Below are 57671 nucleotides of genomic sequence, written 5' to 3'. Positions count from 1 at the left end.
GAGCGATTTCCTTTTCGGAAAAAATCAAGCTGGCCAAAAATGCGGGGGCTTCTGCCATCCTATTATTCAATGATAATAAAGAGGAAGGGCATATCCCTTACTATTTAGGGGAATCTGTTCATTATCTTCCAACATTCTCACTAACGAACCAAGATGGGTTGAAAATCAAAGATGGTCTGACAGATCAATCAGAAATGGTGTTTTCAGAAGCAGGATCTATTTTACAAGAAGGGGGAACCCTGGCAGACTTCAGCTCCCGGGGACCTTCACGCAGTCAATATGAAATCAAACCGGAAGTAACGGCTCCAGGAGTCCAAGTGCTTTCTACCGTACCGGCTTATGCGAATGGTGCCGATTATCTGGATAACTATGATTCTGCCTATCAGAGACTGTCTGGTACATCCATGGCATCTCCTTATGTAGCGGGGGTGGCGGCGCTATTATTAGAGCAGAACCCTGAATACACTCCGGAAGAAATCAAAACACTCCTAATGAATACGGCAGACCCACTAAAGAAAGATTATAGTGTATTTGAAGCAGGGAGCGGGCAGGTCGATCCTATTGAAGCTTTGAGCGCAACATCGAGTGTGATGGTCGATAATCCTTCGGTCACGATCATGGATGGTGCTGAAAAAGAGATCAACTCTCCATCGGGTGCGCTTAACTTTGGTCTTTCCATTAAAGATGGAGCATCTTTTATTGAAAGCCGTTCGATCCAGGTGAAGAATACAGAGAAACACACGAAAATTTTTGACGTTGACATTGAATTCCAAACCGAATTTAGGGGTTCAAAAGACGCATCAGAAAATGGCGTAGTATTAAATATCGATAAAAGAGTGAAAGTGAAAGGAAATAGTACAAAAAACATAAATGCTTTTATCACAGCTCCAAAGACAGCAGAGCCCGGTACGTATGAGGGAATGGTCACATTTAGAAACAAAGCGGATAAAAATGAATCCTACAGGGTTCCTTTTGCTTTCGTTGTGATGGAGGAAGGAATCAATTATGCGAAAACCACTCCTAAAGCACTGACAGGGGATTATGATTTGTATTATCCCTTTGTACCATTGCCTGGATTATTCTTTAACTTAAAGTCTCCAATGAAGACAATCGATGTCCTTCTAGTGGACGGAAAGACAGATGCAGAATTAGGTTATCTGGGAAGTATGAATACCTCTAGTCTAATTGAAGATACCGAATATTATATCGGTTCTGTATTCAATGGAACGTATTTCCCGTTCACAGGAAATGAAGATCAGCCGATTTCTGCTACAAGAGTAAAAGTCCCTTATGGAGCCGGACATTACAAGGTGAAGATGATTGCAACCACGAAGGAAGGGAAGTCATTCGAAATGGCTGATCATACAATCATCGACCTAACAGGTGCTCAATTTGAAACGGATGTAAATGAAGGGGTGATTGAGTACGAACCAGGGATGGAGTCCTACACCGTTACAGGAAGTGTGGTGGATCGTACGTATGAGAAATACCAGGAAGAAGGCGTAGACATCGATCAGACCGGGAATTTCGTCATGGTAAAAAGCGGAGGTCCATACTTCACGGATGGTTTCTATACAGATGAAAACGGAGAGTTTGAATACAGTATTCCGCTTAACCCATCCATAAATAGCTTGGATGTAGCTCTTCAAGGCTACAATTCCTCCGGGCTAGGAGAAGATTACAAGTACTATACGTTTGTAAAAGAAGGAACGCCTTACATGGAAGGGACACTCGGGCAAAAACATGTGAGAATGGGTGAAACCACCAAGATCACGTTAACGGCGAACAACCTTTCAAATGCAAAGGAATTGACGTCTAGCTTTACGTTCAAACAAGGAATAGTGGACATTACAGACGTAAACATCCACCCGGAATTTACTGAAATGGGAGCATCCATTTCTTCCGATTATCTCGCAACAGGCTCTTCAACGAAGCTTACGATCCATGCTGAAATCCCGAATGGTGTTTCGGGTGATGTTCCGGTGGCAGAGGTAACAGTGAAAGTGAAGAGTGATTCCTATGAACGTTATTTAACATTTGAAAACACAAAAACGAATTTCATCAATAATGAAGGTGAAACGATTTCAATGGTCTCGACTATTACACCAATGTTTATAATCCCGACTTTCTCGAAAATATCTGGAAGTTTGGCCGCACCTGAATCCTTACAAAAAGAAGATGGTCGTCCTGGATGGAGGTTCGGATTGGACCCATCACAATTGGGGGCAAGTCTGACCGTCAAAGATCAAGAGGGCAATGAATATCCAGGATCAATCAACCGATATGCACAGACAGAAGTTCAAAAACTCCCGCTGACAATGGATCAAATGATCTTCTCTGTTGATATTCCGGGTCATTTCACCGTCCACACACCTTTTAATGTAGGGTATAAAGATGATGACGGTAACCCGGCAGCCCAATGGAACTCAGGGGTAAGCACAAAAGCGCCTACCCCTGGAGATGTGAATAAAGACGATGTCATTGATGTATTGGACGCACTTGAAGTCGAAAAACATTGGGGAACAAATGAGCGCTCAGCCGACATTAACTTCGATGGGACGGTTAATGAGAAGGATATGTCATTCACTCAAAAGCACTATCTGAAACAGAATCCAACCGTTGAATCTGTTCATGAGCCGAAAGAAAGTGTTGAAGGAAGATCTTTGGAAGATATACTGATATCGCTTGGAATCCAATAAAAGTTCAGGCTGGGGAGAATTATTCTTCCCAGCCTATTTTCTTATTAAGCTGAGAATGAGTAGCAACATATAAAAGGAGCTAAAAAGAATCCGAAAAACTTTATATAATGAAGAGTATGTGGCAAAATAAAACGTAACAAAGGCTATGGGAGTGGATCACTATGAAAATTGCAATTGCATCCGATCACGGCGGGGTAAATATCCGCGAAGAAATCAAATCATTATTAGAAGAGCTGGGCCTCGAATATGAGGACTTCGGTTGTGAGTGTGGAACGTCCGTTGACTATCCGGACTATGCCGTACCTGTTGCAGAAAAAGTGGCGAGCGGAGAGTTCGATCGCGGCATTCTGATTTGTGGTACAGGCATTGGCATGAGCATTTCAGCTAATAAAGTCAAGGGAATTCGCTGTGCTCTTGTACATGATGTATTCAGTGCAAAAGCGACACGTGAGCACAATGACAGCAATATGTTAGCCATGGGTGAACGCGTCATTGGTCCAGGACTTGCACGTGAAATCGCCAAAACATGGCTCGGTGCGGAATTCGAAGGTGGCCGTCATGCCAATCGTATTGGGAAAATCACGGCATACGAAGACAAACAATAGGAAGTGGATTCCATGGAAATCACTCAATTAAAGGAAGAGTTACAAACGATCCTGGGAGATTTCAGCGAACAGGTTCACATGAAAAAAGGACAAGTGTTTGTTGTCGGCTGTTCCACATCAGAAGTGATGGGGGAGCGGATCGGGACATCAGGAACGATTGAAGTAGCAGAAATGATTTATGCTGAACTAAAAGGATGGGCCGATTCCATTGGCGTTTCACTGGCTTTTCAATGCTGTGAGCATCTAAACCGGGCGCTCGTTTTGGAGAGAGACGCTGCAGAAAGAAAAGGTCTGGAGGAGGTTACGGTCATTCCTGTGCGAAAAGCAGGTGGAGCGATGGCGACCCAAGCATATCACTCCTTTGAAGATCCTGTCATGGTAGAGCATATACAAGGCGACGCCGGCATCGACATCGGAGATACCTTTATCGGCATGCACCTGAAACACGTAGCCGTCCCCATCCGGGTATCACAGAAAAACCTCGGCGAAGCCCACGTCACACTCGCCAAAACCAGACCCAAACTCATAGGCGGAATCAGAGCCGTATACGAATAATGCACATTGGAAGGTCCGTTTCTCTTAGTTGAGGGACGGACCTTTATTGTAGTGTTTCTGTCTATTTGAAACCTGTTTTGAATCCCGAACTATATAGAGGGTTAAGGAGATTATGATTATGATAAAAGGGTGGAAGTGGAGATTTTGAATCAAGGCAGTGATATCACTAACAATCATGAAAATTTTATAATCATTCGACAATTATAGTCACAATGCTACTCGTGGGGGCCAGTCAGGTAGTAGATCGATAATATTGTGAATAACATTACACGAGGTCCGTCCCTCTAAACACGAACATTACGTTTTGACTAGAGGTTTTTATTTCGCGTTTTGCTGAATCGTGTTAGAATGAGATTGAATGAATCAATGAGGCACCTAGAGCAGTTGGGCCTATGAATTAAAGGGGGATATGTATGAGTAAGATTGCCAAGCAAGATCCGGAAATTTATGCAGCGATTCAAGATGAATTAGAGCGTCAACGAACAAAAATTGAGTTAATTGCATCTGAAAACTTTGTCAGTGAAGCGGTTATGGAAGCACAAGGCTCCGTTCTGACAAATAAGTATGCAGAGGGGTACCCAGGTCGTCGCTATTATGGTGGCTGTGAGCATGTCGATGTAGCTGAGAATCTGGCTCGCGATCGTGCGAAGGAACTATTTGGAGCAGAACATGTAAACGTTCAGCCTCACTCAGGAGCACAAGCCAATATGGCAGTCTACTTCACAATCCTTGAACAAGGTGACACAGTTCTTGGAATGAACTTATCTCATGGTGGACATCTGACTCACGGAAGTGCCGTCAACTTCAGTGGAATTCAATATAATTTCGTAGAGTATGGTGTGGATGAAGAAAAGCACCTGATCAATTACGAAGATGTTAGACAAAAAGCGTTAGAGCACAAGCCAAAGCTGATCGTAGCTGGAGCAAGTGCATACCCAAGAGCGATCGATTTCGCAAAATTCCGTGAAATCGCTGACGAAGTGGGAGCATACTTAATGGTGGATATGGCTCACATCGCCGGTCTTGTAGCGGCTGGCCTTCACCAGAACCCGGTTCCTTATGCAGACTTCGTGACAACAACGACTCACAAAACATTGCGCGGACCTCGTGGCGGAATGATCCTATGCAGAGAAGAATTTGCAAAGAAAATAGACAAGTCTATCTTCCCTGGCATTCAAGGTGGACCACTTATGCACGTGATCTCAGCTAAAGCTGTTGCATTCGGTGAAGCTCTGAAGGATTCGTTTAAAGAATACGCACAGAACATCATCGACAATGCCAACCGTTTAGGTGAAGGACTTGTTAAAGAAGGAATCAACCTTGTATCCGGTGGATCAGACAACCATCTACTACTGATCGACCTGCGTTCACTTGGACTGACTGGTAAAATCGCAGAGAAAGTCCTGGATGAAATCGGCATCACCGTCAACAAAAACACGATCCCATTCGATCCGGAAAGCCCATTCGTTACAAGCGGTGTCCGTATCGGAACAGCTGCTGTTACGTCAAGAGGATTCGGGCTTGAGGACATGGACGAAATTGCTTCCATCATGGCACTGACTCTTAAGAACCATGAAGACGAGGCAAAATTGGAAGAAGCACGCAAACGCGTCATCGACCTGACAAGCAAATTCGAATTATATCCAGAAAGATAATTGATGATGACCTCTTCATTAGGGACTGACTTCCCTGGTGGAGAGGTTTTTTAATAGAAAAGTAGATGATTCATCGGTTTTAAGTTCTAAATACCGGGTGTGAGGAGCAACTTAAATGGGAATCCGGCCGTTATTTACGATAATCCAGCCGTTTTCCGTTAAAATCCGGCCGATTTTGATAATAATCCAGCGGCTTTTTTAAAAAATCCGGCCGTTTCTGGCATTAATCCAGCCGATTTACATAATTAACCAAAAAATCAATCGATTCCACTACCTTACACGTCTTTTCCCTCGCCACTCATATCATTTCTAACGATTCCATTACACTTCCCATCTCTTGTTGCTCTTAAATTGTCTTTTATGTACAATAGTCTGAGGTGTAAATGAAGTGGACAAACTATTTTTACATAAATCGAACTTAAAGGAGAGAGTCGAGTGGGCAAAGTATATGTATTTGATCATCCGTTAATCCAACACAAATTAACGTTTATTCGTGATAAACAAACAGGTACGAAGGAATTTCGTGAGCTTGTTGATGAAGTGGCGACACTAATGGCGTTTGAAATCACACGCGATTTACCGTTAGAGGATATTGATGTAGAAACACCGGTAAGCAACGCAAAGGCCAAAACACTTGCAGGTAAAAAATTAGGGATCGTTCCTATTCTGCGAGCAGGATTAGGAATGGTTGACGGAATTCTTAAACTGATCCCGGCTGCAAAAGTAGGACACGTTGGTTTATATCGTGACCCTGAGACTCTTAAACCGATTGAATATTACGTAAAGCTTCCAAGTGATGTGGAAGAGCGTGACTTCATCCTGGTCGATCCGATGCTTGCAACAGGTGGATCTGCTGTTGAAGCCATCAACTCATTAAAGAAACGCGGCGCGGTAAGCATCAAGTTCATGTGCCTTGTTGCCTGTCCTGAAGGGGTGGACGCAATCAAGGAAGCGCATCCTGACGTTGATATCTTCATCGCTGCTCTTGATGAGAAGCTGAATGAAAAAGGATACATCGTTCCTGGTTTAGGGGACGCGGGAGATCGTTTATACGGTACAAAATAATTTGAAGTAAATAAGAAAGCCGGATTATCAACACGTGATAATCCGGCTTTCTTATTTATATAACCGGCAAACCCCATTGTTATTTAATTGGAAGTATTTACATTAAATTCAAGGGTTACTCATAAAAAGAATTTTCTATATAATGGAGGGGCATGTGGAGATAGAACCTATGGATTTGTTAATAAAGTGAGCAATCGATGGGAAAAGTGGTAAGTTTGTTGGGCTTTTTCATTCCGGGGAATCCTTGGATATGCTTGATGGGCCTGACCAGTCGGCTCCGCTTTTCGGCATGTTCAGCTCCGGCGGGTAGTCTCTCGAGGTCACAACTGAAAAATCCCAAAAGGCAAAGAACGCCTTTAGGGATTTCCCAGTTGTGCTTGTCGGGCCTGACCAACCCGCCTCCGCTTTTCGAGATGTCCAGCTGCGGGGGCTTGGGGCTCGAGGTCATAAGTCAAGCCGACCAAAAAGGCAAAGAACGCCTTTCCGGTCGACTCGCCTTATGCTTGTCGCCCCAGGGCAAGCCCCCTCCGCTTTTCGACGTGTCCAGCTCCAGCGGGAAGAGGCTCGAGGTCATAAGCCAAACTTACCAAAAAGGCAAAAAGCGCCTTTCCGGTAAGTTCGCCTTGTGCTTGTCGCCTCTAACCAACCCGCCTCCGCTTTTCTGTAAATGTGTTGAAAATGTGAACAATTTGGGAACGCGTGGATAGGTTGTGAACTTTTTAACTTGAACGCATTGACATAGATAAAGCCCTATTGTATGCTTACAAAGGGTATAAAATGATAAGGTTTTCACAAGGGTTGAACCCGTATGAAAACGGTTTTTCATCATTTGTACAGTGTTAATGATTTTCCACTAAATCACATGTGTGGAGATGAAAAAAATGCGTCAAAATGATCGACGCCCGTATCAATCGATGGTCTTGTATTCTGCTATTCTTTCCCAGCTTGTTGGTTCTATTTTAATAGGGATCTTCGGCGGGAGATGGTTAGATGGAATATGGAACACCACACCACTTTTCTTAATTATTGGACTACTCCTTGGGCTCGCAACAGGAATCTACACCATGCTCCGTACAGTCCAACATTTCAATTCGGGAGATTAATGTAAATGCCAGAACTTCAGCAAGTGTTTAACAGGCATCGTAAGTACATATTTTTCCTCCTTTCCCTTTACGTCCTCGGTTGGGGTTTCACTTCCTATCAGTCTATTTTCCTTGGGCTTATTTTGGGGACAGGCATCAGTCTGTTTAGTCACTGGCTGATCATGAGGAGAACCGTGCGATTCGGTGATGCAGTAGAAGCTGGTCAAAAGGTTCGATCTTTAGGGACCTTCTCAAGGATGGCAGGTGCGGCCTTTGCAGTGATCATTGCAACGGAATACCCTGAGCACTTTCATCTCCTGAGCGTCATTATTGGATTAATGACAATTTATGTTGTCATTATGATAGATTATTTTATTCAGCAGCTTAAATCTCATAAATAGCGGGGAAGAGAGGTGAATTTCATTGCATCATGAAAATCCTACAGCCGAGTTTCTAGGGTTAACTTTTAACCTGGCGAACGTACTGATGATCACAGTGGCAAGTGCCGTTGTATTCCTCATCGCCGTTCTGTCAACTCGTAGACTGGCCATGAAACCGACCGGAGTGCAAAACTTTATGGAATGGGTCATGGACTTTGTCAAAAATATCGTGAAAAGTAATATGGATTGGAAAACAGGTGGTCGTTTCCATCTCCTTGGACTTACTTTACTCATGTACATTTTCGTATCAAACATGTTAGGGCTTCCGTTCTCGGTAGTCATTGACCACGAATTATGGTGGAAGTCACCAACAGCGGATCCAGTTATCACTATGACCCTGGCGGTTATGGTCGTTGTGTTAACACACTATTATGCAATCAAGATGAAGGGCTTCGGTGAATACGGTAAAGACTTCTTCAGACCTATGTCGTTCTTATTCCCGCTGAAGATTATTGAAGAGTTTGCCAACACACTAACGCTTGGTCTTCGTCTTTACGGTAACATTTACGCTGGGGAAATCCTGCTTACTTTACTGGTAGGAAGCCTGGCACACATGGGAGCAGCCGGATTACTGGGTGCCATTATCCCAACGATTGTATGGCAAGGTTTCTCAATCTTTGTCGGCGCAATCCAATCATTTATTTTTGTTATGTTAACGATGGTTTATATGGCTCACAAAGTCAGCCTTGACCATTAATATATACCCTGTTCAAAATTGAACAAAACTACTCAAAACATTTTTTCATACATTTAAAGGAGGAAATTCAGAATGGGTCTTTTAGCAGCAGCAATTGCAATCGGTTTAGCAGCACTAGGTGCAGGTATTGGTAACGGTCTTATTGTTTCACGTACGGTAGAAGGTATGGCTCGTCAACCGGAAGCTCGTGGTATGCTTCAAACTACAATGTTCATCGGGGTTGCGTTAGTAGAGGCGATTCCTATCATCGCAGTAGTTATCGCATTCATCGTAATGGGTCAATAATAGCAGTTTAAAGTTCAAGATGGCGAAGATCATTCGATAAGAACCTTCGCCATTCCTTTATGTTTGGTACTTAAGAACATTTGATTATGAATGGTACGGCATTTGCCGTTATTGTACAGCTTTCTTATGAAGGCATTGACTCTTGAAGGGAGTGAAACCGCGTGCTTACAAACGCATTTGTCCTTGGAGCTGGTGGCGGCTTTACAGGTGGAGATATCGTATTCCAGCTTGCTATGTTCCTTATCCTTCTTGCGTTATTGAAGAAGTTTGCTTGGGGTCCTTTGATGGGCATCATGCAAGAGCGTGAGAATCATATTGCAGGCGAAATAGAAGCGGCTGAACAAAGCCGTCTAGAAGCAAATAAGAGCTTGGAAGAACAGCGTCAACTTTTAAAAGAGGCTCGTCAAGAAGCGCAAGCGATGATCGAGAACTCTAAAAAGCAGGGCGATGAGCAACGTGAACAAATCATCATCGCGGCTCGTCAGGAATCTGAGCGCTTGAAAGAATCTGCGAAACGTGAAATCGAGACGCAGAAAGAACAAGCGATGGCAGCATTACGCGAGCAGGTTGCTTCACTATCTGTTCTGATTGCATCGAAAGTGATTGAAAAAGAACTTTCTGTTCAAGATCAACAGAAGCTGATCAACGATTATATTAAAGAGGCAGGAGAAGAGCGATGAGCTACTCTACAGTCGCAAAACGCTATGCGTTAGCTCTTTTCGATATTGCCAAAGAACAGAATCAATTAGAAGCGATTGAACAAGAGCTTCGTGCAGTGAAATCCGTTTTTATCCAAAATAAAGAATTAAGCATTCTTTTGGAAAATCCGAAGTTTTCGACGGATAAGAAGAAAGACATGTTGAAAGAAGCGTTCTCTTCTGTTTCTGTACCGGTATTGAATACACTGCTTCTTATGACTGATCGTCATCGTGAAGATCAGGTAGTGGGTGTTGTCGATGCATTCATCGAGCTTTCTAATGAAGCTAGAGGAATCGCAGAAGCAAAGGTGTATTCCGTACGTGCTTTAACAGAAGATGAGAAGACAGCAATCTCAGCTTCTTTTGCTAAGAGAATTGGTAAACAATCATTAAGAATTGAGAATGTGATAGACGAGAACATACTTGGCGGACTTAAGGTCCGTATCGGCAACCGTATTTATGACGGAACTCTTGCTGGCAAGTTGGATCGTCTTGAGCGTGAACTTGTTCGTTAACTTTCGTATAAATGAGGGGTGAAATTCATGAGCATCAAGGCGGAAGAAATCAGCGCGCTGATAAAAAAGCAAATTGAAAACTATCAGTCTGAGATGAAAGTAAGCGATGTAGGTACAGTTATCCAAATCGGTGACGGTATCGCTCGTGCTCATGGCCTCGACAATGTCATGGCTGGAGAGCTTGTTGAATTTTCTAACGGTGTCATGGGTATGGCGCAGAACTTAGAGGAAAACAACGTAGGTATTATCATTCTCGGACCATTTACAGACATTCGTGAAGGCGATGAGGTTCGTCGTACTGGACGTATCATGGAAGTTCCAGTAGGACAGGAATTAGTAGGTCGTGTTGTAAACTCACTTGGACAACCAGTTGATGGATTAGGTCCAATTGCGACAACGAAAACACGTCCAATTGAAGGCGGGGCACCTGGTGTAATGGATCGTAAATCCGTACACGAGCCACTTCAAACTGGTATCAAAGCGATCGACGCTCTAGTTCCAATCGGTCGTGGTCAACGTGAGTTAATCATCGGAGACCGTCAAACAGGTAAAACATCTGTTGCGATCGATTCAATCCTAAATCAAAAAGGTCAAGACATGATCTGTATCTATGTTGCGATCGGACAAAAAGAATCAACTGTACGTAATGCGGTTGAAACGCTTCGTAAGCACGGTGCCCTTGATTACACAATCGTTGTAACGGCATCAGCTGCTTCACCAGCTCCAATGCTATTCTTAGCACCATACGCTGGTATCACAATGGGTGAAGAATTCATGCATAGCGGCAAGCACGTTCTTGTTGTATATGATGATCTTTCTAAGCAAGCATCTGCTTACCGTGAGCTTTCATTATTATTACGTCGTCCTCCAGGCCGTGAAGCTTTCCCTGGTGACGTATTCTACTTACACTCTCGTTTACTTGAGCGTGCTGCGAAATTAAGTGATGCAAAAGGTGGAGGTTCCATCACAGCATTACCTTTCGTTGAAACACAGGCAGGAGATATCTCCGCTTACATTCCAACAAACGTTATCTCCATCACTGACGGACAGATTTTCTTACAATCTGACCTATTCTTCTCCGGTGTTCGTCCGGCGATCAATGCAGGTCTTTCCGTATCACGTGTTGGTGGATCCGCACAAATCAAAGCGATGAAAAAGGTTTCAGGTACACTGCGTCTTGACTTAGCGGCATACCGTGAGCTTGAAGCATTTGCTCAGTTCGGGTCAGATCTTGATAAAGCGACACAAGCGAAACTGAACCGTGGAGCCCGTACTGTTGAAGTACTGAAGCAGGATCTTAACAAACCACTTAATGTTGAAAAACAAGTTATGATCTTCTATTCATTAACAAAAGGTCATTTAGATGATATTCCAGTAACAGATATTCGTCGTTTCGAAGGTGAATTCCTAAGCTGGTTAGATCACAACCATACAGAACTGTTAGACCATATCCGCACAACAAAAGGTCTTCCTGAAGACGATGCAATGGTTGCAGCGATCAACGAATTCAAGAAGACATTTGTAAAGTCTGAGTAATTTTATAAGATGTCGGTGTTCATTCTGATGACACCGGCTGATTATTCCATTATTTAGTTGGTTCTAGTGAATATGACTAACATTTTAAAAGGGTGGTGAGAACCAGTGGCATCGTTACGCGACATAAAAACTCGTATTACATCTACGAAGAAAACCAGTCAAATTACGAAAGCAATGGAAATGGTCTCTGCCTCTAAATTGAACCGTGCTGAATCGAATGCGAAAGCCTTCGTCCCATACATGGAGAAAATTCAGGAAGTCGTTGCTTCCATTTCCCTTGGTAGCACAGATGTAACGCATCCGATGCTAGTCTCCCGCCCCGTAAAAAAAACCGGCTACTTGGTCATTACATCTGACCGCGGTTTGGCGGGGGCTTATAACTCGAGCGTCATTCGTGCTGTAAGTAATGCGATTAAAGAGCGTCACAGCTCACAAGATGAATACGCCATTATTGCGTTAGGTCGTATTGGAAGAGATTTCTTCCAAAAACGAGGCGATAATGTAGTGGAAGGTATTGTAGGGCTACCAGATCAACCAAACTTTGCAGACATTAAAGACATTGCCAACAAGGCAGTCAGTATGTTCTCTGATGGTGCTTATGATGAACTTTACATGTACTACAACCACTATGTCAGTGCCATTCAACAAGATGTTACCGAGAAGAAGGTTCTTCCTTTAACGGAGCTTGATTCTTCTTCATCGAACTTAACTTCTTATGAGTTTGAGCCTAATGCTGAAGAAATTTTGGAAGTGTTGCTTCCTCAATATGCTGAAAGCCTGATTTACGGAGCGTTACTTGATGGTAAAGCCAGTGAGCACGCGGCCCGTATGACAGCAATGAGAAGCGCAACAGACAATGCGAAAGAAATCATTAACAGCCTTACACTTTCTTATAACCGTGCGCGTCAAGCAGCGATTACCCAAGAAATCACGGAAATCGTAGGCGGGGCAGCAGCACTCGAATAGAAATGACATTCCGGTTGAGTGCCGGATTACAACATAGTTTTGTCGTCAAAAGCTAGTTAGGAGGGAAAGAGATGAACAAAGGACACGTTCTTCAAGTAATGGGTCCAGTTGTCGATGTCAAGTTCGCTAACGGCCAACTTCCTGATATCTACAACTCATTAAAGGTCCAAATTGCAGATAGAGCTGAACTTACATTAGAGGTTGCCCTTCACCTAGGTGATGATTCTGTACGTACAATCGCGATGGCTTCCACAGATGGTTTACAACGTGGAGCTGACGTGCTTGATACAGGAGCACCAATCTCTGTACCAGTAGGGGATATCACATTAGGTCGTGTATTCAACGTTCTAGGTGAATCAATCGATTTAGACGAGCCTCTTGCAGCAGGTATCCGTCGTGATCCAATTCATAGACAAGCACCTACATTTGATCAGCTTTCTACAGAAGTTGAGATTCTGGAAACAGGTATTAAAGTAGTAGACTTACTTGCACCTTACATCAAGGGTGGTAAGATCGGTCTATTCGGTGGTGCCGGTGTTGGTAAAACCGTATTAATCCAGGAGCTTATCAACAACATCGCTCAAGAGCACGGCGGTATCTCTGTATTTGCCGGTGTTGGAGAGCGTACTCGTGAAGGAAATGACCTTTACCACGAGATGAGCGACTCTGGCGTTATCAAGAAAACAGCGATGGTATTCGGACAAATGAACGAGCCGCCAGGTGCGCGTATGCGTGTAGCACTGACAGGTCTTACAATGGCTGAATACTTCCGTGATGAGCAAGGTCAAGACGTACTTCTGTTCATCGATAACATCTTCCGTTTCACGCAAGCAGGTTCAGAGGTTTCTGCCCTACTAGGCCGTATGCCATCTGCCGTTGGTTACCAGCCGACACTTGCTACTGAAATGGGTCAATTGCAAGAGCGTATCACGTCAACGAACGTAGGTTCTGTAACATCGATCCAAGCGATCTATGTACCTGCCGATGACTACACGGATCCGGCTCCTGCTACAACTTTCGCTCACTTGGATGCAACAACGAACCTTGAGCGTAAACTTTCTGAGATGGGTATCTATCCTGCGGTAGATCCATTAGCATCGACTTCACGTGCTCTTTCTCCAGAAATCGTAGGAGAAGAACACTACAGCATCGCTCGTAATGTTCAACAAACATTACAGCGTTATAAAGAACTTCAAGATATCATCGCGATCCTTGGTATGGATGAGCTTTCTGATGATGATAAGCTGACGGTACACCGCGCTCGTCGTGTACAATTCTTCTTATCTCAAAACTTCCACGTTGCAGAACAGTTCACTGGACAAAAAGGTTCTTACGTTGAAGTGAAAGACACTGTTAAAGGTTTCAAAGATATCCTTGACGGTAAATACGATCACATTCCTGAAGATGCGTTCCGTCTAGTAGGTCCGATTGAGGATGTATTAGCAGCAGCTAAAGAAATGGGCGTAGAGGTATAATTAGGGACCAGGAGGGAAGAAAATGAAGACATTAAAAGTCAATATTGTCACTCCCGATGGCCCAGTGTACGATTCAGAAGTGGAAATGGTGAGCACGAAAGCTCAAAGCGGTGAGCTTGGAATCTTACCTGGACACATTCCGATGGTTGCTCCACTACAAATCGGTGCGGTTCGCCTGAAAAAAGGTGGCAACACTGAGCTTGTAGCTGTCAGTGGCGGATTCTTAGAAGTACGTCCTGAACAAGTGACAATTCTAGCACAGTCTGCTGAAACAGCAGAAGCTATCGATGTACAACGCGCTAAAGAAGCAAAAGGCCGCGCGGAAGACCGCATGCAGGCACAACGTGATGATGTAGACTTCCGTCGTGCTGAACTCGCTCTAAAGCGTGCCATGAACAGAATTAACGTTTCCGAACGTAACTTCTAATAAAACAGCAAAACCACCCTTTCCTTGAGGAAGGGTGGTTTTTTGTAGGGACGGACCTTTGAGAGCTGCTGGAACTCAAGTCAGGAATTTCAACCAATTTTGCCGGACGGACCTATATATGTTACCTAGCTTTCAAGTACGTAAAAAGGAAAATTTTTATTAACATATTGGACATATTTTTATATAAATAACATATGTTGTGACAGCTTAGTGTGGTAAAATAGTCTATGTGCGTCGAAATGATTATTAGGAGTGAGAAAAGTGGTAGAAAGCTTTGGCCAGCAGGCCCTGATCAGCATGCTCGTGCATCTATTCGTATTCGGGATCACATTTTGGTCTTTGCAATCCATCCAGTTAGACAAGCTCCTAAAGAAGAATCGAGTCGCTCAAGGGAGACTACTGTATATCCTACTAACGATCGCGATCGGCTCAGCCGTCAGCCAATTTTTACTGGATTACTATCTGTGGTCTCAACAATTGCCTGTTTTCTTTGAATGATTAGAGCTTTGACAAAAAATAGGTCTTCCTGCATGTTTTCATTAGAACCTGTTTTGAGTAAGATTAATTTTGTGTTCGTGCCTCTTTGTGAAAAAGTTTCAAAGTGAAACCCTTTTCATTAACAGCATGAAAGACTCAATAATTGTAAAAAGATGACGACAATTTTCAAGTATGTTCTTCTCCTATTCGGACAGACTTTTAGGTAAGGGGAGGAATGGAAAATGGGTCGGTATTTTTACATTATTTTAATCTTTTTTGTTGGATTAGGTTTTCTTCCTGTTATTAATGGGAACAACACTATCGAAGCCAATCAATTATTAGACATTGAAAAGCTTGATCAAGCCATTGTTCATTCTCAAGGTCAGATAACTGAATGGTCTCTATATGCAAGAGAAAACAAAAAAAGCTTCACGAATAAAGGATTTGCCAAATATAGTACTACTATGCAAGAAAGATTTTCTGATTTTGAGTGGGTGACGAAAAAGTCAGCTGAAGAGGTAATGGTTGTGGGACAACGTCAGACGTCTCACGGGGAAGAAACCATTAAGTTCCAGCACACCCTCACAAACAAGCAATCTGTTTCGTATGTTATGTATGAGATGCGCGGTGCTCAGAAAGCGTTGGGAGAAAAGACGAGGCATTACATCAAGACTGAATTTATCCCAAATATGGAAATCATTTTTACTAATAAACCCATGATTTTCTCTTGTATAAAAGGCGAATTCAATGATAAGCTTGAGAAAGTTTTGTCGAATCAGGCTGTCGAATTAATGTCGAAATTAGACGCAAAAGAACTGGAATCACTTAGAGAAGAAGACTTTTATTCCATTTCAGCTTACTCGGAACAAATGTCACGGAAAATACCAACAAAAAATGATGATATGAATATACAACTAGGTCTACGGAAAAGCGGAATGGGCGCTAAGACAACCTTTGTGATTGGCACACCCATCCTAACGATTGAATATTAATATAGAGAAATTGGACGCGGAGGGGAATACTCTTGGAAAAAATTATCGTCCGCGGCGGTCAGCGTTTAAGCGGTACAGTGCAAGTTGAAGGAGCAAAGAATGCCGTTTTACCAGTCATCGCTGCTACATTATTAGCAAGTGAAGGAAAAAGTGTAATTAAAAATGTACCACCACTCTCCGATGTATATACGATTAATGAAGTATTACGTCATTTAAATACAGATGTAGAGTTTAACAATGGTGAAGTCATCGTGAATGCATCAAGAGAGTTGTTTGTAGAAGCACCGTTTGAATATGTTCGAAAAATGCGTGCATCCGTCCTTGTAATGGGATCACTACTCGGACGTACAGGTAAAGCACGTGTTGCGCTTCCTGGTGGATGTGCCATTGGATCAAGACCGATTGACCAACACTTAAAAGGCTTCGAAGCAATGGGAGCAAAAGTGAAGGTAGGAAATGGTTTTATCGAAGCTGAAGTAAACGGAAGATTGAAGGGTGCCAAGGTTTATCTGGACTTCCCAAGCGTGGGGGCAACAGAAAACATCATGATGGCTGCTGCTCTTGCAGAAGGAACAACAATCCTGGAAAACGTCGCAAAAGAGCCTGAAATCGTCGACTTGGCTAACTTCCTGAACAAAATGGGAGGAAACGTAGTAGGTGCAGGTACTGGAACGATCCGTATTGAAGGTGTAGACCGTTTATACGGTGTCGAACACAGCATCATTCCAGACCGTATCGAAGCAGGAACTTTCATGGTGGCTGCAGCCATCACTCAAGGTGATGTCCTTGTAAAAGGCGCTATTCCAGAACACTTATCTTCTTTAGTTGCGAAGATGGAAGAAATGGGCGTAACGATCATCGATGAAGAGGAAGGACTTCGTGTCATCGGGCCGGAGAAACTGAAATCTGTCGATATCAAAACAATGCCTCATCCTGGTTTCCCAACAGATATGCAATCTCAAATGATGGCATTACTATTAGCAGCTGACGGCACTAGCGTCATCACTGAGACAGTTTTCGAAAACCGTTTCATGCATGCTGAAGAATTCCGTCGTATGGGAGCAGACATTAAGATTGAAGGCCGTTCTGTGATCATGAACGGACCAACACCTCTTCAAGGGGCAGAAGTGGCTGCAACCGACTTACGTGCAGCAGCAGCACTTTCAATCGCTGGTCTGGTAGCAGATGGTTACACTCGAGTAACAGAACTGAAGCATTTAGATCGTGGATATGTAAACTTCCATCAGAAGCTTGCAGGCCTGGGTGCCGATATCGAGCGTGTGAAAGAAGTGGAAGAAACACCTGTTTCTAATCAAGACATGATTAAAGATGCGTAAGTAATAGGGAGGCGAGCTTTTCTTTTATAGAAGAGCTTGCTTTTTTTGTTTGGGCTGAGAGTCGGAGCTGAAACTCGAGTTGTGTTTTGGTAAAATAAGTAAATTAGCTGAATTATGGTTGATTTCGGCTGGATTCTTGTCAGGAACGGCTGGATTCTTCGTAAAAGTGGCCGGATTTTAATCGAAAACGGCTGGATTCTTGCTGAAAACGGCTGGATTATCATCAAAAACCGCTGGACTTGCGACGGGCAATTTTGAAATATCGTCAAAATAGGTAGAAAAATAGTATGCTGATGTTGAAAATGAGATGAAAAAGTCATTTATTTTCAATAATGCAGTATTTATTTTCAAAATTTCACTTTTATTTTCAATTCTGGCACATTTATTTTCAAATTTGAGATTTTATTTTTAAAAATGCATTCGCTCCACAACACACTTCATTACTTATTCCAAGTTCATCAATGCCGAACATCTTCCTTCATCAAAATCACTCTTAAAAGATTCATAATTGCTTGTCCACTACCATACATATGAAAGAGAGTGGAGAAGTGTGCTAAGACATTCTCCTATTTAATCTTTCATTGGAGGCCGCGAACATGAAGCATTTGAAACCAGTAATGATCATCTTCTCAATCTTTATCAGTATCATCTTTATTGTCCCTACTCTTCTCGTGCTCCCATTTTCATCAGAAAAGGAAACGGCAAACTTAGACGAAAAGCTGAAAAATCCGCCATCCGTTGAAGAGCTGGGGAACTCAGTCGAGGTAGCTGTCTACCGTTCCAACCAGGACCTGATCGAGAAACTTCCTTTGGAGCAGTATGTAGTAGGGGTAGTGGCTGGTGAAATGCCTGCAGATTTTGAAAAGGAAGCCTTAAAAGCACAAGCCCTTGCAGCACGAACGTATATTGTGAATCAGCTTCTACTTGAGGACTCCTCTGTTCCGAAGGGTGCCGATGTGACGGATACGGTCTCTCATCAGGTGTATAAGAACCAGAAGGAGCTTGCAGGTCTTTGGGGAGCTGACTATGATTGGAAGGTCAAAAAAATTTCCGAAGCGGTCCTTGAAACGATGGGACAGGTGCTGACCTATGATGGTAAGCCGATTACGGCAGCCTTCTTCTCAACGAGCAATGGTTACACAGAAAACTCTGAGGCTTATTGGCCGAATGAATATCCATATTTACGAAGTGTAGAAAGCCCTTGGGACTCGGCGTCACCAAGGTTCGAGGATCAAAAGATTATACCGATTAAAGAATTTGAGCAGAAATTGGGCGTAACACTGCCAAAGGATGGATCGGTCGGAACGATCACGTCAAGAACGGAAGGCAAAAGGGTAGCGAGTGTTGAAATTAACGGCAAAGGATTTTCCGGCCGGGAAATTCGAGAGAAATTAGAACTCAGATCTTCAGACTTTACCTGGTATCTGAAAGATGATCATATTGTCATTGCCACAAAAGGATTCGGACACGGGGTCGGAATGAGCCAATACGGAGCAAACGGGATGGCGAAGGAAGGCAAGAATTATCAAGACATCGTCAGTCATTACTATAAAGATGTCAAAATAACGGAATCAGATAAACTCCTGCAGAAAGTAACCGCACAAAGATAAAAAAAAGGATTGAGTCTTCAGGTCAAGTAGACCAGTAGAGACTCAATCCTTTTTTAAATATGCTTCGAACTTTTTCATCTTCTTCGTCAATGGATGATCAGCCTTTTTAAAATAAGTCCGGTTCACAATCCAAAAAAGGACAGTGACTCCGATCAAATCCTTGGCAGCGTCAATCAGTGTTGCAGACCGATACGGAACAAAGGACTGATGTATCTCATCCACGAATCCATAAAAGATGCTAATCAACGCAACGGTGAAATTCAATGTGAACCGAAGCTTTCCATGTGCCAACAGAGCGATAACAAATAACCCATACAAAATACCGAATTCGATTAAATGGAGAGATTCCTTAATAAAACGATCCAACTGATTATCAGGAAATCGAATGACGGCATCATCAGGATTACTCGACAAAATCCATATTAGAATCATATAGAGAAAAGGCGCAGCTGTCAGCACATATTTCAGTAACTTCTTCATATGCAGCTCGTCCTTTCTGTTTTTTATATTGTATCATGCAGGATAGTAATTTCGTTAACAAACAAGAATTGCAGGACCTGCACTATTCTTGTTTGTTTTAAATAGTTATGCAAAACAGTAAGTTGATTCTCCCTGCAGGCGCCCGACTCAGCGGGAATAGCGGGAAAGTACGAAAAGCGTAGGCGGCTCGCTCAGTCCCGACAAGCATAAGATGAATGGGCCATTAGAAGGCGTTCTTTGCCTTCTTGGACCATTTAGCTAATGACCTCGAGGGGCTAGACGCCGGAGCTAGACAGGTGAGACCCTGCAGGCGAACCTGAGGAGGAGGCTCACTGCCCGCCCCGCGGAAAGCGAGCGTCCTGTAGCGGATATCAACTACTACAGTCTCTGTTAAAATACGAAAAACGCATAATAAAAGAAAAATTTCATCTTATTTTTAAAATCATACATATTTTCCAACCCTTTGTCGAAAGATAAGAATTTTAAAATTTTTTTCCGAATGTGTATATATTTTCTGAATTCTGTTCAGAATGATTGCTGAGGTGATGAAAATGAGAGAGGAAGAAAAGAAACAACCTTCTCAAAACTTTTTGAAAAGACGTTGGGCATACCCAGCAATCTATTTAGCAAGTGCAGCAATCATTATCACGGGGATTCTGTGGTACCAAGCAGGAAATGATGTAAACGAGAAAGCCAAGGATTACAGCTATGATGGAGTTCCTACTGACAATGAGTTTAACCAACCTGCAGAAGAAGTCAACCGTTCATTGGAAAACTTTGTAATGCCTGTTGCAAGTCCGGAAGATACAGTGATCGAAAAACAATTCTACGATACTGAAGCTTCAGCGGAAGAACAGGAAGCAGCCTTAGTTGTTTATGGTAACATGTACTATCCGAACCAAGGAGTCGACATCTCTAAAGATGGAAAAGAATTCGATGTTCTGGCTGCCATGAGCGGTACAGTCACAAAGGTTCAAGAAGATTCCCTACTCGGAAACACGATTGAAATCGAGCACAGCAAAGGAATCGTTACTCGTTATCAATCAGTCAAAGACTTTGAAGTCGCGGTTGGAGATGTAGTAGATCAAGGACAAGCTATCGCTAAAGCAGGTAAGAGCTTATTCAATGAAGAAGCTGGTGTTCACGTACACTTTGAAATTCGTAAAGCAAATGTAGCAGTGAATCCGCTTGAATACTTCAATAAGTCTCTTGCAACTCTTCAAGAAGCACAATTAGAAGACAAGAAGGTTTCAGGTGAACAGCCGGATGCTGAAGCATCGGAAGAAAATGCCGTAGAAGATCAAGCTAGCGAAGATAAAGCTGCTGAAGATAAAGCAACAGAAGAAAACGGAGCTGACGATGCAGCAGAAGAAAAGCCGGAAGCTGAGCAAAAGCCGAAACAAGAAAATGCTGATCAAAAAGACGACGCAGCCGATAATGGCTCTGACGTAAAAGACGAAGAATAATCATATAGATGAAGAAAGACTGACTGGTGATTTCCGGTCAGTTTTTTTGTTTTCAGATCTATTCCAATTATCTCTTTATCAATATAAAAAATTTCCTCGGAAATTCGACAAAGGAAATACTTTACTGGAAAAATATTTCCATGCCACTTCAATCTACTAATGCAATCACAGTTCCCTATATCTTTATTTTAGTAAAATGATTTTATTTAAATAAAAAAATTAAATGGACAATTGTCGTTTTTTCTTTATTGACCTGCCTTTTTCCAAAAAAGATAATGAGGGCATGAATAAAATTTCAGAAAATTTAATCTTTATTAATGGGAGGTTGTATGATCAAGGAACGTTTAGAGAGCGCTTACAAAAACAGGAGGTGAAACGTTGCTTTACTTCATCGCTATTTTACTCATAACAGGGGGAAGTATTTTTCTTGCACTGAGAAAGAAACGGGCTTTCTTCTTAACCATTCCATTCTTGTCTTTATTCATTTACTTTATTGTTCAGATTGCCATGGTCCCGGTTCCGTTTTTTGAGACCGTGAAATTTATTTTCAGTTTAAAATAATGAGCTTGAAAAGGGGTTACATAAATGAAGAAGATTGATAGAGCAAAAGCGGATCAGTATTTTAAAGAAAAGAACCGTTATATGGCGCTGTATTTAGTGATTTGGCTCGTATCTTCCTTTGGAGTCGTCCTGTTTGCCGAAAGCCTGTCAACGGTCACCCTCAATGGTTTTCCTTTTCACTACTTTATGGGTGCTCAAGGGTCGATTGTTATTTTCATCATATTACTCTACGTAAATGCGAAGGTAAGCGATGGAATCGATAAGAAGTATGGAATTGATGAAAGTAAAAATGAGCAGATCAGCTACGGAAAGACATTGGACCATTAAACGGCTTCAACCAAATATATAGAATAGAGCAGGGGGAAACGATAAATGGATACTCAGTTTTTAGTATCAACGTCGATTATTCTGTTGACGTTTGCGTTATATATCGGAATTGCTGTTTATAACAAAGCGAAAGCGACATCGGACTTCTATGTAGCCGGTCGGGGAGTGCCGCCGATCTTTAATGGGATGGCCATCGGAGCAGACTGGATGAGTGCAGCATCATTCATTGGACTGGCTGGTACCGTCATGATCCTCGGCTATGATGGACTTGCCTACATAATGGGCTGGACGGGAGGATATTTACTGTTAACCTTCTTACTTGCCCCACAGCTTAGGAAATATGGTCGCTATACGGTACCGGAATTTATCGGGGACCGGTATAACAGCCACACGGCCCGCGTCATTGCCGCCATCTGCACAATCATTATCAGTTTTACGTATTCCATTGGTCAGCTGTCAGGTTCCGGGGTCGTAATCGGTCGTTTGTTCGAAATCGATGCCAAAGTCGGTACGATGATCGGAGTGGTGCTCATCGCCTTCTACGCAGCTTTTGGTGGGATGAAGGGGATCACGTGGACGCAGGTTGCTCAGTATGTTGTTCTTATTATCGCTTATTTAATTCCTGTTATTTTCATGTCGTTACAAATTACCGGAAACCCTGCACCCTGGATTTCCTATGGGGAACTGGTAGGGAAAATCGGGGAGCTCGATCGTGAGCTTGGGGTCTCGGAATACTTCGCTCCTTTTACTAACGGTACGAAGTGGCAGTTCATGGCTCTGATGTTTACGTTGATGGCAGGGACCGCGGGACTTCCACACGTAATCGTTCGATTCTATACGGTTTCTACGATGAAGGCGGCTCGCTGGTCAGGAGCATGGGCACTCCTTTTCATCGGACTTCTCTATTTATCAGCACCTGCATATGCAGCATTCTCACGCTTCATTCTAATGACAAAGGTTGCGGGCAGTCAAATCAGTGACTTGCCTTCCTGGACGAAATCCTGGGTGGATACGGGGAAATTACAGGTCGCAGACGCAAATGGAGATGGAATCCTACAGTGGAAGGAAATCATCATCTCGAATGATATCGTGGTCATGGCCACACCGGAAATTGCGAATTTAGGCGTATTCGTCATCGGTCTCGTAGCGGCTGGTGCCATGGCAGCGGCGTTATCGACGGCAGGCGGATTGATGATCGCGATATCCTCTTCCTTTGCTCATGATATCTACTATCGTGTATTCAAGCCAAACGCGACAGAGAAAAATCGTCTGGCAGTTGCCCGTTGGTCGATCGTCATTGCAACGGTGCTCGCCGGGATTGTGGCTCTCAATCCTCCAGGGGTTATCACCCAGATCGTCGCCTGGGCCTTCGCACTGGCGTCCGGAACGTTTTTCCCGGCACTTTTACTCGGGGTATGGTGGAAACGCTCCAATGCCCAAGGGGTTATTGCAGGGATGCTTGTGGGGTTAGGGGTAACCCTTACGTATATCTTCCTGGCAAGATCAGGAGTTACCCTATTCGGCATCATTGATACGGGGGCAGGAGTGTTTGGCGCAACGGCCGCAACGATTGCCAATATCGTCGTGTCACTGATGACGAAAGCACCGTCTCAAAAGATTCAAGAAGAGGTAATGGATCTCCGTTACCCGGAACAAATGACCTTTAAAGACGGAGAAGTTTGGGTGAACGACGATGTCGACTTCAAAGCCTGACGGATCATTTCAAGAAGCTGTACTCCTTCATCCCTTCTTCAAGGGGATGGAGCGGGGTACGGCTCTTTCCCTTTTCTCCGAGTGTAAGTGGCTTGAGGTGGGAAAGCACTCTACTATTCTGAAAAGCTTTGAACACCGATTAGGACTCTACCTTGTGATTAATGGAGAGGTAGCGGTGGTTGTCCCTAAGGAAAAAGAAGAGATTCTTGAGATGATTTCTAAGGACGGAATAGTCGGCTTATCAAGTCTGTACTCTGTTCTGAATACAACGGTAGAGGAGAGTGTTTATTCTTCGGTTGAGGTCAAGGCGAAAGAGGACTGTCAGCTCTGCCTCGTTCCATATACTAGTTTAAAAAACTATTGGAATGAACCTTATTTGAAGAATTTTTTATTAGAAGAAACATCAAAACGACTTCAGGATGTTTATTATTCCTTGTCTCAGCAAGTGGGAGTGGCGCACGGGCTTGAAGAGCGGACAACGATTCTGAAACGTGTGAGTGATGTCATGACAAATTCAGTTGTAACTGTCAGGAGTGATGATTCCCTGGGGGATGCAGCTCGAGCCATGGGAGAAAACCGGGTCAGCTCTGTCATCATACTGGAAAACAATCGCATTGCAGGAATACTGACAGAAAGAGACCTCGTCTCCAGATGCCTTGCAAGGTCCGTCCCTCTCACCAAACCGGTAAACGGGACCATGACCCCCAATCCAATCGTCATCACCCGTGACGCCTATCTGTACGAAGCCCTCGCCACCATGATCGATCACTCCATCAAACACCTGCCCGTTGTCGGGGATAAGGAGAGGGACGGACCTATCGGCATCATCACCCTCCACGATGTAATGAAGGCGAACCATATAGGTGCCCTGACGAGTGCAAGGAAACTGGAGAACAAGGATTTTCCACTGGAGAAGATTAAACCGATGGCAGAGTCCATGTTATCGAGTCTTTGGAATGCGCATGCTCCGGTATTCCACATTCTCGATTTCATGTCAGGGCTATTCGATCGTATTTATCAGCGGATCCTAAAGCAGGTTGAGGAAGAATTGCTTCAGGAAGGACGGGATAGACCTTGCTCGTATGCATTTTATGCCATGGGTTCAGCAGGTAGGAAAGAGCAGTTTATGTTGACCGACCAAGATCATTTCCTCGTTTATGAAAAACATAGTAAAGAAGCGGTGGACTATTTCTGGGATTTTGCTGAAAAAGTCGTCGTTGAATTGGAAAAGGCAGGACTGCGTCTTTGTGACGGGAGAATGATGGCGAATCAGAAAGCGTGGACAGGGAGTGTGGGTTCCTGGCAGGAAAGGTTGAGAGAATGGTCTGTCCATTCGTCAGAGGATACCTTATTGAAGGTACAAAACTTCTTTTCATATCGATTTTTAGATGGGGATGAAACGCTTCATTCGACATTTGAAGACGCTATAAAAGATCAGCTCCGCAGTTCGAAAATATTATTGGTACGACTGGCCCAAGTCGAAAAATCCAAGCCAGTGCCTGCTCTTCACTCATCCATTAGCTCAATATTAGGCATGGATCGAAAAACGGTATCTATTAAGAAAAATATTCTGTTCCCTTTTCATCATGCTCTGCAGATATTGAATGCTGCTCATGGTAATACCTCCGGATCGACTAGGGAGAAAATCGATTTTTTAACAAAAAAGCGATCTATTTCTGAGGATTTTGCAGAAGAATTATCAGAAGCTTTCCAGGAATTGATGAAGCTCTATATAGAGTTAAAGAGGAATGATCAGGGAGATACGGTACACCTCTCCACACTCTCCACCCGTAAAAAAGAAAACCTGTACAAAAGTGTGAAAACGATACGGGAATTTCAACAAATGATGCTATCTCATTACTCCTTAACGTAGAAGGGAAGTGAAGATTTTCATTTTTTCAAAGAAAAAGATCGAGTGTCCGCTCCACTATGATTCCATCCCGCTCAACAGTGAAATAGCAGATCTTACGTTTGTTGTCTTTGATACGGAAACGACAGGATTCCGCGTCGGAGCGGAGGACCGGATGCTGGAAATCGGAGCGGTTAAAGTAAAAGGGTATGAGGTAAAGGAAAATATCACATTTCAGACATTTTCCAATCCTCATCGACCCATTTCTCAGGAAATAATCCAGCTTACGGGAATTCAGTCTAAAGATGTCGAACAAGCGCCGGAAGCATCGGATGCCATCCGTGACTTCTTCACCTTTATAGGAGGAAATAGTGTGAATAGTCTGGTTGGACACTACGTAAGCTTTGATGAACTCGTGCTGAAGAGTGAACTGAAGCGAGCCGGACTTCATCTTCAGATGGCACCGAGCCTGGACACACTTAATCTAATCGGATATCTTTCGCCCTCTTACGATATGAGAGATCTTGAGCGATATGCCCAGATGTTCGGGACTCGGTTGTACCCAAGACATCGGGCGTTAAACGATGCCCTTATGACGGCTTACTTATTTGTGGAATTATTGGAGCTGTTAAAAGATCGAAGGGTGGAAACCTGGGGGGAGTTGGTCCGGGTCAGCCGGGGTAATGGGTGAAGGATGGCACATTTACGAGGTCGGTTTTCCTCCGAAAACCATATGAAGGTCCGTCCCTAAGAGTGATTTTTCAGAAAATTAACCTCAAACCTTGTCCTTATTGTGTTTTTTGTGCATATATGTGGGCACAAGCTAATAAAATGATACAAACCTATCAAAATAGAGAGTGTTTGAGGTGAGGAATCGTCATTATACCATTGATCATCAGCTGAATATTTGATTATACGTTGTAACATCAGGAAGCTGCCGTCATAAATAAGGCTTTCTGCCGTTTGCCTATGTGCAAGGGGTCTATACTATTTCATTGATGCGAAAGCGAGTCTCATTTCACACTTCTCACATCCAATTTAGGGAGGTCGAGTGGTGTGCACGATTACATCAAAGAGAGAACAATCAAGATTGGTAAGTATATCGTGGAGACGAAAAAAACTGTTCGTGTAATTGCGAAGGAGTTTGGCGTGTCCAAAAGTACTGTCCATAAAGATCTAACAGAACGACTGCCAGAAATTAATCCAGAACTCGCAAATGAAGTCAAAACAATACTTGATTATCATAAATCTATCCGGCATCTACGAGGTGGAGAAGCGACGAAGCAAAAATACAAAAAAGAAGAGCTCCACAGCTAACCAAAATACGCCAAGCCCCAGAAAAATGGGTCACGCTTGGTGTGTTTTTGTTTTTTGAGGGAGGGAATGGCACGGTTATTTCTAGCGACTTTGCCTGATGAATTTTCGAGTTTTTTTAACAGTTGAATTTCTATTGTATTATGCCTGTTAAAAATCCGTGAAAATTAACAGACAAATTTATGGATTATTTTAACTGTTAAACAAAGAACTGATTGTACCAGGCACAAAACTCCTCAATTGTACCAGGTACAACCACCCCAATCCCACCCCAACTTCACCAAACCTTAACATCCCTGTAACATTCCCCCTCCTAAATCCCTATACTTTTCCAAATAAATAACAATATCAATACATTTTTTTGACATACAATACCTACATTCGACATATTTATGGTAAAATAATTAATTAGGTGAAAGTTTTGCCTTAACGTTTTTACGTAATGACATAAAGATGAAACTATAGATGAAAATGATGATGAATTTGTAGAAGAAGAAGGGAGAAACACAAGATGTTCGCGAAAGATATTGGGATTGATCTTGGTACGGCTAATGTTTTAATTCATGTTAAAGGAAAAGGGATTGTTTTGAATGAGCCATCGGTTGTGGCTTTGGACAAGAATACAGGTAAAGTATTAGCAGTAGGAGAGGAAGCGCGTCGTATGGTTGGGCGTACTCCTGGAAACATTGTGGCGACTCGTCCGTTAAAAGACGGGGTTATTGCTGACTTTGATGTAACAGAAGCGATGCTGAAGCATTTTATCAATAAATTGAATGTAAAAGGGTTTCTTTCTAAGCCAAGAATCTTGATTTGCTGCCCAACGAACATCACGAGCGTCGAGCAAAAGGCAATCAGGGAAGCGGCTGAAAAGAGCGGTGGAAAGAAGATTTACTTAGAAGAAGAACCGAAAGTGGCAGCCATTGGAGCAGGGATGGATATCTTCAATCCTACCGGAAACATGGTCGTTGACATCGGTGGAGGAACAACGGACGTAGCGGTTCTTTCCATGGGGGACATCGTGACGAGTCAGTCCATTAAAATGGCCGGAGATAAGTTTGATCACGAAATCCTGAACTATATTAAAAAAGAGTACAAGCTTCTCATCGGAGAACGTACTGCTGAAGATATCAAGGTGAATATTGGTACGGTATTCTCAGAAACATTTGATGAAGAGCGTAAGGAAATGAGTATTCGCGGTCGTGATATGGTATCAGGTCTTCCACGCACCATTACCGTGACATCCACGGAAATTGAAGGGGCTCTTCGTGAATCAGTGGCAGTCATTGTACAGGCTGCTAAAAATGTTCTTGAGAAGACTCCGCCAGAATTATCAGCGGACATTATTGACCGAGGAGTCATTTTAACAGGCGGGGGCGCACTTCTTCACGGAATGGATACCCTTCTTGCAGAAGAACTGAAAGTACCAGTACTGATAGCTGAAAACCCTATGGATTGTGTAGCGGTTGGAACCGGATTAATGCTTGAAAATATCGATAAAATTTCAAGAAGACGAATTGGATAACTTTCTCTTATAAAAATATGTCACCATTCATCCGATATAAAAACGGTAAACAGTTATGAGGTGAAAAAACATGTTTCGCGGATTTTATACAGTAGCATCAGGAATGCTTTCTCAACAACGCAAGACTGAAATGTTAACGAACAATATGTCGAATGCGAATACCCCTGGCTACAAAGCGGATCAGGCATCGATGCGGGCATTTCCCAAAATGCTCCTCGAACGCATGGATTCCACATCCATCCCGACAGAGAAAGCACTCTCCCTTCCTTTTAATCATAAGGTCGGAGCTCTCAATACGGGTGTGTATATGCAAGAGGCGATTCCTTCTTTTCTTCAGGGAGACCTTCAGGAAACAGGAAGAAACCTGGACATTGCACTACTGGACGTGTCCATGCCGACAAATGAGGAAACAGGATCGGTTGGATCCGTTTTTCTCACGGTGGAAGGTGCGGATGGGAATCCTCGCTATACACGAAACGGCAATCTGACTGTGAATGGGAACGGTTTTTTAACGACGAACAGTGGTTTTTATATTCTGAATGATAATGGTGGGCGTATTCGATTGGACAGTGAACGGTTCACTATTGGGGAAAAAGGGCAGATTGTAGCCGGTGAAAACATCGTGGCTTCTTTAGGCGTCGGCTATTCAGACAATCCCAATCGACTTGTGAAACAGGGAGATGGATTATTTGCGACAGAAGGCAATGTGCCTCTTCCAAATGCTTATGAAGAAAACGATATATCTTTTACCACCAAGCAGGGTTTTCTTGAGCGCTCTAATGTGGATGCTTCCCGCACGATGACGGATATGTTATCAGCGTATAGAACTTTTGAAGCAAATCAAAAAGTCCTTCAAGCGTATGATCGAAGTATGGAAAAAGCAGCCAATGAAATCGGTCGTGTCAACTGATAGTTAAAGATTGTAAATGAATTTCGCCACTGAATACCTTATAATAGGGGGGAAACATGTCATGAATCGAATGATGATTACAGCAACCAACACATTAGGTCAATTGCAGAAACAAATGGACATGATTGGTCATAATCTGTCGAACGCAGATACAAATGGATACAAGCGACGTGAAGCGACATTCTCTGAGCTTCTTGTGCAGCAGGTTAAGAATCAGCGTGTAGATAAGTTTGAAACGGGCAGGCTTACCCCTCTAGGAGTAAGGGAAGGCAGTGGTGCGATGCTTTCACAATCTCAACTGATCTTAAACCAGGGATCGTTGAAATCAACGGGTCGCCAACTGGATTTTGCTTTAACAAGTGAGGCGCAATTTTTTAAAGTCCTTGCTCAAGGTGACAACGGGGGTGCAGTGCGCTTTACGAGAGACGGGGCATTCTTTGTCAGTCCAACCGGGAATGGCGAAGCGATGCTTGTAAACGGGAGCGGCTTGCCGATCCTGGATGAGAATGATGACTTTATTACATTTTCTGAAGAGGCGTCTTCTTTTCAGTTAGGGGATAACGGCATCCTGACGGTTACGGATTCTGGCGGCGGTCAACAGCAATTCAATCTGGGAATTGTCACGGTTGAAAAGCCTCAATTCCTTCAGCAGTTTGGAGGTAATCTGTTAGGTTTCGCAGAGAACCTGGCCGGGCTTGGTGTTACGGAGGATGAAGTGGTAACGAACGTCGTTGGAGGAGCACGAACTGATATTTCAATGATCCAGAATTCATTAGAGGCATCGAACGTTGATATCAGTAAAGAAATGACGGACATGCTGAATGTCCAACGATCATATCAATTTCAGGCCCGCTCGATCTCCCTTGCAGATCAAATGATGGGTCTTGTAAATGGGATACGCTAAAAGGAGTTAAATGCTATGAGTGAAAAAGAGCTACTACAAGAAGAGAAAACGACAAGAGAATCAGTAAAAACAGAAAAAAAAGCGAAGCAAAAGGACGAAACCAAACCGACGCGCTGGGTGCGTGTACGCATGCTGCCGATTTGGCTGAGAATCCTTCTGTTTATCCTTCTTCTTGCAGGAAGTCTCGTACTGGGTGCCGTCATTGGCTTCGCAGGCATCGGAGACGGCAAAGCAGCCGACGTATTCAAAGCAGAAACCTGGCAGCACATCATCGACATCGTCAAAAAAAATTAACTCATTGAGAACCTTTTGAGGGACGGACCTCGAAATATTTAGCTTATGGCAAAGATTCCTGAAATCTCGGGGTTTCATTGTGATGAAGCTTGGTATTCGAGGTCCGTCCCTTTCAAAAAGCAGAAAACCGCCAATAGATCATCGCCAGTGTCATCGAAATAACTAAAACTATCGAAGGATTGCACTCTTTGTATATGGATGCGATCCTTTTCTACGGGGTTTAGATTTAGTGGATCTGGGGACGGACCTCGAATTGGGAAACCTTCATGAAAGAACCCCGACTCCATAGGCTTTTAAAGCAGATGTGCAGTTTTGGGAGGTCCGTCCCTCTCCAAGTTGCCTTTATACAATCAATTTAGATACAATAAGGTGTACATACATATTGGTAGGAGGAATTTTGAATGCTTGATATTAATCAGATTAAAGAGATCATTCCCCATCGTTATCCGTTTTTGTTGGTGGATAGGATCCTTGAAGTGGAAGAAGGTAAGAAAGCGATTGGGATTAAAAATGTGACGGCGAATGAGGAGTTCTTCAATGGACATTTCCCTGACTATCCTGTTATGCCTGGCGTGCTGATTGTAGAGGCGCTGGCTCAGGTTGGTGCTGTGGCCATGCTGAAAGTGGAAGATAACCGTGGACGTTTAGCCTTCTTTACAGGCATTGATAAATGTCGTTTCAAGCGTCAAGTAAAGCCGGGAGACCAGCTGAGACTTGAAGTGGAAATGATCCGTTTTAAAGGACCGATCGGTAAAGGAAAAGGCGTGGCGACTGTTGATGGTGAGGTTGCCTGCGAATTGGAAATGATGTTTGCTCTGGGAGATAAACAAGAATAGTCAATATGTAAACTGGGTTTGGAGTGATTTCGTTCACTTCAGGCCCAGTTTTCTGTTAAATCACTTTCACGCTTCTCAAATATAATTTCTCCAAAAAATTGCTCTCAAAATGCAAGTTAATTCATTTTCAGGGAATGCTAACGAAAGACCAAAGTAACGGTCTTACATTAACTAACGTACACGTTAGAAAGGAGTAATACATCATGAGCAAAAAATTACTTTCAATTCTTGGTGGATCAGCACTTGCTGCCATGCTTCTTGTAGGATGTAACGCAGACCAGGAGCCTCCTCCGGAAGATGAGGCACCAACGGAAGAAGAAATGCCGGAAGATGACGGCATGAATGAGAATGACGATATGGGCAATAACGAAATGGATGAGTCCCAAGATAAGAACGAGCCAGGGGACAAAGATGCAGCGAAGGATGAAAACTCGCCTGAAGAAGACGCTGTAGAAGATGATCTAGATATGCAAGATCAGGATAATAAGGACGAGTAGTAATGGGGCGCAGAGGCTATTAGCTTTCTGCGCTTTAATTTACTTTTCGGGCATTGATGATGTAACGCTCTTCTGTACTTGAAAGGTATTCGAATGGATAGCATGTGGAAAGGGTGAGGATTTCTTCTGGAGAGGTTGGCTCAAGGACGGAAAGATCAGTCTCATCCACAATGAACGTTTCATATATCTCATATTCATATACACCAGTCTTCAACTGAATAGATAAGGTATCCCCTTTTCTTAGCTCCCCCATTTGTTTGAACACGGTATCCCGGTGACCAGCAAGAAAAATTCGGTCTTGTTGCCCAGGAAGTTTAGTTGTTGAGACGTGACCAACTCCTCTTTCTAAGTCCTCTTCATGGGTACCTGAGATGATTGGAACTTCACGCCCTAATTTTGGGATATTTAAAAGCCCTATCACATCACCGGTTTCAAAGTGATATTCCATTTTGACTGATTCTAGACTTCCGGAATTCTCCTCAGAATCTTTTAGAACCAAACTCTTCGCCTCTTTTAAAGAATCCATCTGAGCCTCTTCCTGCTTATTCATTTCCGAAATAGCGAGAACGGAACAACCTATTCCTATTAATAGAAGAATGGATCCAGTAACTAATAGTAGTCTATTCATTGTTATGCTTACTCCTTTTATATTGTACAAAAGAAAGGAAGTCATGAAATTCTTCCTTGGTTAAACCGTGCTCAATAGCATGTTCAAGAGGTTCAATCCACTCTTCACCAAGAATAATTACTTTATTATGCGCAGAGGTTATATTTTCTAAAGAAGTATCCAAAGTAAGTGCAATTTTTTTTAATACCTTAATAGAGGGGTTTTTCTGCAGCCCCCTTTCTATGGAGCTAATGTAAGACTTAGAAACATTAGAATGTAATGCTAATTCATTAATTGTTAAACCTTTCTGCTCACGCAGATTCTTAATCCGCTCACCTACCATGAATATTACTCCCTTTATAACAGTTTAATTCATTATATAGAACAAAATGTATTTTATAAAATACAAAAAAGTTAATAAAACAAAGCAATTTTGAGAGAATGACCGATAATTGCTCATTAGAGTTGTGTATTGGATGTATTTGAGGATTTCAAATTAAGAATTAGAATCTTATAATGAATTAATAAGTTCTTTAAAAAGAACAAAACAGTAACAATCAACATTAATTAAGTATATATTCATATATTATAGGGGATGAAAATATGAATTCTAAAAAACTAATCATTTTATTTACTGTAGTTTTCATTTATTCAGGATTAGTGAATATACAAAAGGCTACAGCGAACGAAATAGATCTGATAATTATCCCTGATGAAGTATTTCTTTTTAAAATAGATAATATGAAACCTGGGGATTGGACGGAAAAAACGTTAACGATTAAAAATGGAGGAACTGAAGACATAAGCTATACTTTTCAAGTAAACAGTAAGCAACCTGATAAGAAGCTTTTTAATGAATTAGATTTAATGGTTTATACGGATAGTTCATCAAATTTACTATTTGATGATAAACTAAAAAATTTCAACGGATTTTCACCGGAATTATTGAAAAAAGGTGAAAGGAAAGATTTAATGTTTTCAATTATGGTTCCCTATGAACTGGGGAACGAGTATCAAAATACTTCAGCACTATTTGAGATCATTATATCGGCAGAATCCAATTTAGCCCCACAGCCTTCAGAAGATACTGATACTGATTCTACCACACCACTTATTGATAGGTCAGAATCAGATAAAAGCACATTTCCTTCAAAACCACTACCATCACAGGGATTGAATTTACCAAATACTGCTACCGATATGTATAAATTACTATTTTTAGGGATTTCCTTTATTACTGCAGGGTTACTTTTAATATTTCTAAATAGATTTATACGAAAAAAGAAAGAGACATATTAATAAGAGGTGATGTTATGTACAAAAAAACCTGCAACCGCTGCACCAGACCATCCTACAGTAGTACTGAATCGGGCGAATGGATCTGCCCCACATGCGGATTTGACTTATCTAACCATGCGTTCTATAATCCTAGTAATTACCAAAGTATTAATGAAAAAGTCCTCCCTTTAAGAAAAAAGCTGGAAAGCTATAAAAATAGCATGTATTCGTAGTTTTACGACAAATACTAACAAGATATTCTAATAAAAAGACGCTTAATATTTTGATATTGTCAGAATATGGGTTAAAGTGTAGGAAAAAAGTGTAAATTAAATTGACGGAATTGACAAAAAACAACAAATGAAAGGAACTTTTATTAGTATAATCGAAGTAGTTCGAAGGGAAGAGTCAGATAAAGGCAAACTTATTGAAAGATGAGGACGCAAAGTCACAGATCTAAGGTTATAGAGTAGGCATATCTTCACAAACATGTTGAATATATGAATGTAGAAGGTGTGGTTATTTGAGAACTATGATGGCTGGATTGCCTGGAATACATACATGTATTTTGGGAGGGTATTTATATTGACAAATCGTGAACTTGATCTTGAATGGATGGAACTTATCAAACAAGCACTGAACGCCGGAATTTCTAAAAAAGAAATCAGAGAATTTCTTCATAATCAATCCCAGGAAATGAAAGCCGAGTACAAAGTGATTTAATATAAATAAAGTCTTGCGAGCCGATCGCAAGACTTTATTTATTACCTAATTTCCATTTGTTAAATTCAATGAACTCACGGAACTGCTCTTTTGTAATACCGGAATCCATAGCTTCTTCCGCAATTTTGAGCCACTCATGGTCGATATTCTGATTTTCTGATTGATCATGTAATAGAGCATCCATCGGAATTCCTAAAGCAGCTGACACTTTTTCAAGAAATTGGATAGATGGATTTTGTTGAAGGTTGCGTTCTATTGAGCTTAAATATGACTTAGCGACACCGGCTTTTTCAGCAAGCTCTGTCATGGACATTCTTTTTTCTTGTCGGTATTTCTTTACTCTTTCTCCGATCACAAGGGACACCTACCTAAGAACTTCATAACTGAAGTCACAAAATTAATTTCATTATATCATATAAATTCACATGGATATTACATAATTTCGTATAATTAAACACTAGGTTTAGCAGTGGCCGGAATACGCGGTTTCGATACCATTTTCTCACGGAATTCGCGAATAAGTTCTTCTCCTGAGTATCCTTTTTGAACTAAGTCGTCTAACAGTAATTCAGCATATTCGTTGCGCTGTTTCTTCAATTTCCCCTCAAACATAATGCTAATATGGTCATCCATCTCTTTAATACAACGGATGGATGTCATGAAAGCAGCCGGGTCATTGGCTTTATGGGAAATGACGACTTGGATTTCCAAATCTTCCTTCCTTTGTTGAGCCTCTTGAAAGAATTCAATATATTCATTCGACAAATATGTTTCGACGAGCCACGTACTCTGTCCATCTTCCTTATTTATAATCAGACCGTCCACAATTTCAAAGTCACGCAGTTCATCGTTTTCCACTACTTGAAGTGAAATAACTTTAAAGGTTTTCATGAACGAACATCTCCCATTTAAAGGTTTTATAAAATTATATCATAGTAGGAATTGTTTCCCTAATAAATTCCTCAATGAAAAAAAGAACGAAAGATGCAATTTTGTGATTTTGACCCCGCTTTTGAGTAAAAAACAGAAAATCTCCCTAGGGGAATTTCGGAAATTCAAGCCATTTTCGCCTCGAATTTCGGAAATTTACGATTTTACAACATAGGAGAGATGGTTGTAAGATGAAAACACCTTAAGAGAAAGGAGGGAACGAAGCGAATTGATCAACCAAGTGACCATCGTCGGAAGGCTGACCAAAGATCCTGAAGCAAGAAAGACATTGGAAGGAAAATCGATACTTAACGCTACAATAGCTGTGAATCGCAACTACAAGAATCAAAAAGGCCAAATTGATACAGACTTCGTACTCTGTACCGTTTGGAACCGGGCTGCAGACAATATGGAGAAATACTGCCGAAAGGGATCTGTCGTTGGAGTGACGGGTCGCATACAAACCCGTCATTATGAGAATGATCAGGGAAAGCGTACGTATGTAACGGAAGTCGTCGCTGAAAATGTCAGATTTATGGACAGTAAGCGGGAGCCTGTAAATGCTTCAGAGACAAGCAAGAAAGAAACAATCGAATTACCGTTCTAATATTTTTATAAGGGAGATGGAGTTGTGGCCACACTGCAAGATCTTGAACAAAGAATCGACAGAATGGAAAAGTTAACAGAAGACCTCATCAAAAAAGTAGCAAGAGCGAACGTCGAAAATTTCTATCTATCTCAACGGGTGACAGCCCTTGAGCAAGGATACGAGTACCCGAATCCAGTTTTAAAAACCTCATCATAAGTATAAAACACCCCTCATCGAGAATTCTTTCCATACGAACAATCCAACCAACCTAATTAGCAGCTGTCTCAAATGCCAATGGTCATCGCAACATGCCTCAAACCTACCTCATTAGAAATATACATGTGTAGCAGTGAGTAAGAAAGTAGTCGTTCCCCTTAATGTCTTCATATTGAGTCGGTTTCCTATTGGGAGCCGGCGTTTTTTTGCTTTAGTAAAGAGCGATTGTATTAGACCTTCGCTTGTGGTGGACGATAATGATTCTAGTTGTTCACATTTTGGCACGTGTTTTGTGGAAAGTGGCACAACAAACGCTGAAAGTGGCACAAGTTAGCTCGGAAGCGGCACAACAAAACGAATCTATAAACAGGAAACGCAATTATTTTACAATTATATTTGTAAAAACGACCTAAAAAACCTCAAACCAACCCCTGATTTGTCAAAACCCTTTTAAAATAGCCCCCCATTAGAGACTATTTAAACGCCAGCTCACCCCTAACTTCACTATCACACCTACCAAAAAACCCCTTTCCCACAAAAGGAAAGAGGTTACCTACAACTATTCCAACACCAACAAAGACTCCAAATCTTGATCAGACAATTCTGTAACCCACTGATCACTGCGGATAATTTCATCATTCAATGCCTGTTTTTTCATTAGCATGGCATCGATTTTTTCTTCAAGTGTCCCTGAAGAGACAAGTTTATGAACATGAACGAATCGTTGCTGTCCGATTCGATAGGCACGGTCGGTTGCCTGATTTTCTACCGCCGGATTCCACCAGCGGTCGTAGTGGACGACGTGGTTGGCTGCGGTCAGGTTCAATCCGGTTCCGCCGGCTTTCAATGAAAGCAGGAATACTGGGAATTCACCATTTTGGAATTTCTCCACGAGTTCATCCCGTTTTCCTTTTGCCATGCTGCCGTTCAGGAATGGGACATCAACGTTGAATTCTTCTTTCATCACTTCCTGGATCATTTCGCCCATTGAAATATATTGCGTGAAGATCAGGCATGCTTCACCGGATTCCAGTGCAGTTTCTATGATATCCTTCAGCTTCTGCATTTTTTCAGAGCGGGAGAGAATCGATTTAGGATCCGGTTCCTTTAAGTAGAGCGCAGGGTGGTTACATAACTGCTTCAGCTGGTTAAGCATTTGCAGGATTAATCCTTTGCGCTCAAATCCACTCAATGTTTCAATTTTAGCAAGAGTGTCTTTTACCAGCTGCTCATAGAGTGCTGCCTGCTCAGCGGTCAGGTGACAATATTCTTTCTGTTCCAGTTTTTCAGGCAGGTTTAATTCCACCTCAGGATCTTTCTTCGTACGACGCAATAAGAACGGCTTGATTTTTGCCTGAAGCTCTTTGACTTTTTCTTCGGATTCATCCTTTTCAATGGGAGCAATATAGTTTTTCTGATACTGCGTGAAACCACCGAGGTACCCGTGGTTAAGGAAATCAAAGATGGACCACAGCTCCGATAATCGGTTTTCCATCGGGGTCCCGGTGAGCGCAATATGATGCTTACCGCTGAGTTTACGGATCGCCCTGGATTGTTTCGTATTGGCATTCTTGATATTTTGTGCTTCGTCGAGGGAAATCGATGTCCAGACGACTTCCGATAGTTCTTCAAAGTCGATGTGGGACAAGCCGTAAGAGGTGAGGACCACATCGACACCTTTGATCTCCTTGGCAAATTGTTCGCCTTTCGCCCGGTTCGGTCCATAATGAAGGTGGACCTTCAAATCAGGAGCAAATTTCTCCAACTCCCGCTGCCAGTTTCCGAGAACGGAGGTAGGGGCAACGATTAGGGAAGGGGTATCCGGATTCTCGGTTTCTTTTACATGCTGCAAATACGTGATCAGCTGTACGGTTTTTCCGAGTCCCATGTCATCAGCAAGACAAGCGCCAAAGCCGAATTTTCGTAAAAAGAGCATCCAGCTCATTCCAAGCTGCTGGTAAGGACGGAGCTCGCCGATAAACGCGTCAGGTGTTTCCGTTAAAGGAATCGATGACACATTTGTCAGCTGGTGAATCATCTTTTTCATTGACCGATTGAGTTCAAGCTGGATCCTGGCATATTTATAAGGATCATGCTCGTCGTCATCGGGCTCCAGGTCCGATTCATCCGAATCGCGGGGAACAAGTTCCTGCTCCAGCATATCCTGGATCGAAATCCCTTCTTGCTTCGCTTTCGTCATCATTTGCTGAATCCTTCTAATCATAGCGGGATCAAGCTTCATCCACTGACCGCGAATCTTCACCAAGCGGCGCTGATTATCGACAAGCTGATTAAAGTCATCCTCTGACAGATTGACTCCGTTCATGGATAATCGCCAGTCGAAATCAAGCATGGCATTCAGGCCAACGAAGGATTTACGATAGCTTGTGTCCGTGTTCTTCAGCTTTGCTTTTACCAGCACCTGAGCATCCTTCATCGCTTCCCACCAGGACGGAAGGAGGATTTCAATGTCCAGGTCGATGAGTTTCTCACTTAGTACGGATAGGAAATCCCAAGCATCGTGCTCACCAAGAGCTGTTCGTAATGAACCGTCCGTATCGCGGAGGATCGGCATCATCTTCATCCACCGTTCTTGTTCTTCGGATACATCAGGCAGATGCTTTTTCCAGGAAGGAGGGACTGTGTCTTCAGCCAGTGAAATGACGCGATTCGTTTTCTTGCGGTCTCTTAAAATCGTCTCAAGCTCCCAGGACTCATCCTCATCAAGAGGCTCAGAGATCCTCAGACCGATCGAAAACGGAAGTTCTTCATCCTCACCGGCAATCCATTCACTCCAACGTTTCTCATCAAAATACGCATCCAGCTCTTCAGACGTCAGCGTACTTTCCTTCAGCTTCTGAATCCTCTTCATCGCACTCGATCCGCCCGAAGCCATCGCCTCATTCAACGCACCTTGAAACCAAGTTTCGGTGAGATTTTTGAGGGACGGACCTCCATCAGGAAGCTCTTCCTTCCAGAACTCATCATTAAAATTCGACCAGACCTCATCGGGGATATGAAACTGCAGTCCTTTTTCCTGCCATTCCTCGAAGCGGGGCAGCCAGCGACCGGCTTCCACTGCCTCGTAAATCACAGGAGCAATCGCAATACACGCCTGCCCGGTTTCGTCCCAGTCCCATTGGATCATGCTGCTGAAATGCTCACCGGCAAGCAACGTAAGAAGCTGCCACTGAGTCACGGCAACCCCATTTGTGGAATCCTCGAGAAGAGTCCCGTAGAAACTCTCTTCATGCCAAAGAAACAGCTGACTCTTCCATTCCTTTGGAGCCAGAAGCTCTCCTTCTTCGTTTACGGCTGTGATGAAGAAACGGTCTTCATATTCAGTTGTGTTGACGTTGATCTTTACGGAAGACAGTTTAAGCATCGATTAACTTACCCTTTCTGCACTCTTCTTGGAACGCACGTAATCGCTTGTATTTATCTAAAATATAGGTGAGATAAGCATCCCATTTTTCGGTTTTCTTCGTTTTTTTATAAATCGTCCGGATCTTCTTCATATAGCGGACCGCCTGCTTATAGCTGTCTCGATTCTTCTGATCAATTGCATCCATGACCCCTGAATAATAGATAGGCAGTGCGAGTTCAGGTGCTTCCTTCGTCACATCGCGGAGTCCCATGCCTTCCATCTCCTGAATGCTGTAGTTCATGTATTTTTGCAGTTCGACCCATTCACGATAAGCCTTCGCGCTAATGAGGTACTCATTGTACGAGAAGAAGCTGTACGGAAGCATGGATAGAAGGAGTTCATTCACAAGGGAACTGTCCTTTTCCATCAGCCAATCCATCGGCAGGATCCGCACAAACCAGCGAACGAATCGGGTCGCTTCATAATAATCGAGGGTTTCCAAGTGATCCGGCATCCTGGATAAAATATTGCGTACCAGGAAGAAACCGACTTCGTAACGCTTCCCGACAAAAAATTTACGCAGCCAGAATTCACTGAACGCGACCAGTTCGGTACCGAGTTCATCCACCACTTCACTCGCCTTGTTCAAATCTTCGAGGAGTAAATATTGATGGAGGATGGCGATGGTGTAAAAAGTGGAGTCCTGCCCGCTGCTTTCTTCTAAACGAGCAACCTCTTCACGGCGCCACGACTTCTGTTTGAATAAGTAGTACCATAAGAAGCGGTACACTTCGGCTTTCATCATCGTACTATTTTCTGTAGAGTCACTCATCTCGATCGCCTGCTTTTTCAAAAAGGCAATGTACGGGTCAAAGCTGAATGGCATGGCATGAATCGACAGTTTTTCAACCGCGTCTTCCATTTCGCCTAGTAGAAAATCATACATACTGTACTGCTCGCGGCTCAGCTCGACATTCCTTTTTTGTAAATACAGATCGATATGTATGGACAAATAAAAGGTAGCGAACAGCTGATATAGCGGCTTCCACTCCCGTTCGAATGGTGCTTCCTTCATGAATCGCTTCGTAATATTTTGAACGAGGACATCCATCAAATAGGGCTGTCTTTCAAGTAACTCCAAGTCTTCCTGCTTCAGAAGAGAGTCATAGAATTGCCACCATTCCTCAGGCGTGTTTCCCCGTGTTTTCCGTTCGTTTAATAGATCGCTTGCTTTCCGGAGAGCACCCGTACTGCTGTGTTTCTTCAATAAGTCATCCAAAGACCGGGTTTCCTGACTGGCAGGCTGGGACTGACTCCGCCAATTCTGAATCCACTCACTGACACGTCCAACCTTGTTATATAGCATAAAAAAGGTCGCCATTTGATGCCGGCACCAACTACCTTGAGGACACGAGCACTTGCTTAAAAGGGGAAACGAAAAATTCAGCTCGAGGGTCACAGGCGTCACATCCTGCACCTCGGCCGACACTTCTTCATCCCGGACCTTTACGTTCGAAACCAGATTCTGACGAAACAAAAGAAGCCCCTTCGAAACGACATTCTTGCTCTCATCCTGATTCGGGTCCAGCTGACCCTGTATCGACTGACTCATGGGAAGTAACTTATCCTTCAACTCCTGAATACGAATCGACATCAACCAACCTCTCCAATCTATAAAATCGCATTCTTTTATTATAACGCAAAAGGAGGGGGAAAAGGAACATGGGGCGGGGGAAGTAGTGGAAGAGGGTGAGGTGAGGGAGTAGGAGTTTGTCGAATTGTGTAGTGAGTCGGGGCTGGTGACTGGAATGTGTGGTTTGATGGCAGAGTGGGGGTGGGACGCTTGGGACTTGGGAGGGCGAGTCGATAATATATTTAGAAACGATAATAAAATGGGCGAAGTCGATAATAAATGATCCAAAGTCGATAATATAATTTAAAAGTCGATAATATAATGGTCCCAACTCGATAATAAAATTTGAAACTGAGTAAAAAACTACAAAAAGTTGCCTGACACCAGTCGTTGGAGGCCGATTTGAAAATAAAAAGTGTGTTTTTGAAAATAACTCCGGAAATTTGAAAATAAAACGCCAAAATTGAAAACAAACCGGCACAATTTGAAAATAAAACCCCAGATTCAACTCAAAACCTTCCAAATCCCCTCCTTACTCCTCCACATGCACAAAAAAAGTCTCCCCATCATACACATTTACGCTTTTCAGCCTCACTTTTTCACCATTTCTCCAATAAAAATCCTTATTTTCAGGATAACGAAGCTCTTCATCCCCACGCTTCACCACCATCTCTGGATTTTTCGAGGTCCGTCCCTTGATCGTCACGTCAAAACCTCTTTCACGATAATATTCCGCAGCATCCATATACCAGGAGGCAAATTCTCCGGAGGTTAATGAAAATCCCAGATACGTAGAAATCGCTCTGGGAATGTCCGTATTTTCAATAAGACCGACAGGCTTCCCAGGGCCATACGAATATAAAAAGACATCTTCACCAGTATGGCCATGTGTGGTAAAACCAAGATTAGCCCGCTTCGCCAGCAGCTTCACCATTTCATCCTCTAAATTTTCCGCTTTTTTAGAGGCATCCTCCATTGCACAGAATTCTTTTTTACTCAAGTTCCCCAACCCATAGTTTGAAAGGACCTCTTTTAAATTTGAACGGTCCTCCTTAAGTTGAGAAACAGCGCCTTTAACGGTAAGATCAGCTTTCTTCAATGGCTCCACAAACTTCTCGACAGGCTGATTTTTATAATTCTTATTCGTTCCCTGATTGCCAAGGGTCAGCCCGCTATTGCCGTGATCGGTCACGGCTACCACCATCGTATTACCGTCCTCGCGGGCGAATGCCAAAGCTTCTCGGACGGCGTCGTCAAAGCTCAAGACCTCGCTGATCATCCCTACAGGATCATTTTTGTGAGCGGCCCAATCCACCTTGCTGCCTTCGACCATCAAGAAGAAACCTTTCTCACTTTGAGAAAGTCTGTCGATTGCCGCCCCCGTCATCTCCGCAAGGGAAGGCTCATCAGGCTTCAACGTCTTTCGGTCCAGTTCATAGGTGATATCTTCTTCGGCAAACGCCCCCCACAGTTTGGGCGATCCTGTTCTGTTTAGAAGTCCGTCCCTCTTCAAAACCAAATCGTAACCGGCTGAGCCGATGATCTTTACTAAGTTTTCTCCGTCTTCACGACTGACTTCTTTCGTTTTAAGCATGCCGTCATCGTTCTTGACGTGGTCTTTTGATTTTGGCTTCAGCCAGGCGGCACCCCCACCTAAGATAACGTCCAGATCCTGGTACACCTGCTGTTCTCCGATATCTCCAAATTCATCCCGATTATGGGTATGGGAGGTGAAGGCAGCCGGAGTGGCATGCTGAACAGGGGAGGTGGAGACGATGCCAGTGGCGTAGCCGGAGAGCTTGGCCGCTTCAAGCACTGTCAGAACAGGACGCCCATTAGGGTTCATTCCGATATAATCAGCCTTTGTTTTCACACCTGTGGCCATAGCCGATCCGGCAGCTGCGGAATCTGTAATCGCCGACTGAGCAGAATAGGTCCGGACACCACCCGTTAAAATGCGATCTAATTGAAGGTCCGTCCCTCGGTACCAACGCGACAACGTGACGATGTCGGAGTTGGTGCCGTCCATGATCATGAGGATGACGTTTTTCTTGGGTGGGGTTGGGGCTGCGAATAGGCAGGTGGATGGGAAGGAAAAGGCCAGGAGGGAAAGAAGGAGTGTGAGGATGATGAGGCGTTTGAGTGTTTTCATGGTGAGCGCTCCTTTTCATTAGTGATTAACCAATAGTATTTGTTGGTTGAGAAGGAGTATGTATAGAAAAATGAATCTTCCTCATGGACATGAATTCATCAAAAAAGTCGCATCGAAACCATTCCGGCTTCAAATGCGACTAATCCCTTTATTTTCTCTCCAATATTCCAACCAGCAGATTTTCTAAAACCGTCGGTCGGTCTACTTTCTTCAAATCACGCAACCTGATCCGATTCCAGTCAATCCCCGTTATGAAAGGAGTACCATTTTCTAAAGCAGGAATGTCACCGGGATAAACAATGTAGTATTCCCCGGCCTTTACGCCTGACTTGATTTGTTGCTGTCCATTTACTTGGAGCCCTGTTTCAACTTTTCGCTGTTCAACGGTTCCTTTTTTAGTAAGAATCCAGATGAATGTAGAAGAGCCTTCTTTTTCAATCGCAGTAACAGGCACGACAAATGCACCTTTTACTTCCTCCGTGATGATCGACAGGAAAACATGATGACCGGGTAGAAGCTTATTTTCAGTATCCTGGAGCTTCACTTCCACGGGATACATGCTGTCCGTTTGTAAGTGTGGATCATTTTTGGGAAGGGTGGCCACTTTGGTCACGATTCCTTTTTGAGTCTTTTTCTCAATGTCGGATTGAACAATCGCGCTCATATTTTCTTCCACGGTTACGATTTCTTTTTCCGTAAGATCAGTCGTTACGATGGTGGACTGTGAGGCAATCGTAATCAATGGGTTATCTATCGCATGTGAAAGTTCCTTGATCGTCCCGTCCACACTGCTTTGAACCGTTAACGTTGTTTCATACGATTCAATATCAGAAATTTGGCGCTCAAGATTATCGATTTGATTTTCTAAACGGTCAATTTCTAATTCTTTAGCCGTAATTTCTTTTTTTATATCGTACTCCGACTGAAGCGCACTTGCATCAATCGGAATTTCTTTATCGTCTGTTGAAGTGGAAGGGAGGGACGATTCCAGACTTTCCAAATCATCGATGTTGTCTTCAATACTATCAATCTCATCTTCCAATTGTTCCACTTCTGACTCGAGAACGCTTTTTTGCTGAGTTTGATCCGTTACTTCGTATTCATAAAGTGGCGTTCCGGATTTCACCTGGTCACCCTCTTTAACCAGGAATTTCTTGAAGGAGCCAAATTCGTCGTTAAAATAGATGTAATTTTCTTCTTCAGCTGTCACGACACCCGGTTTCGGAAGCTCTTTAACCAGATCGTCTTTTCCGCTGATTTCCCAATTGGCTACCCGGACTTCGCGGTCGACCTTGCTGTTCGCTTTTTCAATGAGATATGTATTCGCACCAACAAATAAGAGGGAGAGTGTTAAAGTGCTATAAAAAATGGTTTTTCTATTCATCATGTTCACAGCCTTTAGATAGTTAAATTAAGGTTGATATGTTTAAGAAAGCGAGTAGTGCGTTAAGAGACCACAAGAGTAAATTGGTTAAGAGAATCACTAACCAGATGATCCAGTTTTTTTGATTGGTCAACTGTTTAATTCCTTTGTATTGAATGTAGAAAACCCAAACTTTAAAAAGGGAGAAACTTCCCATTAAATAGATCACATACGATTTTGACGTTAAATATTGAGTAATTACCCCTAAGGAGAGTGGTGAAGAGTACCATTCAAGTGAAAAGAATAGGGATAATGGTATATAGGTGAGTTTTTCTAATAATAAAATGATTAAGACCAGACCTTGAGTGATAACCAGTTTACGGTATTCTCCCTCATTGGAAATGGTCCAGAAAATTAATGATGAAAAAAAGAGGATGATGGCTGCATAAAGCATTCCGGCTATAAGCCTGCCTAAGAAAAATAAAAATTTCTCCAACTCGAATACAGTTGGGGATAGCTTTGTCAATTCTTTAGACAAAGGGTCCATTCCTATTCCGAAAGACGAGATCAAACCGAATATAACAATGGATAATAAGAAGAGAAATGAGACGCGTTTCTTATACCCTTTTAATTCCTCCATCTCATTAAGTTGATAAAAGAAGATTGATGGCTGTTTCAAACCCCTGAATAGTCTGACTTCTCTATGCATAAAATGTTGTCCTCCAGCTTGAATAGATTCCACCTCTTATTCTATCGAAAATCATCGAACTTTTCCATAAATTGTAGAACGAATTGAGAAATAAAATAAAAAAGCGTCGAATGGACGCTTTTGGTATGCTTATGCTTGATAAGTTAAGTAGGTAGTCCCTGCAATTAGTAGAATCGTAATAATAACGAAGCTTACGTATGTAACTACTTTCTGTGTTTTCTTCTTTCTCATTGCCTCTTCCGGCGTTAAAAATGCCATTCTAAGTTTCCCCCTTTTCCCGACTTGAAGCTGCTAAACAATAACGAACGTATGTATATTTTTTTTGACGAACGCTAATTTTTCCCCATACCAACATTTTATCGGAAATATATGCTAAGTTTTAATAGGTCTTATAACCTATTTATTTTGAACTGTGTCGAAAAATATTTTGTAGAATCTTGTATATATATGGTAATATAACTAGTAATTGATGTTTGAACTTCCGTCTAATAGTGTAATAAAGTGATAGAAACTGTTTTATATAGTAGGAGGTTGTCTTTTTTGAAAGGAAACGTGAGCAAGGAACAATACGTTCTCTCTGTTATCCAGAAAGCTTATGACAAAGGTCAGCAAGGCGATATGGATACAGACAAAATGATCGATTGGCTGAAACAGGAATTACAAACTGGATATACTTTAAACCAAAAAGCGCTGTAGAATCCTTGATGGGAATCTCAGCGCTTTTTGTTGTCTTTATTGGGGACGGACCTTCATTAATAGAACAATTTAGATAAAATGCCGTTCTCTTCATATTTATTATTCTAGTCGGGGTTTCTCGAGGTCCGTCCCTCTAGAAATGCTTTACCAATCCTTCATCGTCTGATACAGGTGATTGACCTGGGTGATGAATTTTTCTTTGCGTTTCTCTGTGAAGTAGGTGAGGGAGGATAGGGTACGTTTGAATTTGGGGAAATCCTGAAGAATCTTCAGGATTTCCCTGTTTTCTTCATCTTCGAAGTTTTCTCTTAGAATCATGGGATTGTGACTATTACCAAGACCGCCACTTTCCTCGCCATACATAATCCGGTTCATTTCATGGGTAGGAATCATATAGACTTCTTTAAAGGTAAGGATCATTTTATACGGGGTGTCCCTTGTGCCATTTTCATAGTTCGATAACGTACTCTGATTGATATTTAAACGAATGGCTGCTTCTCTCTGAGTAAGCTCCAATACGTCATTCCGATAATGCTTTAACTCTAATTGTAAGTCCATTCTCTTCACCGACTATCCCTTTTTTCTTCAAGATAAAGGTTTTAAAAGCCATCAATGGTAAATTACACAATTTGAAATACTAGTATTGATTACGAATATAAAAAATTTGGAAAAAGTATACAAATTTACATTAAAACGTATTAAAATGTAAATATAATTGTAATTTTGTCGAATTGGGGTAAAGGTGGAAGATAGAATGGGAGATTCGAACAAAGGGAGAAAGATTCACGCCACATATATAGAAGGAAAGACACCCAGTTTAACAGGAAAGGTCAAATGGATCCGTTTGAAGGCAGAGTCAAACCTGGTCTTCAGTACCAAACACAACGGTAAACAGCGTGTGATCTACTATTCTCAAAATAGCTTTACCAGCGGGGAAACGAGCAGAAGAGATTATCTACTAATAGAAGAATAAAGATGAGGGACGTACCTCTAATTCTGAAATTGAAGACAAGCGGCCTGATTTAACGTCTACTGTGAATTTTCAGAGGTCCGTCCCTCAAAAAAAAGAGGATTTTGCGGAGTTGTGTCGAATAGGTTAGTGTACGAAATTGAGAGAAGGAGTGATGTTATGGTACGAATGCCTCGGGATTGGTGTCCGGGAGCCACTTATCATGTGACAGCAAGAGGGAACCGGAAGCAAGACTTGTTTCATGACATTGAAGACCGAAAGAAGTATTTATCCTATTTGCAGGATACGAAAGAAAAGTTTCCTTTTACCATCCACGCTTATTGTTTAATGTCCAACCACATTCATCTTCTGATCGAAACCCACGATGTTCCACTCGAACAGATCTTCAGAATCCTTCATACCCGTTATGCCATTTATTTCAATAAAAAGTATGACTATGTCGGACATGTTTTTCAAGGAAGATATGGGTCAACCAAGATTGATACCCCTGCCTATTTCATTAAGGTCAGCAGGTATATTCACCAAAATCCTGTCAAAGCAAAACTCACTGTCGTCCCCGAGTATTACCCCTGGAGCAGCTACCCCTCATACGTTCATTCCATCGACAATCCGCTTCTTTCAAAGGAGAGGACACTGGCCTATTTTCCAGATTCAGAAGTGAAGCTTTATAAAGAATATGTAGACAAAGAAGAAGAGAAGGAAGGCCTAAATAAGGAATTTGACGAAAATACAATTAAAATTGTAAAAAAATAAAATATTTTTGTAAAAATATAAAGGAAATTAGATGTTTATGTCGAAATTCATGTTTGTAGGACCAAATTCCTACACTGAGGAGGAGAAAATATGAAAAAAGACTTTATATTGGTGTTTGAGGATTTTCACGTTTCACAGAGGAGTATCAGGAAATCCAAAAAGCACTTAGTTGTGTTTCAAGGTCAGCTTTATTACAACAAGCTCGTTGTCGTGAATCGTCCCCCAGGGTTTTCCCATGCATTAGAAAGCATCATGTACTCTGATAAGATACTTGAAACCTATGGATTTTCGACTTTGTTTGCCGTTCCGATTGACAAGGATCATTCAATCCCGTTTAAGTTTGTTCGCATAGATGACAGGGAACCAAGGGATTGTAAGATTGTGCTGGAGAAGCGGAATGGAGTGGAGAAGTTAAATATCAAGCCTTTGTATACGATGGATGATCCGATTTCACAGGAGGATAAACATGACATATTATCCTATCTCAGCATGAAAAGTGATGAAGGCACGGTCACTTATCTCATGAACAACCCCCAAGTGTTCAAGGGTAAAGGCAAAAAACAAGAAGAGTAAAGGAGGAATGAGGCGAACCTAAACTGAATAGGTACGTCTTTTTTAATTTTGAGGGACGGACCTCCAATGTTAAAACTAGGGAACACTTCATCTGTTCCTACCTGATATGCCCTCCAAAACCCTTTACCACGCTACCAAACTACCTCTCTAAGTTTCTAAAATCAGCACTTTTTTCGTTGACCTCTTACCGGCCAGACCATACAATATAAGTAGTTATTAGTATTTTTAGAATTTTCATGTAAGGTGCGAATGCCACTTGGATAAGACAGATCATACTCGTATCGGAAAGAATGCCATGCTACTTCTTCTCGTAGAAAGGGATGAAGAAGAGTGGAATCGTCATTTCAATGAACTGAATTGGAGTTACTGCACCGGGAAAATCGGATCCATGGACAGTCAAAAAATCGTGGCTGCGATTGAAACAGCAGCAAAACGAAGTGATCTCGTCCGGGAAGATTTGTACCGGGAAATGCATGCCTTATACCACGCCATCATGGAGGCATTAACGGGTGTGACCCGCGGCCATACGCAATTGGGTGAGATCCTGCGCACCGTGGGATTGCGCTTTTCGGTTGTAAGGGGCACTCCATATGAGAGTGAAGAGGAAGGCGAATGGATAGCGGTTGCTTTATACGGGACGATTGGTGCGCCCATTAAGGGGCTTGAGCACGAGACAATCGGACTTGGAATTAATCATATTTAAATAATCTAGAGCCTAGAGATATTAGTTGAAAGGAGGCTCGACCAACGGCAGAAGTCTGTCTTTGGTCGAGCCTCTTTTTGTGTGGAATTTTGAGTCAAGAGACTCTTTAGGGGGTGGACATGGAAGAGTTGGAGGTCCGTCCCAGAGTGGTTTAAAGCGTTAAAGAACGAAAAAGCAAAGATAGCGATTTAGAGGGGTATAGCGACACTGAGGTTGTGAAGAGACAACTTACAGAGGTCCGTCCCTAAAAATATGAAGAGGTGATTGTAATGGTGGAGTTGACGGGTTGTAGTTTGAGTTTGGATGAGGCGAAGAGGGTTATTTATGGGAAGGAGCAGGTGGAGCTTTCGCCGGTTAGTATGGAGCGGGTGCGGAAGAGTCGCGAGGCGGTTGAGCGGATTGTGAAGGAGAAGCGTGTGGTGTACGGGATCAACACGGGCTTTGGGAAGTTCAGTGATGTGTTGATCGATGCGGATGATGTGGAGGAGCTTCAGCTTAACTTGATCCATTCCCATGCATGCGGTGTGGGTGATCCGTTCCCGGAGAATGTTTCCCGTGCCATGCTTCTACTGAGATGCAACGCCCTTTTAAAAGGGTACTCAGGTGTGAGACCGGTCATCGTCGAACGCCTGGCAGAATTCCTCAATAAAGGGATCCATCCAGTCGTGCCACAGCAGGGTTCACTGGGAGCAAGCGGCGACTTAGCACCACTTTCCCATTTAGCACTCGCTCTGATGGGAGAAGGAGAAGTCCATTATAAAGGAGAAGTCCATCAAACCCTTCCTGTCCTTTCAAAAGAAAATATCTTCCCTATCCAGCTTCAGGCAAAAGAAGGATTGGCACTCATCAACGGAACGCAAGCGATGACGGCAATGGGGGTCATCGGATACCTGGAAGCAGAGGAACTTGCCTTCCAAAGCGAGATGATTGCAAGTCTGACCTTAGAGGGACTTAGAGGAATCATGGATGCCTTCGACGAAGATATTCATTTAGTAAGAGGCTATCCTCAGCAGGTCGCTACGGCCGAAAGAATCCGGGATTACCTGGAAGACAGTAAACTGACAACGAAACAAGGAGAACTCAGAGTCCAGGACGCCTATTCGTTACGATGCATCCCACAGGTACATGGAGCATCCTGGCAGGCACTTGACTATGTAAAAGAAAAGCTTGAAATCGAAATGAACGCGGCGACAGATAATCCGCTGATCTTTGATGATGGGGAAAAAATCATCTCAGGTGGGAATTTCCATGGACAGCCGATCGCCTTCGCCATGGATTTTATGAAGATTGCCATAGCAGAGCTAGCAAACATTTCTGAAAGACGTATCGAACGATTAGTGAACCCGCAGCTGAATGATCTGCCGCCGTTCCTGAGTCCACAACCTGGTCTCCAATCCGGTGCCATGATCATGCAATACTGTGCCGCATCACTCGTATCCGAAAACAAAACACTCGCCCATCCGGCCAGTGTCGATTCCATCCCATCATCCGCCAATCAGGAAGACCACGTCAGCATGGGAACAATCGGATCACGACATGCCTACCAAATCTTACAGAACACAAGAAGAGTCCTGGCCGTCGAACTCATCTGCAACCTACAGGCAGCAGAGCATAGAGGGACGGACCTCCTGGCCAGCAAAACACGACAATTTTATGAAGCAGCGAGAAAGGTCATTCCTTCCATTACAAAGGACCGGATCTTCTCGAAAGATATAGAAAAAGCCAACCAGTGGCTGCAGCAAACAACACTGAGCACGCTCATCAAACCAACCAAAACAAAGGAGGAAACGACAAATGGTTAAAGCAAACAAACGCATCGTACACGTAAAAAGAGGGACGGACCTTGAATGTAAAGGATGGGAGCAGGAAGCGGTACTCCGCATGCTCTACAATAACCTCGATCCCGAGGTAGCGGAAATTCCGGAAGATTTGGTCGTATACGGTGGTATCGGAAAAGCGGCCCGTAACTGGGAGTCCTTCGACGCAATCGTTCACACGCTCAGAAACCTGGAAAACGACGAAACCATGCTTGTTCAATCCGGTAAACCGGTTGGTGTGTTCAAAACCCATAAAGCGGCTCCAAGAGTCCTTCTTTCTAACTCGGTCCTTGTACCGAAATGGGCAAACTGGGAGCACTTCCATGAGCTGGATCAAAAAGGCCTCATGATGTATGGCCAAATGACGGCGGGAAGCTGGATCTATATCGGGACACAAGGGATCCTGCAAGGGACGTATGAAACGTTCGCAGCACTTGCGAAGAAACATTTCAATAACTCACTTAAAGGAACCATCACACTTACAGCTGGTCTAGGTGGAATGGGTGGTGCGCAGCCACTGGCCGTTACGATGAACGGTGGAGTCGTGATTGCAGTAGACGTTGATGCAGAGCGCATCCAAAAGCGTCTTGACACGAAATACTGTGACGTGAAGACAGATTCCATCGATGAAGCACTGATGATGGCTTATGAAGCACGTGACCAGGGCAAGCCTCTTTCCATCGCTTTACTAGGAAACGCGGCTGAAGTTCATCATGAACTGTTAAAACGTGACGTCAAAATCGATATCGTGACCGATCAAACATCAGCACATGATCCATTGAACGGATATGTACCTGAAGGCTATTCACTGGCGGAAGCAACAGAGCTTCGCAAACAGGACCCGAAAGCCTACACAACACTTTCACAAAAAAGCATGGCTAAACACGTGGAAGCAATGCTTGAGTTCCAACATAGAGGTTCCATCGTATTCGACTACGGCAACAACATCCGTCAGGTAGCGAAGGATGAAGGAGTCGACAATGCCTTTGATTTCCCTGGCTTCGTTCCAGCCTACATCCGTCCATTATTCTGTGAAGGAAAAGGACCTTTCCGCTGGGCAGCTCTGTCAGGAGATCCTGAGGATATCTATAGAACGGATCGTTTGATCAAAGAGCTTTTCCCTGAAAACGAAGCATTGAATCGCTGGATCGATATGGCACAGGAGCAAGTGGCATTCCAAGGGCTGCCTTCCCGTATTTGCTGGCTGGGGTATGGCGAGCGTGTGAAAATGGGTCTTGCCATCAACGAACTTGTCCGAAACGGAGAACTGAAAGCGCCGATCGTCATCGGCCGTGACCATCTGGATTGCGGATCCGTTGCTTCACCGAACCGTGAAACCGAAAGCATGAAGGACGGAAGTGACGCAGTAGGAGACTGGGCAATCCTGAACGCCCTCATCAACACAGCGGCAGGCGGCTCATGGATCTCCTTCCACCACGGTGGCGGAGTAGGAATGGGGTACTCTCTACATGCTGGTATGGTCGTCGTTGCAGATGGGACGGACCTTGCTCAAGAACGTCTGGAGCGAGTCCTGACAACAGACCCGGGAATGGGCGTCATCCGCCACGTCGACGCGGGCTACGACATTGCAGAAAAAACAGCCGAAAAACACAACATCCACATCCCGATGAACAAAGGAGGAGAATAACATGACAACAGAAAAACACTTCGATACCATCATCGACAACATCGGACAGCTCCTTACGATGGATCAGGGGGACGGACCTCTAAAAGGCGAGGAAATGAGTAAACTCAAGGTTTCAGAGCACGGGGCACTGGCTATCAGGGACGGACTTGTCGCGTGGATCGGAACGCATGAAGAAGCACAATCCCTCAAAGCGACGGAACGTATCGATGCAGAAGGAAAGCTCGTCACACCAGGTCTTGTTGACCCACATACTCACCTGGTCTTCGGCGGCTCACGTGAACACGAAATGGCCCTCAAGCAGCAGGGAGTGCCATACTTAGAGATCCTGAAACGCGGGGGAGGCATCCTATCTACAGTAGGTGCCACCCGCGAAGCATCAGAAGAAGAGCTGCTCACGAAAGCTCGCTTCCATTTAAACAGGATGATTTCATACGGAGTCACGACTGTCGAAGCGAAAAGCGGCTACGGCCTTGACCGTCCAACCGAACTAAAACAGCTGAGAGTAGCCAAACAGCTGAACGAATCGCACCCGGCAGACATCGTTTCCACATTCCTTGGAGCACACGCGATCCCACCGGAATTCAAAGGTCGCTCCGATGAATTTTTAACGGAAATGCTCCACCTGCTGAACGATATCGAAAAAGGTCAGCTGGCTGAATTCGTCGATATCTTCTGTGAAACAGGGGTATTCACAGTAGAACAATCCCGCGAGTTCCTGAAAAAAGCAAAAGAAAAAGGCTTCTCAGTAAAAATTCACGCCGACGAAATCGATCCACTTGGCGGAACGGAAATGGCAACGGAGATCGGAGCCATTAGCGGTGACCACTTAGTTGGCGCATCTGAAAAAGGCATCCAGGCACTGGGTGAAACCGACACGATCGCGGTCCTACTGCCAGGAACATCCTTCTATCTGAACAAAGGCAAGTTTGCTAACGCAAGAGGCATGATGGAAGCGGGGGCCGCGGTGGCTCTGTCAACCGACTTCAACCCGGGGAGTTCACCAACAGAGAACCTGCAATTCATTATGAATCTTGCATCCTTGCAACTGAAAATGACGCCGGAAGAAATTTGGAACGCCGTCACCGTCAACGCTGCCTATGCCATCAACAGAGGAGACTCGGCAGGAAAGCTGATAGAAGGACGTAAAGCCGACATCGTCCTGTGGGATGTACCAAACTATCATTACGTTCCATACCATTACGGGGTCAACCACACCCACACTGTCATGAAAAACGGCCGCATCATCTACCGCAAGGAGAAGCTTCATGAGCACATTTCAACACATTAAGCAGTCGGGTAGAGCACAATTTAAAGACCGCTACACAACGAAGGCAGCTGAACTCCTGACACCATGGGGAGAAGGAATGAAAGGGGACATCGCCATCATTGGCGCCCCCCTCTCCAAACCCTCCATCTCCCACTCAGGGGCAAGCTTCGCACCCGATGCAATCAGACGCTGCCTGAACTCGTTTACGACGTACAACATCGAAAGAGGGACGGACCTAGCCGAAGCCAAGAAAGCTATCGTCGACTTCGGGGACATCACCATGCACCCAACCTCGATAGAAGACTGCCATCAACGAATCTATGAGTCAGTCAAAGACGCAACGAACACAAACGCAGCACCCTTCACCATCATCTTTGGAGGCGACCACTCCATCACAACATCAACGGTCAAAGCCATCAAGGAAACCAAAGGTACAGTAGGTATCATCCAATTCGATGCTCACCATGACCTGCGGAACACGGAAGATGGAGGCCCTACCAATGGGACACCTTTTAGAAGGTTATTAGAAGAGGGGCACATCAAGGGTGAGCACCTGATTCAGATAGGTATCCGCAATTACGCCAATGCTAAAGCCTATCATGACTATGCCGTTGAGCAGGGTGTTACAGTTTATACCATGAAGGACGTCAGACAAAACAACTCGTCGATCGCAGAACTCATCCAAGACGCCATAGCCCAATTAGAATCCCAGGTCGATACCATCTACCTCTCAGTAGACATGGACGTCCTCGACCAGGCATACGCACCGGGCTGCCCGGCAATCGGTCCAGGAGGCATGCACCCGGACACGTTAACGGAAGCGGTTCAAACCGCCATGCAGCACCCTAAGGTAACCACCATGGACATCGTGGAAATCGATCCGACACTCGACATCAGGGACATGACAAGCAGAATAGCAAGCCTCTTGATCATAAATTCATTAATCTAACCAAGGTCCGTCCCTCACCGCTTTAACGCATTGAGGGACGGACCTTCCTTTTCGGTGCTGATTAAGAATAATACATGTAAAAACGCATCCCAATATAAAGGATGCGTTTTTTCTATTAAACTAAATACAAGAAAAATCATCTAAAATTGAGACACACTTCCTACCGGTCGCGTCTAATGAATGAATAACTGACAAAAATGTAAAAAAATACATTAAACTTATAAAGAGAAGGGACGGACCTGGTTCCAGTGTGGAAACGGAAAATCGGGTTCCCGTCCACTCAGGGGAGGATATCAAATGGATGAAGTGATACAACATGAGAAGGGGGGAGTGATGCAGATGGAGGTAAGTGAGGAAAGGTTGATTGAGAGTTTAATTGATGAGTATGAAGTACAGGTGACGAAATTGGTGTATCTCTATGTGAAAGACTGGCCGGCTGCCCAGGATATTACTCAGGAGGTATTCATTAAAGCTTTTCATGCCCTCCATCAGTTCAATCATAAATCCTCTTACAAAACGTGGATTTATAGAATTGCCATTAACTTATGTAAAGATTATAAGCGCTCGGCTTATTTCAGGAAAAATACGATCGTACATACATTTCATACCATTCTTAAAAAAGAGACGTCCGTTACACCGGAACAAGAACTCATAACGAGCGAAGACAATGAATCAGTTGCCTCTCATGTATACTCACTCCCCCTGAAATATAGAGAAGTCATACTATTATATTACTATGAAGAATTAACGACTGGGGAAATCGGAGACATGCTAGGAATCAATCCTTCCACGGTTAGGACGAGGCTGGACCGGGGAAGGGAGAAGCTGAAGAAAACAATGGGAGGGAGGATTCCCAATGAATAAGGACCCTTTACACAATCTAAAGGATGAAATAGAACGGGAAGTATTCAAGGACACCGACCCCGTAAGTCAAAAAAGAGCCATCCTGACGAAGATAAGGAATGAAAAACAAAAGAAATCATCGGTCAAGTCCATCTTCATCAATCTTGGCGTTCCTTTATGCATCATCCTGATCCTTTCTATCCTGGGCAGCAGTTATCTATTTAAGGAAGATCTGGTGAAGGAAAATGAAAAAGAAGAAGAACCTGCAGAACTAACATACGTACCGACTGACGAGTGGGATGAAAAGATCATAGAGGAAAAAGCCTCCATCAGAAAATCGGCGACACCCGTCGATGATGTGAAAGAGAATCAGGAGCAAGAAGCAGAAGCAGAGAAAGTGCCGGAGAAAAAAGAAGAGGAAGACAAGAATGAACCGGCGGATACACCACCTCCACTCCCTGCCTTTGATTTTTCTATGATCCTGAACAATCCAAATGCTTTCAAGGAAAAAGCAGCCAATGGAACGTTCGTCGGAACTTCCTTTACGATTGGAGATTCCATGGAAGGTATACAGGAGATATATAAGGACAAGTACAAGAATCTCGACACCAAGAAGGGTCACAAAGGATATGATCGGGTTGAGGATTATCTCCTTTACTTCCAAGATGAAAAGACACTATTGGAGGTCCGTTCCAATATCAGCCCGTCTTATACATTGGACCAGGTCATTGCGACCCTGGGTGAACCGTATTATTTCATGAATGCATTGGAAGGTGTATATTCAGCGAATTATTTATATGGTGATTATATGGTGGAAATGCAAATACAAGGTAATAACAAAATTAAGCCAAATTCAATGGAAGAGATCCAATTCATTGATCGTGAATCCGTTATTACTTCGGTAGCTCTTTTTAAGAATGACGGAGGTTCAAAGTCTCTGAGTAAGGATATAAAGTATCTCGGAGAAGAACCGACGGAATTCCGTACTGAATGGTTCAATGAAGCGAGAGACTATATCGTGGAAAATACAGTATCCCACGCAGTCATCCTCCATTCTCAACAGAGCCCTTTGGAATTCAACATCGTCGTCCCACAGGAAACACCGGAGGACGAAATGAGAGCCATAGCAAACCAATTCCTGAAGAGATTGACGGATGTTTCGAACGATGCGATCGAAGAAGGAACAATATGGAATGATTACACTTATGTGATTCATATTGAGAATAGTATAGACGGTTATTACGATACGGGATTGAGCAACTCGAAAAGTACTCATGAAGGGGGGTATCCTGATATCAATTGGATGGGCGATTTACAATCCATTGAGTAAGGTCCGTCCCTCATACACCCGGACATATAAACGGAACGGTTCAAACCCTGCTGCATACCGAAATAATCTCCACGGAAAAGGTGGAAATCGATTCTACACTCGCGATCAGAGCTTGATAAGCAGGGTAGTGGCTCATCTCGCCATTGAAACACTTATATAAAGAGCTTTGGCCAATGCCAAAGCTCTTTTATCGTACTTTTGGGAAGGTACTATATAAATATTTAAATTAGAAGGATTTTACTATGGAAAAGGTGAAATGAAACAGGAGTAAGACTTTGTTGAAATAAGAGGATCTCATATGATAACAGCGATTATAGGAATGATATATGCCATACTATTCCTGCTACTTGCCTCCGTCATCGTTGCAGTGCTCCCTGCATTACTCTGCAAAAAGAAAATGACATTCGAGGGTAGGGTAGGAATGGAGGCCGCGTTATGGAGCTTATGCTCGATAGTAGTATTAATACTCAACTTGAATTACTTTTTACTGAACTCCTTTGCCTATGCAGCCCTTCTTATCAGTGGAATGAAAATAGTGGCACTGCCGGTCTTAGTCAGGTTAAAACAAACGAATAGAAGAAAGTATATCGTTTTAAAAAGAATGGTGAGAAAGTTTTAAAGTCGAAGGTGCAAAAAGAGACTGCCTCATAATAAGACAGCCTCTTCAATCTAATCTAAACAAAACCTTAGTTACTAATTCTTTCCCGCGCCATGTCATAACCAGAATGAATTTCTTTCATCCCGATCACTTTCAGGAAGTGTCGGA

Annotated in this window: 61 protein-coding genes and 1 riboswitch (2 of these 62 only partly in view); of the genes, 48 read left to right on the top strand and 13 right to left on the bottom strand. The window is 43.2% G+C overall.

From position 1 onward, the window contains the following. The 19 genes from AAEM60_RS22100 to spoIID all read left to right on the top strand — a co-directional run. Positions 1-2699, top strand: partial view of a S8 family serine peptidase gene (locus AAEM60_RS22100; RefSeq protein ID WP_341357172.1) — the 3' portion only. 1387 nt of this gene lie to the left of the window's left edge; 2699 of the gene's 4086 nt are visible here — the last part of the coding sequence; its start codon lies off the left edge, out of view; the stop codon is at positions 2697-2699. A 161-nt stretch (positions 2700-2860) separates the two neighbouring features. After that, positions 2861-3304, top strand: coding sequence for a ribose 5-phosphate isomerase B (gene rpiB, locus AAEM60_RS22095; protein ID WP_044340552.1), 444 nt, complete (start codon positions 2861-2863; stop codon positions 3302-3304). Between the two features lie 12 nt (positions 3305-3316). After that, positions 3317-3859 carry a TIGR01440 family protein gene (locus AAEM60_RS22090; RefSeq protein WP_299746457.1) on the top strand — a complete coding sequence of 181 codons (543 nt, stop codon included), beginning with the start codon at positions 3317-3319 and terminating at the stop codon, positions 3857-3859. Positions 3860-4272: 413 nt separating this feature from the next. Then, the gene (gene glyA, locus AAEM60_RS22085; protein WP_299746454.1) at positions 4273-5514 is read left to right on the top strand and encodes a serine hydroxymethyltransferase; all 1242 of its coding nucleotides are present in this window, start codon (positions 4273-4275) and stop codon (positions 5512-5514) included. A gap of 435 nt (positions 5515-5949) precedes the next feature. Beyond that, entirely contained in the window at positions 5950-6579 is a 630-nt protein-coding gene (gene upp, locus AAEM60_RS22080; RefSeq protein ID WP_044339995.1) for a uracil phosphoribosyltransferase, read from the top strand. 881 nt (positions 6580-7460) lie between these two features. Further along, complete coding sequence (locus AAEM60_RS22075) at positions 7461-7682, top strand: AtpZ/AtpI family protein (protein WP_044339993.1); 222 nt, start codon at positions 7461-7463, stop codon at positions 7680-7682. 5 nt (positions 7683-7687) lie between these two features. Beyond that, positions 7688-8062, top strand: coding sequence for an ATP synthase subunit I (locus AAEM60_RS22070; protein WP_299744059.1), 375 nt, complete (start codon positions 7688-7690; stop codon positions 8060-8062). Positions 8063-8084: 22 nt separating this feature from the next. Next, the gene (gene atpB, locus AAEM60_RS22065; protein WP_299744062.1) at positions 8085-8798 is read left to right on the top strand and encodes a F0F1 ATP synthase subunit A; all 714 of its coding nucleotides are present in this window, start codon (positions 8085-8087) and stop codon (positions 8796-8798) included. 72 nt (positions 8799-8870) lie between these two features. After that, the gene (gene atpE, locus AAEM60_RS22060; RefSeq protein ID WP_044339990.1) at positions 8871-9083 is read left to right on the top strand and encodes a F0F1 ATP synthase subunit C; all 213 of its coding nucleotides are present in this window, start codon (positions 8871-8873) and stop codon (positions 9081-9083) included. A 161-nt stretch (positions 9084-9244) separates the two neighbouring features. Beyond that, positions 9245-9763, top strand: coding sequence for a F0F1 ATP synthase subunit B (locus AAEM60_RS22055; protein WP_299744068.1), 519 nt, complete (start codon positions 9245-9247; stop codon positions 9761-9763). Continuing rightward, positions 9760-10296 (top strand): F0F1 ATP synthase subunit delta, encoded by a 537-nt coding sequence (locus tag AAEM60_RS22050; RefSeq protein ID WP_299744071.1) that lies wholly within the window; start codon positions 9760-9762, stop codon positions 10294-10296. Before AAEM60_RS22055 ends, AAEM60_RS22050 begins: the two co-directional genes overlap by 4 nt. Before the next feature lie 27 nt (positions 10297-10323). Continuing rightward, positions 10324-11832, top strand: coding sequence for a F0F1 ATP synthase subunit alpha (gene atpA, locus AAEM60_RS22045; protein ID WP_044339987.1), 1509 nt, complete (start codon positions 10324-10326; stop codon positions 11830-11832). Positions 11833-11937: 105 nt separating this feature from the next. Continuing rightward, a complete protein-coding gene (locus tag AAEM60_RS22040; RefSeq protein WP_148971185.1) occupies positions 11938-12798 on the top strand; it encodes a F0F1 ATP synthase subunit gamma in 861 nt (286 codons plus the stop codon). Positions 12799-12869: 71 nt separating this feature from the next. Continuing rightward, positions 12870-14273, top strand: coding sequence for a F0F1 ATP synthase subunit beta (gene atpD, locus AAEM60_RS22035; protein WP_113969230.1), 1404 nt, complete (start codon positions 12870-12872; stop codon positions 14271-14273). Between the two features lie 22 nt (positions 14274-14295). Then, a complete protein-coding gene (locus AAEM60_RS22030) occupies positions 14296-14700 on the top strand; it encodes a F0F1 ATP synthase subunit epsilon (RefSeq protein WP_044339984.1) in 405 nt (134 codons plus the stop codon). Between the two features lie 261 nt (positions 14701-14961). Further along, positions 14962-15198 carry a DUF1146 family protein gene (locus tag AAEM60_RS22025; protein WP_044339983.1) on the top strand — a complete coding sequence of 79 codons (237 nt, stop codon included), beginning with the start codon at positions 14962-14964 and terminating at the stop codon, positions 15196-15198. Positions 15199-15419: 221 nt separating this feature from the next. Continuing rightward, a complete protein-coding gene (locus AAEM60_RS22020; RefSeq protein ID WP_299744091.1) occupies positions 15420-16169 on the top strand; it encodes a YwmB family TATA-box binding protein in 750 nt (249 codons plus the stop codon). A 32-nt stretch (positions 16170-16201) separates the two neighbouring features. After that, positions 16202-17506 carry a UDP-N-acetylglucosamine 1-carboxyvinyltransferase gene (gene murA / locus AAEM60_RS22015; RefSeq protein WP_299744094.1) on the top strand — a complete coding sequence of 435 codons (1305 nt, stop codon included), beginning with the start codon at positions 16202-16204 and terminating at the stop codon, positions 17504-17506. Positions 17507-18102: 596 nt separating this feature from the next. Next, complete coding sequence (gene spoIID, locus AAEM60_RS22010; protein ID WP_299744097.1) at positions 18103-19116, top strand: stage II sporulation protein D; 1014 nt, start codon at positions 18103-18105, stop codon at positions 19114-19116. A 42-nt stretch (positions 19117-19158) separates the two neighbouring features. Here the strand turns inward: spoIID and AAEM60_RS22005 are convergent, their stop codons facing one another. Next, complete coding sequence (locus AAEM60_RS22005) at positions 19159-19596, bottom strand: VanZ family protein (protein ID WP_299744100.1); 438 nt, start codon at positions 19594-19596, stop codon at positions 19159-19161. Between the two features lie 551 nt (positions 19597-20147). On the opposite strand from AAEM60_RS22005, the gene AAEM60_RS22000 reads away from it, so the two are divergent. From AAEM60_RS22000 to AAEM60_RS21940, 13 genes are all read left to right on the top strand, one after another. After that, a complete protein-coding gene (locus AAEM60_RS22000; protein WP_299744102.1) occupies positions 20148-21062 on the top strand; it encodes a M23 family metallopeptidase in 915 nt (304 codons plus the stop codon). Positions 21063-21440: 378 nt separating this feature from the next. Next, the gene (locus AAEM60_RS21995; RefSeq protein WP_299744105.1) at positions 21441-21623 is read left to right on the top strand and encodes a hypothetical protein; all 183 of its coding nucleotides are present in this window, start codon (positions 21441-21443) and stop codon (positions 21621-21623) included. 24 nt (positions 21624-21647) lie between these two features. Next, complete coding sequence (locus tag AAEM60_RS21990) at positions 21648-21950, top strand: DUF4212 domain-containing protein (protein WP_299744107.1); 303 nt, start codon at positions 21648-21650, stop codon at positions 21948-21950. A gap of 45 nt (positions 21951-21995) precedes the next feature. Then, the gene (locus AAEM60_RS21985) at positions 21996-23663 is read left to right on the top strand and encodes a sodium:solute symporter family protein (RefSeq protein ID WP_044339976.1); all 1668 of its coding nucleotides are present in this window, start codon (positions 21996-21998) and stop codon (positions 23661-23663) included. Then, positions 23644-25536 carry a DUF294 nucleotidyltransferase-like domain-containing protein gene (locus tag AAEM60_RS21980; protein WP_341357171.1) on the top strand — a complete coding sequence of 631 codons (1893 nt, stop codon included), beginning with the start codon at positions 23644-23646 and terminating at the stop codon, positions 25534-25536. Before AAEM60_RS21985 ends, AAEM60_RS21980 begins: the two co-directional genes overlap by 20 nt. Before the next feature lie 7 nt (positions 25537-25543). Continuing rightward, positions 25544-26203: a 3'-5' exonuclease gene (locus tag AAEM60_RS21975; protein WP_299744115.1), complete on the top strand. Its 660-nt coding sequence runs from the start codon at positions 25544-25546 to the stop codon at positions 26201-26203. 365 nt (positions 26204-26568) lie between these two features. Beyond that, a complete protein-coding gene (gene spoIIID / locus AAEM60_RS21970; protein ID WP_032086905.1) occupies positions 26569-26829 on the top strand; it encodes a sporulation transcriptional regulator SpoIIID in 261 nt (86 codons plus the stop codon). 508 nt (positions 26830-27337) lie between these two features. Next, positions 27338-28348, top strand: coding sequence for a rod shape-determining protein (locus AAEM60_RS21965; RefSeq protein ID WP_299744126.1), 1011 nt, complete (start codon positions 27338-27340; stop codon positions 28346-28348). 70 nt (positions 28349-28418) lie between these two features. After that, positions 28419-29258, top strand: coding sequence for a flagellar hook-basal body protein (locus tag AAEM60_RS21960; protein ID WP_341357170.1), 840 nt, complete (start codon positions 28419-28421; stop codon positions 29256-29258). Between the two features lie 61 nt (positions 29259-29319). After that, positions 29320-30162 (top strand): flagellar hook-basal body protein, encoded by an 843-nt coding sequence (locus AAEM60_RS21955; RefSeq protein ID WP_341357169.1) that lies wholly within the window; start codon positions 29320-29322, stop codon positions 30160-30162. 15 nt (positions 30163-30177) lie between these two features. After that, entirely contained in the window at positions 30178-30456 is a 279-nt protein-coding gene (locus AAEM60_RS21950) for a DNA-directed RNA polymerase subunit beta (protein WP_299744135.1), read from the top strand. Positions 30457-30857: 401 nt separating this feature from the next. Further along, positions 30858-31292: a 3-hydroxyacyl-ACP dehydratase FabZ gene (fabZ, locus tag AAEM60_RS21945; RefSeq protein ID WP_299744138.1), complete on the top strand. Its 435-nt coding sequence runs from the start codon at positions 30858-30860 to the stop codon at positions 31290-31292. A 203-nt stretch (positions 31293-31495) separates the two neighbouring features. Further along, positions 31496-31789, top strand: a complete 294-nt coding sequence (locus AAEM60_RS21940; protein ID WP_299744140.1) for a hypothetical protein — start codon at positions 31496-31498, stop codon at positions 31787-31789. Positions 31790-31823: 34 nt separating this feature from the next. On the opposite strand, the gene AAEM60_RS21935 is transcribed toward AAEM60_RS21940, so the two are convergent. Beyond that, entirely contained in the window at positions 31824-32417 is a 594-nt protein-coding gene (locus AAEM60_RS21935) for a class D sortase (protein ID WP_299744145.1), read from the bottom strand. After that, on the bottom strand, positions 32410-32739 hold the full coding sequence (locus AAEM60_RS21930) for an XRE family transcriptional regulator (RefSeq protein ID WP_299744147.1): 330 nt from the start codon (positions 32737-32739) through the stop codon (positions 32410-32412). The genes AAEM60_RS21935 and AAEM60_RS21930 overlap by 8 nt, the downstream gene beginning before the upstream one ends. 260 nt (positions 32740-32999) lie before the next feature. On the opposite strand from AAEM60_RS21930, the gene AAEM60_RS21925 reads away from it, so the two are divergent. Next, complete coding sequence (locus AAEM60_RS21925; RefSeq protein ID WP_341357168.1) at positions 33000-33695, top strand: TasA family protein; 696 nt, start codon at positions 33000-33002, stop codon at positions 33693-33695. A 386-nt stretch (positions 33696-34081) separates the two neighbouring features. Beyond that, positions 34082-34226: riboswitch (cyclic di-GMP riboswitch) on the top strand. Between the two features lie 33 nt (positions 34227-34259). After that, positions 34260-34397 carry an anti-repressor SinI family protein gene (locus AAEM60_RS21920; protein WP_341357167.1) on the top strand — a complete coding sequence of 46 codons (138 nt, stop codon included), beginning with the start codon at positions 34260-34262 and terminating at the stop codon, positions 34395-34397. A 34-nt stretch (positions 34398-34431) separates the two neighbouring features. Here the strand turns inward: AAEM60_RS21920 and AAEM60_RS21915 are convergent, their stop codons facing one another. Then, the gene (locus tag AAEM60_RS21915) at positions 34432-34752 is read right to left on the bottom strand and encodes a helix-turn-helix domain-containing protein (protein ID WP_299744153.1); all 321 of its coding nucleotides are present in this window, start codon (positions 34750-34752) and stop codon (positions 34432-34434) included. A gap of 95 nt (positions 34753-34847) precedes the next feature. Next, a complete protein-coding gene (locus AAEM60_RS21910) occupies positions 34848-35288 on the bottom strand; it encodes a YwpF-like family protein (RefSeq protein ID WP_299744155.1) in 441 nt (146 codons plus the stop codon). A gap of 268 nt (positions 35289-35556) precedes the next feature. Here AAEM60_RS21910 and ssb point away from each other — a divergent pair, with 268 nt between their 5' ends. Together ssb and AAEM60_RS21900 are read left to right on the top strand one after the other, a co-directional pair. Continuing rightward, entirely contained in the window at positions 35557-35934 is a 378-nt protein-coding gene (gene ssb, locus AAEM60_RS21905; protein WP_341357166.1) for a single-stranded DNA-binding protein, read from the top strand. 24 nt (positions 35935-35958) lie between these two features. After that, the gene (locus tag AAEM60_RS21900; protein ID WP_188048404.1) at positions 35959-36132 is read left to right on the top strand and encodes a hypothetical protein; all 174 of its coding nucleotides are present in this window, start codon (positions 35959-35961) and stop codon (positions 36130-36132) included. A 559-nt stretch (positions 36133-36691) separates the two neighbouring features. Here the strand turns inward: AAEM60_RS21900 and AAEM60_RS21895 are convergent. From AAEM60_RS21895 to AAEM60_RS21870, 6 genes are all read right to left on the bottom strand, one after another. Further along, positions 36692-39517: a DEAD/DEAH box helicase gene (locus AAEM60_RS21895; protein ID WP_341357165.1), complete on the bottom strand. Its 2826-nt coding sequence runs from the start codon at positions 39515-39517 to the stop codon at positions 36692-36694. Continuing rightward, entirely contained in the window at positions 39510-41153 is a 1644-nt protein-coding gene (locus AAEM60_RS21890) for a hypothetical protein (RefSeq protein WP_341357164.1), read from the bottom strand. The genes AAEM60_RS21895 and AAEM60_RS21890 overlap by 8 nt, the downstream gene beginning before the upstream one ends. A 511-nt stretch (positions 41154-41664) precedes the next feature. Continuing rightward, positions 41665-43284: an alkaline phosphatase gene (locus AAEM60_RS21885; RefSeq protein ID WP_341357163.1), complete on the bottom strand. Its 1620-nt coding sequence runs from the start codon at positions 43282-43284 to the stop codon at positions 41665-41667. A 148-nt stretch (positions 43285-43432) separates the two neighbouring features. Beyond that, positions 43433-44671 (bottom strand): HlyD family efflux transporter periplasmic adaptor subunit, encoded by a 1239-nt coding sequence (locus tag AAEM60_RS21880; RefSeq protein ID WP_341357162.1) that lies wholly within the window; start codon positions 44669-44671, stop codon positions 43433-43435. 19 nt (positions 44672-44690) lie between these two features. Further along, positions 44691-45356 carry a hypothetical protein gene (locus tag AAEM60_RS21875; protein WP_299744171.1) on the bottom strand — a complete coding sequence of 222 codons (666 nt, stop codon included), beginning with the start codon at positions 45354-45356 and terminating at the stop codon, positions 44691-44693. Positions 45357-45485: 129 nt separating this feature from the next. Further along, a complete protein-coding gene (locus tag AAEM60_RS21870) occupies positions 45486-45614 on the bottom strand; it encodes a hypothetical protein (RefSeq protein WP_299744173.1) in 129 nt (42 codons plus the stop codon). Between the two features lie 282 nt (positions 45615-45896). Between AAEM60_RS21870 and AAEM60_RS21865 the strand changes: the two genes are divergently transcribed. Next, on the top strand, positions 45897-46052 hold the full coding sequence (locus tag AAEM60_RS21865) for a hypothetical protein (protein WP_299744175.1): 156 nt from the start codon (positions 45897-45899) through the stop codon (positions 46050-46052). A 144-nt stretch (positions 46053-46196) separates the two neighbouring features. Here the strand turns inward: AAEM60_RS21865 and AAEM60_RS21860 are convergent, their stop codons facing one another. Next, positions 46197-46610 carry a helix-turn-helix transcriptional regulator gene (locus tag AAEM60_RS21860; RefSeq protein ID WP_299744177.1) on the bottom strand — a complete coding sequence of 138 codons (414 nt, stop codon included), beginning with the start codon at positions 46608-46610 and terminating at the stop codon, positions 46197-46199. Positions 46611-46806: 196 nt separating this feature from the next. On the opposite strand from AAEM60_RS21860, the gene AAEM60_RS21855 reads away from it, so the two are divergent. The 11 genes from AAEM60_RS21855 (at position 46807) to AAEM60_RS21805 (ending at position 57524) form a co-directional block, all read left to right on the top strand. Continuing rightward, positions 46807-47025: a hypothetical protein gene (locus AAEM60_RS21855; RefSeq protein ID WP_299744179.1), complete on the top strand. Its 219-nt coding sequence runs from the start codon at positions 46807-46809 to the stop codon at positions 47023-47025. A gap of 156 nt (positions 47026-47181) precedes the next feature. Continuing rightward, positions 47182-47775: a transposase gene (locus AAEM60_RS21850; RefSeq protein ID WP_299744181.1), complete on the top strand. Its 594-nt coding sequence runs from the start codon at positions 47182-47184 to the stop codon at positions 47773-47775. Between the two features lie 90 nt (positions 47776-47865). Then, positions 47866-48348 (top strand): hypothetical protein, encoded by a 483-nt coding sequence (locus tag AAEM60_RS21845; protein ID WP_299744183.1) that lies wholly within the window; start codon positions 47866-47868, stop codon positions 48346-48348. A gap of 256 nt (positions 48349-48604) precedes the next feature. Then, positions 48605-49051 carry a hut operon transcriptional regulator HutP gene (gene hutP / locus AAEM60_RS21840; RefSeq protein WP_299744185.1) on the top strand — a complete coding sequence of 149 codons (447 nt, stop codon included), beginning with the start codon at positions 48605-48607 and terminating at the stop codon, positions 49049-49051. Between the two features lie 269 nt (positions 49052-49320). After that, positions 49321-50853, top strand: a complete 1533-nt coding sequence (hutH, locus tag AAEM60_RS21835) for a histidine ammonia-lyase (protein ID WP_341357161.1) — start codon at positions 49321-49323, stop codon at positions 50851-50853. Further along, positions 50846-52516, top strand: coding sequence for a urocanate hydratase (gene hutU, locus AAEM60_RS21830; protein ID WP_341357160.1), 1671 nt, complete (start codon positions 50846-50848; stop codon positions 52514-52516). Before hutH ends, hutU begins: the two co-directional genes overlap by 8 nt. Before the next feature lies 1 nt (position 52517). Further along, positions 52518-53804, top strand: a complete 1287-nt coding sequence (hutI, locus tag AAEM60_RS21825) for an imidazolonepropionase (protein ID WP_341357159.1) — start codon at positions 52518-52520, stop codon at positions 53802-53804. Further along, the gene (hutG, locus tag AAEM60_RS21820; protein ID WP_341357158.1) at positions 53782-54732 is read left to right on the top strand and encodes a formimidoylglutamase; all 951 of its coding nucleotides are present in this window, start codon (positions 53782-53784) and stop codon (positions 54730-54732) included. Before hutI ends, hutG begins: the two co-directional genes overlap by 23 nt. A gap of 297 nt (positions 54733-55029) precedes the next feature. Then, on the top strand, positions 55030-55596 hold the full coding sequence (locus tag AAEM60_RS21815; RefSeq protein ID WP_341357157.1) for a sigma-70 family RNA polymerase sigma factor: 567 nt from the start codon (positions 55030-55032) through the stop codon (positions 55594-55596). Then, positions 55589-56905: a hypothetical protein gene (locus AAEM60_RS21810; protein WP_341357156.1), complete on the top strand. Its 1317-nt coding sequence runs from the start codon at positions 55589-55591 to the stop codon at positions 56903-56905. The genes AAEM60_RS21815 and AAEM60_RS21810 overlap by 8 nt, the downstream gene beginning before the upstream one ends. 298 nt (positions 56906-57203) lie before the next feature. Then, complete coding sequence (locus AAEM60_RS21805; protein WP_341357155.1) at positions 57204-57524, top strand: hypothetical protein; 321 nt, start codon at positions 57204-57206, stop codon at positions 57522-57524. Positions 57525-57591: 67 nt separating this feature from the next. On the opposite strand, the gene AAEM60_RS21800 is transcribed toward AAEM60_RS21805, so the two are convergent. Beyond that, positions 57592-57671 carry the 3' end of a hypothetical protein gene (locus AAEM60_RS21800; RefSeq protein WP_341357154.1) on the bottom strand. The gene runs 247 nt beyond the window's last position, so the window shows 80 of its 327 coding nt (coding positions 248-327); the start codon falls outside the window, past its right edge; it ends in the stop codon at positions 57592-57594.

It is taken from the genome of Rossellomorea sp. y25 (assembly GCF_038049935.1).
Lineage (GTDB): Bacteria > Bacillota > Bacilli > Bacillales > Bacillaceae_B > Rossellomorea.
Note: the sequence above shows the minus strand (reverse complement) of the source record. Positions and strands in the feature narration are given on the sequence as shown.

Excerpts from the sequence above, each read along its gene's own strand:
- rpiB (WP_044340552.1), top strand. The coding sequence starts at position 2,861 with ATGAAAATTGCAATTGCATCCGATCACGGCGGGGTAAATATCCGCGAA.
- AAEM60_RS22090 (WP_299746457.1), top strand. The coding sequence starts at position 3,317 with ATGGAAATCACTCAATTAAAGGAAGAGTTACAAACGATCCTGGGAGAT.
- glyA (WP_299746454.1), top strand. The coding sequence starts at position 4,273 with ATGAGTAAGATTGCCAAGCAAGATCCGGAAATTTATGCAGCGATTCAA.
- AAEM60_RS22075 (WP_044339993.1), top strand. The coding sequence starts at position 7,461 with ATGCGTCAAAATGATCGACGCCCGTATCAATCGATGGTCTTGTATTCT.
- AAEM60_RS22070 (WP_299744059.1), top strand. The coding sequence starts at position 7,688 with ATGCCAGAACTTCAGCAAGTGTTTAACAGGCATCGTAAGTACATATTT.
- atpE (WP_044339990.1), top strand. The coding sequence starts at position 8,871 with ATGGGTCTTTTAGCAGCAGCAATTGCAATCGGTTTAGCAGCACTAGGT.
- AAEM60_RS22050 (WP_299744071.1), top strand. The coding sequence starts at position 9,760 with ATGAGCTACTCTACAGTCGCAAAACGCTATGCGTTAGCTCTTTTCGAT.
- atpA (WP_044339987.1), top strand. The coding sequence starts at position 10,324 with ATGAGCATCAAGGCGGAAGAAATCAGCGCGCTGATAAAAAAGCAAATT.
- atpD (WP_113969230.1), top strand. The coding sequence starts at position 12,870 with ATGAACAAAGGACACGTTCTTCAAGTAATGGGTCCAGTTGTCGATGTC.
- AAEM60_RS22030 (WP_044339984.1), top strand. The coding sequence starts at position 14,296 with ATGAAGACATTAAAAGTCAATATTGTCACTCCCGATGGCCCAGTGTAC.
- AAEM60_RS22020 (WP_299744091.1), top strand. The coding sequence starts at position 15,420 with ATGGGTCGGTATTTTTACATTATTTTAATCTTTTTTGTTGGATTAGGT.
- spoIID (WP_299744097.1), top strand. The coding sequence starts at position 18,103 with ATGAAGCATTTGAAACCAGTAATGATCATCTTCTCAATCTTTATCAGT.
- AAEM60_RS22005 (WP_299744100.1), bottom strand. The coding sequence starts at position 19,596 with ATGAAGAAGTTACTGAAATATGTGCTGACAGCTGCGCCTTTTCTCTAT.
- AAEM60_RS22000 (WP_299744102.1), top strand. The coding sequence starts at position 20,148 with ATGAGAGAGGAAGAAAAGAAACAACCTTCTCAAAACTTTTTGAAAAGA.
- AAEM60_RS21990 (WP_299744107.1), top strand. The coding sequence starts at position 21,648 with ATGAAGAAGATTGATAGAGCAAAAGCGGATCAGTATTTTAAAGAAAAG.
- AAEM60_RS21985 (WP_044339976.1), top strand. The coding sequence starts at position 21,996 with ATGGATACTCAGTTTTTAGTATCAACGTCGATTATTCTGTTGACGTTT.
- AAEM60_RS21980 (WP_341357171.1), top strand. The coding sequence starts at position 23,644 with ATGTCGACTTCAAAGCCTGACGGATCATTTCAAGAAGCTGTACTCCTT.
- AAEM60_RS21965 (WP_299744126.1), top strand. The coding sequence starts at position 27,338 with ATGTTCGCGAAAGATATTGGGATTGATCTTGGTACGGCTAATGTTTTA.
- AAEM60_RS21960 (WP_341357170.1), top strand. The coding sequence starts at position 28,419 with ATGTTTCGCGGATTTTATACAGTAGCATCAGGAATGCTTTCTCAACAA.
- AAEM60_RS21955 (WP_341357169.1), top strand. The coding sequence starts at position 29,320 with ATGAATCGAATGATGATTACAGCAACCAACACATTAGGTCAATTGCAG.
- AAEM60_RS21950 (WP_299744135.1), top strand. The coding sequence starts at position 30,178 with ATGAGTGAAAAAGAGCTACTACAAGAAGAGAAAACGACAAGAGAATCA.
- fabZ (WP_299744138.1), top strand. The coding sequence starts at position 30,858 with ATGCTTGATATTAATCAGATTAAAGAGATCATTCCCCATCGTTATCCG.
- AAEM60_RS21940 (WP_299744140.1), top strand. The coding sequence starts at position 31,496 with ATGAGCAAAAAATTACTTTCAATTCTTGGTGGATCAGCACTTGCTGCC.
- AAEM60_RS21935 (WP_299744145.1), bottom strand. The coding sequence starts at position 32,417 with ATGAATAGACTACTATTAGTTACTGGATCCATTCTTCTATTAATAGGA.
- AAEM60_RS21930 (WP_299744147.1), bottom strand. The coding sequence starts at position 32,739 with ATGGTAGGTGAGCGGATTAAGAATCTGCGTGAGCAGAAAGGTTTAACA.
- AAEM60_RS21925 (WP_341357168.1), top strand. The coding sequence starts at position 33,000 with ATGAATTCTAAAAAACTAATCATTTTATTTACTGTAGTTTTCATTTAT.
- AAEM60_RS21910 (WP_299744155.1), bottom strand. The coding sequence starts at position 35,288 with ATGAAAACCTTTAAAGTTATTTCACTTCAAGTAGTGGAAAACGATGAA.
- AAEM60_RS21895 (WP_341357165.1), bottom strand. The coding sequence starts at position 39,517 with ATGCTTAAACTGTCTTCCGTAAAGATCAACGTCAACACAACTGAATAT.
- AAEM60_RS21890 (WP_341357164.1), bottom strand. The coding sequence starts at position 41,153 with ATGTCGATTCGTATTCAGGAGTTGAAGGATAAGTTACTTCCCATGAGT.
- AAEM60_RS21885 (WP_341357163.1), bottom strand. The coding sequence starts at position 43,284 with ATGAAAACACTCAAACGCCTCATCATCCTCACACTCCTTCTTTCCCTC.
- AAEM60_RS21880 (WP_341357162.1), bottom strand. The coding sequence starts at position 44,671 with ATGATGAATAGAAAAACCATTTTTTATAGCACTTTAACACTCTCCCTC.
- AAEM60_RS21875 (WP_299744171.1), bottom strand. The coding sequence starts at position 45,356 with ATGCATAGAGAAGTCAGACTATTCAGGGGTTTGAAACAGCCATCAATC.
- AAEM60_RS21870 (WP_299744173.1), bottom strand. The coding sequence starts at position 45,614 with ATGGCATTTTTAACGCCGGAAGAGGCAATGAGAAAGAAGAAAACACAG.
- AAEM60_RS21860 (WP_299744177.1), bottom strand. The coding sequence starts at position 46,610 with ATGGACTTACAATTAGAGTTAAAGCATTATCGGAATGACGTATTGGAG.
- AAEM60_RS21855 (WP_299744179.1), top strand. The coding sequence starts at position 46,807 with ATGGGAGATTCGAACAAAGGGAGAAAGATTCACGCCACATATATAGAA.
- AAEM60_RS21850 (WP_299744181.1), top strand. The coding sequence starts at position 47,182 with ATGGTACGAATGCCTCGGGATTGGTGTCCGGGAGCCACTTATCATGTG.
- AAEM60_RS21845 (WP_299744183.1), top strand. The coding sequence starts at position 47,866 with ATGAAAAAAGACTTTATATTGGTGTTTGAGGATTTTCACGTTTCACAG.
- hutH (WP_341357161.1), top strand. The coding sequence starts at position 49,321 with ATGGTGGAGTTGACGGGTTGTAGTTTGAGTTTGGATGAGGCGAAGAGG.
- hutU (WP_341357160.1), top strand. The coding sequence starts at position 50,846 with ATGGTTAAAGCAAACAAACGCATCGTACACGTAAAAAGAGGGACGGAC.
- hutI (WP_341357159.1), top strand. The coding sequence starts at position 52,518 with ATGACAACAGAAAAACACTTCGATACCATCATCGACAACATCGGACAG.
- hutG (WP_341357158.1), top strand. The coding sequence starts at position 53,782 with ATGAGCACATTTCAACACATTAAGCAGTCGGGTAGAGCACAATTTAAA.
- AAEM60_RS21815 (WP_341357157.1), top strand. The coding sequence starts at position 55,030 with ATGGATGAAGTGATACAACATGAGAAGGGGGGAGTGATGCAGATGGAG.
- AAEM60_RS21810 (WP_341357156.1), top strand. The coding sequence starts at position 55,589 with ATGAATAAGGACCCTTTACACAATCTAAAGGATGAAATAGAACGGGAA.
- AAEM60_RS21805 (WP_341357155.1), top strand. The coding sequence starts at position 57,204 with ATGATAACAGCGATTATAGGAATGATATATGCCATACTATTCCTGCTA.